Source organism: Pseudomonas sp. FeN3W, from assembly GCA_030263805.2.
Lineage (GTDB): Bacteria > Pseudomonadota > Gammaproteobacteria > Pseudomonadales > Pseudomonadaceae > Stutzerimonas > Stutzerimonas stutzeri_G.
The window spans coordinates 1,730,547-1,785,941 of sequence record CP136010.1 but is presented as its reverse complement, the minus strand read 5'-3'; the positions used below and the strand labels follow the sequence as shown (position 1 = coordinate 1,785,941).

The following is a 55,395-nucleotide window of genomic DNA, read 5'->3' as shown; positions in this document are numbered from 1 at the left end:
TGAGCAGGGCATCCTCGTTCTGCTTGCGGATCGGGTCGGAGACACTGAAGTGCATGCTGCTCATCTTCAGGCTCTTCATCAGCTCGGCGGTCAGCTTCGACAGGCTGGCAAAGTTGCCGCTCTCCAGGCGCAGTTCGGCATGCTCCCGCCAACCGGAGATCTGCTGGCCCTTGTCGTCATAGACTGGATAGCTGTTGCGGCTGCCCTGGCTGACGATCACATCCTTGCTCTGCCGAGCGGTCTGCAGCGCCTGGTTCAGCGCGCGGGTGGTCTCTGCCGCGAGCTGGGCGGGGTCGTTGTGTTGTGCTTCGCTGTAGAGCGTGACGTGCATGCGGTCATGGGCCACTTCGCTGCTGACCTCGGCGCGCAGGGCGACCTGGTTGTAGCGTGGTTCCTCGGCCATGGCGGGCAGGCTGACGAGGCTGGTGATCAGCGCCATGAGGGCTGCGCTGCGGAAGAGAGTTGGCTGCATAACGGATCCTTGGGCATGTGCACCGGCCGGTGCGATAGCGCAAGACTCTACCTGCGCCAGTGAATGTATGCAGCTGCCCGTGCGTCGAGTTGCCGCATTTCGGTTTGGCCGCCAGACGGCTTAGTTATACTCCGCCGAATTCCTGGAGACTCCATGTACACATCCGTCCCGCTGCTATCTGCCAGCCGGCAGAACCTTCGGCTTCTGACCCTTATTCGCATCGTGGTGCTGGCTGCACAGTCCGGCGCCGTGGGCGTGGCTTACGCGACGCAGATGCTGACGCTGCCTTGGCTGGCGCTGGGCATCACGCTGGCCGTGTCGGCGGTGCTCTGTCTGGGTACGGCACTGCGTTTGCGCGGCCCGTGGCCCGTCACCGAGCTGGAATACGCCGTGCATCTGGGCTGCGACCTGATGATCCACAGCGCGCTGCTGTACTACTCCGGCGGCTCGACCAATCCGTTCGTGTCCTACTACCTGGTGCCGCTGACCATCGCTGCGGCAACCCTGCCGTGGCTTTATTCCATCGTGCTTTCCGGCCTGGCGCTGCTGGGTTACACGCTGATGCTGGTCTGGTACGACCCGCTCACCCTGCCACCCTTCGAGCGGGCGACGCTGCAGGTTTACGGCATGTGGCTGAGTTTCGCGCTGGCGGCCGCGCTGATCACTTTCTTCGTCGCGCGCATGGCCGAACAGCTGCGCCGACAGGAACAGCAGCAGGCCCAGCGCCGCGAGGAGAGCATGCGTGACCAGCAACTGCTCGCCGTGGCCACCCAGGCCGCTGGCGCCGCTCATGAACTGGGCACGCCGCTGGCAACCATGAGCGTGCTGCTCAAGGAGTTGCGCCAGGAATACAAGGACCCGCAGCTGAGCGAGGATCTCGGCCTGCTGCAGTCGCAAGTCCAGCTCTGCAAGGAGAGCCTGCGTCAGCTGGTCCGCGCCGCAGAGGCGGACAGGCGCCAGGCGGTCGTCGAGCAGACCGCACGCGAATGGGTCGACTCGGTCCTGCAGCGCTGGCACCTGATGCGTCCAGAGGCAACATTTCGCTTCCAGTGCGTCGGCCTTGGCAGTGCGCCGAAGCTGATGCCGCCGGCTGACCTCAGCCAGTCGCTGCTCAACCTGTTGAACAACGCCACCGATGCCAGTCCCGAGGATCTGGAAATACGCCTGGACTGGGATCCGCAGTGGATCAAGCTGACCATCCGTGACCACGGCGCCGGTGTTCCGCTGGCCATCGCCGAGCAGATCGGCAGACCCTTCATCACGACCAAGGGCAAGGGTTTCGGCCTTGGTCTGTTTCTCAGTCAGGCCAGCGTCACGCGCGCCGGCGGCACGGTGAAGCTCTACAATCACGAAGAAGGTGGCACACTGACCGAACTGCGCCTACCGCATGGTTCGGTACGCGCCTGATCCTGATCGTGACCAATGCGAGGAATGCACAGATGACCGACGAGTTGCAGCAAGAGGGTGAAGAACAACCTCACCTGCTGTTGGTGGATGACGATCCGACGTTCACCCGGGTAATGGCGCGCGCCATGAGTCGCCGGGGCCTGCAGGTCAGCATTGCTGGTTCTGCCGAGGAGGGCCTGGCCCTGGCCAAGCAGGATATTCCTGACTACGCAGTGCTCGACCTTAAGATGGAAGGCGATTCGGGCCTGGTGCTGCTGCCCAAGTTGCTCGAGCTGGACCCCGAGATGCGGGTGTTGATCCTGACCGGTTACTCGAGCATCGCCACAGCGGTGGAAGCGATCAAGCGCGGCGCCTGCAATTACCTGTGCAAGCCTGCCGATGCCGACGACGTGCTGGCGGCATTGTTGTCGCAGCATGCCGATCTCGACAGCCTGGTGCCGGAAAATCCCATGTCGGTCGATCGCCTGCAGTGGGAGCATATCCAGCGGGTGCTCAGTGAGCACGACGGCAATATCTCCGCTACCGCCCGTGCCCTGGGCATGCATCGACGGACCTTGCAGCGCAAGCTACAGAAACGTCCGGTGCGACGCTAACCGGCGTCATCGTCTCGCGGGGGCGGCGTTGTCATCACACGACGCCCGAGCCCTCGCGTAACGCATGCTTTATGCTTGCGAGCTTTGTAGTTGCAGGCGTCTTCCATGCTCCCCCTCGTACTGCAAACCCTGAGCGTCACTGCGCCGGTGTTTGCCATGTTGTTTCTCGGTGTCGCGCTCAAGCGCCTCGGCTGGATCGACGCTGCGTTCGTGTATACGGCTTCGGCGCTGGTGTTCAGGGGCACCATGCCGACGCTGCTGTTCATCTCCATCATCAAGGCCGATCTGACAGCGGCGCTGCAGCCGGCACTGCTGCTCTATTTCGTGCTCGCCACAATTGCGACATTCACCGTGGCCTGGGTCTGGGCCTTGTGGCGTTGCCCGGCGTCCGATCGCGGCGTGTACGTGCAGGGCGCTTTTCGTGGCAACAACGGTATCGTTGGCCTGGCATTGGCCAGCAGCCTCTATGGTGACTACGGCCTGTCGGTCGGCGGTGTGCTCGCCGGGGTGGTGATTCTGGTCTACAACAGTCTCTCGGCGATGGTGCTGGCCATCTACAGCCCGGATGGGCAGGTCGGCCCGAAGGACATACTGCTCAGCATTCTGCGCAACCCGCTGATCATCGGTGTGGTCGCGGCCGTGCCGTTCGCCTATTGGCAGATTGCCTTGCCGGGCTGGCTGATGACCTCCGGTCAGTACTTTGCGCAGATGACCTTGCCACTGGCGCTCATCTGCATCGGCGCCACGCTGTCACTGGATGCGTTGCGCAAGAGCAGCGGCAGTGCGCTCAGTTCGAGCCTGATGAAAATGGTCTGGCTGCCGGCTCTCGCCACTCTGGGCGCCTGGACCTACGGCTTTCGCGATGCAGAGCTGGGTATCCTGTTTCTCTACTTTGCCAGCCCGACGGCGGCGGCGAGTTTCGTTATGGCGCGTGCAGTCAACTCCAACCATCAGCTGGCCGCGACGATCATCGTCATCACGACGCTGATGGCGGCGCTGAGCATCAACGCCGGACTGTTTCTGCTGGGCTGGCTGGGCTGGATCTAGTCCAGCGTCTGGCAGCGATTCGCCGAGCCGTTCGTCGCCAATGCGGTTCTCGGCTTAAGAATCGCGGCGCGATGGTCATCAGGCCTCAGAAAAAAAAGTGCGTTTGCGCCAAATTGCCCTGGACGTTCAACGGCTTGCCTGGCGAGGCAGCCGCTCCGTGTTCTAGGGAATCTTTCATGGCATTTTTCACACCTTCGAGCCGCTCGCTGACGCGTGACGACATACGCGTGGTGAATCTGCGGCGCCTTGCGGTTCCGGGTTTTGCGCTGTTGCTGGTGCTGAATCTGGGAAGCTTTGCCGGCGGTGTCTGGCTTGGCAGCGATCTGCACACGCCGAACCTGGCCACGCATCAGGGTGATGTACCTGTCGAGGATGAGGACCGCTTTGCCATTGCCCGCGTAGGCGAGGTGGTCGGCCGGTTGAAAACGCTCGAATCCGACCTGCTCGCCCTGCAGCAGATGATGGATCAACAGCGTGTTTTGCATGGCCAGCTGTCGGCGCTGGACCCGACGCTGCTGCCCGTGCTGGTGCCGGAGCGTACTGCGGGCACGGACGGTACAGGGCAGGGCGGCGCGCTGTTGCCGCCTCGGGGCTGTTCGGGGGAACTGCTGGTCGATGCCGAGCGGCTGAGCCTTGCTCACCTGCAGCGCAGCGAGGCCTCGGCGCTCTGCATGCGGGTGATGCTGGATGGGCTGATGCAGCAGGTCGCCGAGCGAAACGCGGCGCTCATGGCGATTCCGTCACGGCGACCGGTTGGCGAGGCGCGGCTGGGTTCGGCATTCGGCAATCGCGTCGACCCTTTCCGCAAGAAGCTGGCGTTCCATTCCGGGGTGGACTTCGCCTTGCGCAGCGGCTCCGACGTGGTCGCTGCGGCGGGAGGTCGGGTGCGCTTCGCCGGCTACCGAGGCGCCTACGGCAAGCTGGTGGAGATCGACCATGGCAATCGCCTGGTCACGCGCTATGCCCACCTGTCTCGGCTGGATGTACGCCAGGGCGAGGTCGTCACGCCGGCACAGCGTATCGGTGCGGTGGGCTCGACAGGCCGATCCACTGGTCCTCATCTGCATTTCGAGGTGCTGCACAAGGGCCGCTTCGTCGACCCGCAGCGTTTCCTGGCCCTGGGTGATCTGGAGCGTGACAGCGATGGCCTGGCTGAGGACTAAACGCCCCTCCACCCGCGAGCTGCTACGCGCTGAGCACCGACTGCAGGCTGCGCGTAGCGTGCGTAGCGGTCGTTGGCTCATCTTTGCACTGCTCTGCGTGATCGGCGCGCTGCTGTTCCTGCGCAACCACGAGCACGCAGCTCATGCGCGGCAGCTCGAGGCGCTGACGCAGGACAGCCAGGCACTCAGGACCGCACTGGGGCAGAGCCGCTTGAAGCGCAAGGAAATCCAGGCCACCGAAGAGCAATTGCTAAGGCGAATAGCCACCCTCTCTGCGCAGGTCGAGCGACTGCAGACCGATCTGGCTTTCTTCCGTCAGCAGAAGAAGGCCCGTTAACCTTTTTGGGAGTAGACGATGTTTCACAAGAAAAAGCCGGCACCACGCGTCACCATCGATCAATTTTCCAGCCTGATCTCCGGCAATCTGTCCCTGGTCGGGGACGTGACCTTCGAGGAAGGATTGAAGGTCAGCGGCGAAGTGCGAGGCGATGTCTGCCACAAGCCGGGTACCCATAGCCTGCTGGCGCTGAGTGCCGAGGGACGGATCGAGGGCAACGTGAGCAGTTACGATGCGCTGATCGACGGCACCATCGTCGGTGATCTGGTGGTGGAGCATCTGCTCGAGCTGCATTCCAATGCACGCGTGCGCGGGAACATCCGCTATCGCCAGTTGAGCATGGAGAACGGCGCGGTGGTCGACGGCACCCTCAACCGCATGGGGGACGAAGAGGAGAGTGCCCAGGTGTTCGAGCTTCCCCGGCCTCAGATGCGTGAGGGCTAAGTGAAGGCGGGCCGCTCAGGCCCACCTGTGGCTCACCTTTCTTATCAGCGCTGGGTTTTCCAGGCGCGGCCGGCGATGACCAGCAGCGTGATCGCGGTCAACGGCAGCGCGTAGCCCAGCATGGCATCGCCAAAGGTTTCCGCGAACGGGCGGCCGGTGCTGGTCAGCACCAGGTACAGGGTGTACGCCACGTAATAGGCGAGGAACAGCGCGCCTTCCCAACGCTTGATGCAGTAGCCGGCGAAGAAGATCGGCAGGCAGGCCACCGCTACGGCGATCATCACCGGGAAATCGAAGGCCAGCGCGTTGGACGACACGCCGATCGCTTGCGGCGACACCAGCGAGGCCAGGCCCAGTACGCAGAGCAGATTGAAGATGTTGCTGCCGACGATGTTGCCGACGGCGATATCACGCTCGCCGCGGAAGGCCGCCATGATCGAGGTGGCCAGTTCCGGCAGCGAAGTACCGATGGCAATTACCGTCAAGCCGATGACCAGCTCCGACAGGCCGAGCGCCCGGGCCAGGGCCACGGCACCCTCGACTAGGAAGTTGGAACCCACTACCAGCAACACCAGACCTGCGATCACGAGGCCAGCGTTGATCAGCCCTGCATGCGGCTTGGCCGGCTCGTCCAAACCGAACTCCTTGGCAAACTCGTCGTCGACTTCCGCAGCTTTTTCCCGGCGGCTGCTGATGATCAGGAACAGCGTGTAAGCCACTACCGCGGTGAACAGCAGCGCGCCGTCGATACGGCTGAGTTCGCCGTCCCAGGCAAGGCCGAAAGTCACCAGGCTGGCACCGATCATGATCGGCACGTCCAGGCGGATCAATTGGCGCGACACCACCAGCGGGGCGACCAGCGCGGTCATGCCGAGGATCAGCAGCACGTTGGCGATGTTGCTGCCCACCACGTTGCCGATTGCAATGTCGCCGCTACCGTTGAGTGAAGCTTGCACGCTGACGGCCGTTTCTGGCGCGCTTGTACCGAAAGCGACCACGGTGAGACCGATGACCAGCGGGGAAATGCCGAACTGGGCGGCGAGTTTGGCTGCACCTCGCACCAGGACCTCCGCGCCGGCGACGAGCAGCACCAAGCCGGCTACGAGGTAGACAAAGGTCATCAGGGTCACGATGGGGTGCTCCGCAAAAAATCCAGATAAAAGAGGGTGATTCAGCGCTGGTGTTGCCAGGCGCGCAGGAAGATCACCAAAAGCGTGACGGCCGTCAAGGGGAACGCGAACCAGAGCATCGCGTCGCGCAGCAGCTCGATGGCGCCCAGGCCGGTGGCGAACATCACCAGATACAGGGTGTAGGCCAGGTAATAGGCGAAAAACATCAGCCCTTCCCAGCGGCGGATGCAATACCCGGAAAAGAAAATCGGCAGGCAGGCGACGAACACGGCCAGCATTACCGGGAAGTCGAAGGACTGGGCGTTGGGTGAAATGGACAGGCCGTCCGCAGCCACCGCGGCGCCGGCCCCGAGCACCAGCAGCAGATTGAAGATGCAGCTACCCACCACATTGCCGACGGCAATGTCGCGTTCACCCTTGATGACCGCCAGCACCGAGGTCGCCAGCTCCGGCATCGAGGTGCCGACCGCGACCACCGTCAGGCCGATGACCAGTTCGGAAAGACCGAGCGCACGGGCCAGGCCCACGGCACCTTCGATCAGCAGATTCGAGCCGCCCACCAGCAGCCCCAGACCGAGCAGGATCAGCAACAGCTGGAGCACCCAGGCATAGGGCTTGTCGCCGGTGTCCGGACCGAACTCCGTGTCGAATTCATCGACGCCAGGTCCCGGTTTGTCCCGCTTGCTGGCGACTACCAGAAACAGCGTGTAGCCAATCAGGGCAACGAGCAGCAGGATACCGTCCAGTCGGCTGATGCTACCGTTCCAGGCCAGTCCATAGCAGAGCAGCCCGGCGCCGATCATCACCGGCACGTCGAGGCGGATCAGCTGCCGGGATACCACCAGCGGTGCGATCACTGCGGAAACGCCGAGAATCAGCAGGATATTGGCGATGTTGCTGCCGATCACATTGCCTACCGCGATGTCACCGCTGCCATTCAGCGATGCCTGTACGCTGACGGCTGTTTCCGGTGCGCTGGTGCCGAAGGCCACTACGGTCAGTCCGATGATCAGGGGTGGAATGCCGAAACGGCTGGCCAGTTTGGCGGCACCGCGTACCAGCGCTTCGGCGCCGACGACGAGCAACACCAGGCCGCCGATGAGGTAGGCAAAGGTAATCAGCGACATGCGGGCGCTCCCTTGGCTGCGGTATCGCGGTCTGTGCTCTGTGACATCACTATAGGTGCCTTTTCTTCATGGAAGGGTTTCGATACGTACGCGGATCACACCGCTCTCGAGCATGTCCAGTTGTGCCGCCGCCGCGCGAGAAAGGTCGATGATGCGGCCGCGGCGAAAGGGGCCGCGATCGTTGATGCGTACCACCACCTGCTTGCCGTTCTGCTCGTTGGTTACCCGCACCCGCGTGCCGAAGGGCAGACTGCGATGGGCGGCGACCAGTGCGTTCTGATCATGGGTTTCGCCGTTGGCGGTGCGTTGGCCGTGGTGCATCCGCGCGTAATAGGAGGCCTTGCCGCTCTGGCTGAAGCGATCATGCGTGGCGGGTGGTGCCTTGGTGGGTTGAGCCGGCTGGCGATCTGCGCAGCCGCTGGCCAGCAAGGCCAGCAACAGCAGGGCGGTGAAGCGTGTCAGGCGCATGAACAATCCTTCCGTTGGGTCGATCGCTGAGTCGGCGATGGCCCGCGGCAGGTGTCGTGACGTTGTGGCGATGCCGGGAGCGGTGGTGCAGCGATGTCCGCGGTTGCAGCTGGGGCAACCGCGCAGGGCCATCGCTCAGCTTAGCCTTCGAGTTTCTTCTTCAGCAGTTGGTTCACCTGGCCAGGGTTGGCCTTGCCCTTGGAAGCCTTCATCGCCTGGCCGACGAAGAAGCCGAACATCTTGCCGCGCTTGGCTTCGTCGCTGGCGCGGTACTGCTCGACCTGCTCGGCATTGGCCGCCAGCACTTCGTCGAGCATCGCCTCGATGGCGCCGGAGTCGGTAACCTGCTTGAGGCCTTTCTTCTCGATGATCTGGTCAGCCGAGCCTTCACCGGCGGCCATGGCCTCGAAGACCATCTTGGCGATCTTGCCGCTGATGGTGTCGTCCTTGATGCGCAGGATCATGCCGCCCAGTTGCTCGGCGGAAACCGGTGACTGCTCGATCTCCAGGCCTTCCTTGTTGAGCAGGCTGGACAGCTCGCCCATCACCCAGTTGGCGGCCAGCTTGGCGTCGCCGCAGGCCTGCTGGACCTGCTCGAAGTAGTCGGCCAGCTCGCGGCTGGCGGCCAGCACGCTGGCGTCATAGGCCGACAGGCCGAACTCGCGCTCGAAGCGTTCGCGCTTCTGCACCGGCAGCTCCGGCAGGCTGGCGCGCACTTCGTCGAGAAAGCTCTGCTCGATCACCACCGGCAGCAGGTCGGGGCAGGGGAAGTAGCGATAGTCGTTGGCTTCTTCCTTGCTGCGCATGGAGCGCGTCTCGTCCTTGTTAGGGTCGTACAGGCGGGTTTCCTGCACCACCTTGCCGCCGTCCTCGATCAGCTCGATCTGCCGCTGCACTTCGTGGTTGATCGCCTTCTCGATGAAGCGGAAGGAGTTGACGTTCTTGATCTCGGCGCGGGTGCCGAACTCGGCCTGGCCCTTGGGCCGCACCGAGACGTTGCAGTCGCAGCGCAGCGAGCCTTCGGCCATGTTGCCGTCGCAGATGCCGAGGTAGCGCACCAGCGCGTGGATCGCCTTGACGTAGGCGACCGCTTCCTTGGCCGAACGGATGTCCGGCTCGGAGACGATCTCCAGCAGCGGGGTGCCGGCGCGGTTCAGGTCGATACCGCTCATGCCGTGGAAGTCTTCGTGCAGGCTCTTGCCGGCGTCCTCTTCCAGGTGTGCGCGGGTGATACCGATGCGCCGGGTGCTGCCATCTTCCAGGGTGATGTCCAGATGGCCCTTGCCGACGATGGGATGGTCCATCTGGCTGGTCTGGTAGCCCTTTGGAAGGTCAGGATAGAAGTAGTTCTTGCGGGCGAAGACGTTCTTCGGCGCGATCTCGGCGTCGATTGCCAGGCCGAACTTGCACGCCATGCGCACGGCTTCGGCATTGAGTACCGGCAGGGTGCCGGGCATGCCCAGATCGACGAGGCTGGCCTGGGTGTTGGGCTCGGCACCGAAAGTGGTGGCGCTACCGGAAAAGATCTTCGACTGGGTCGCGAGCTGTGCGTGAATCTCCAGCCCGATCACGGTTTCCCATTGCATCTTCAATCTCCTCAGAATCCGGCCGGGGCGCGCATGTGCCAATCGGTGACTTGTTGATACTGGTGCGCCACATTGAGCAGGCGCGCTTCCTGGAAGTACGGCGCCAACAGTTGTACCCCCACCGGCAGGCCATCGATGAAGCCGGCCGGCATCGACAGGCCCGGGATGCCCGCCAGGTTGGCGGTGATGGTGTAGATGTCTTCCAGGTAGGCAGAAACCGGATCGGCGTTTTTCTCGCCCAGCTTCCAGGCCAGGTTCGGCGTGGTCGGGCCGAGGATCACGTCGACCTGCTCGAAGGCCGCGACGAAGTCCTGCTTGATCAGGCGACGGATCTTTTGCGCCTTCAGGTAGTAGGCATCGTAGTAACCGGCCGACAGCGCATAGGTGCCGACCATGATGCGCCGCTTGACCTCGTCACCGAAGCCTTCGGCGCGCGAGCGCTTGTAGAGGTCGGTAAGGTCGGCCGGGTTTTCGCAGCGATAGCCGAAGCGCACGCCATCGAAACGCGAGAGATTGGAAGAGGCCTCGGCTGGTGCGATCACGTAATAGGAAGGAATCGCGTGCTGCATGTTCGGCAGGCTGATGTCCATGACCGTGGCGCCGAGCTTCTTCAGCTCCTCGACGGATGCCATCACGGCGTCAGCGATCTTCGGATCGAGACCGGCGCCGAAGTACTCCTTCGGCAGACCGATGCGCAGGCCGGCGAGCGGCTGGCTCAGCGCGGCGAGGTAGTCGTCCAGTGGCTGGTCGACGCTGGTGGAGTCCTTGGCATCGAAGCCGGCCATTGCCGACAGCAGCAGCGCGCAGTCTTCGGCGGTGCGAGCCATGGGGCCGCCCTGATCGAGACTCGATGCGTAGGCCACCATGCCCCAGCGCGACACGCGGCCGTAGGTCGGCTTGAGGCCGGTGAGGTTGGTCAGCGCAGCCGGCTGGCGGATCGAGCCGCCGGTGTCGGTGCCGGTCGCGGCAGGCAACAGTCGTGCGGCGATGGCTGCGGCGGAGCCGCCGGAGGAGCCGCCCGGTACACGGGTCAGGTCCCAGGGGTTCTTCACCGCGCCGTAATAGCTCGACTCGTTGGCCGAGCCCATGGCGAATTCGTCCATGTTCAGCTTGCCGAGCGTGACCGTACCGGCGGCTGCGAGCCGTTCCACCACGGTGGCGTCATACGGGGCCTTGAAGTTGTCGAGAATCTTCGAGCCGCAGCTGGTGCGGATGCCCTGGGTGCAGAACAGGTCCTTGTGGCCGATCGGTGCGCCGAGCAGGGCGCCGTTCTCGCCGGCGGCACGACGCGCATCGGCGGCCTTGGCCTGCGCCATGGCGAGTTCGTCGGTAACGCTGATAAAGGCGTTGAGCTGCGGGTCGAGCTGCTCGATGCGGGCCAGCAGGTTGCGCGTCAATTCCTCGGCGGAGAAGTGCTTCTCGGCAAGGTTGCGGGCGATCTCGGCAAGCGTCAGGTTGTGCATGTCGGAGTCCTTCATCACTCGATCACTCGCGGAACCAGGTAGAGGCCTTCTTCCACGGCGGGTGCGATGGCCTGGTAGGCATCACGCTGGTTGCTCTCGGTGACTGCATCGGTACGCAGGCGCTGGGTGGTTTCCAGCGGGTGGGCCAGCGGCTCGATACCCGTGGTGTCGACCGCCTGCATGCGGTCGATCAGGCCGAGGATATTGTTGAGGGTCTCGGTGGTGCGTGGCAGGTCGGCTTCAGACAGGCCCAGGCGGGCCAGATGAGCGATCTTTTCCACCTCGGTGCGTTCAAGCGCCATCGGGTATCTCCAGCGGAAAGCGAATCGGGACAGCACCTTCCGTCGACTCGACGGGGGCGCGAGGCGGCACGTGAAGCGCCGCGGCCATGGGCTTTCGGGCCCGGAAAAGCCGCCAATGTTACATGCCCGAGGCGGTTATCGGTAGCGTGGCCGCGGTACCTCGCCTGGTGGGGGGATTGGCTTGCATGTTGCGGCCTGACGCGCAGTGGCTCACGTATGGCGCTACGCGAGGGGACTCGCGCCTTGCCCTAAGTTCGCACCATTGTTAGAGTTTGCGGCACTTTTTTCCCCACGCGTTTGCCCCAGGGCCCTTTTCCCATGTTCAAGAAACTGCGTGGCATGTTTTCCAGTGATCTGTCGATCGATCTGGGCACTGCCAATACCCTTATTTATGTGCGCGATCGCGGCATCGTTCTCGACGAACCCTCTGTAGTCGCCATTCGTAGCCACGGCAACCAGAAGAGCGTCGTCGCCGTCGGCACCGAGGCCAAGCGCATGCTGGGCCGCACCCCGGGCAACATCAATGCGATCCGTCCGATGAAGGACGGTGTGATTGCCGACTTCAGCGTCTGCGAGAAGATGCTGCAGTATTTCATCAACAAAGTGCACGAAAACAGCTTTCTGCAGCCCAGCCCGCGCGTGCTGATCTGCGTGCCCTGCAAGTCGACCCAGGTCGAGCGCCGTGCCATTCGTGAGTCGGCATTGGGTGCCGGAGCCCGCGAAGTGTTTCTGATCGAGGAACCGATGGCTGCCGCGATCGGCGCCGGCTTGCCGGTCGACGAAGCGCGTGGCTCTATGGTCGTGGACATCGGTGGTGGCACCACCGAGATCGCGCTGATCTCCCTCAATGGCGTGGTCTACGCCGAATCCGTACGGGTCGGCGGTGATCGTTTCGACGAATCCATCGTGACCTATGTACGCCGCAACTATGGCAGCCTGATCGGCGAATCCACCGCCGAGCGCATCAAGCAGGAAATCGGCACGGCCTTCCCCGGTGGCGAAGTGCGTGAGGTGGACGTCCGTGGTCGCAACCTGGCCGAAGGCGTGCCGCGCAGTTTCACCCTGAATTCCAACGAAGTGCTCGAAGCCCTGCAGGAATCGCTGGCGACCATCGTTCAAGCGGTCAAAAGCGCGCTCGAGCAATCTCCGCCGGAGCTCGCCTCCGACATCGCCGAGCGCGGCTTGGTGTTGACTGGCGGTGGCGCGTTGCTGCGTGACCTGGACAAGCTGCTGGCCCAGGAAACCGGTCTGCCGGTGATCGTCGCCGAGGAGCCGCTGACCTGCGTCGCCCGTGGCGGTGGTCGCGCGCTGGAGATGATGGATCGTCACGCCATGGACCTGCTGTCCACGGAGTGAGCCTGGTGCCGCGGTGCTCATGACAAGCCGAAAGATCCGGTCGCACCGGCTTTCGGCTTGTCGCGTTTAGTCTCAAGCTTTTACTCGTGAGGTAGTCGCAATCAAGCCGCTATTTGCCAAGGGACCTCTGCTCGGTGTGCGCCTGCTGGTGTTCGTCGTGCTTTGTGTCGTGCTGATGGTGGTGGATGCACGCTTCGACGCGCTGAAGACGGTACGCAGCCAGATGGGCCTGGTGCTGACGCCGTTCTACTGGGTCGCCGACATGCCGGTGCGGATCTGGCGAGGCGCGACCGAGCAGATCGCCAGCAGCAGCAGCCTGATGGCGGAGAACGAGAAGCTCAAGGCCGAGGCGCTGCTGATGCAGCGGCGTCTGCAGAAGCTGGCGATGCTCACCGAGCAGAACGTGCGCCTGCGCGAGTTGCTCAACTCGGCGGCGCTGGTGGATGACAAGGTCATCGTCGCCGAGCTGATCGGACTCGACCCGAACCCCTTCACCCATCGCATCCTCATCGACAAGGGCGAGCAGGACGGCGTCTTCATGGGGCAGCCGGTGCTCGATGCCAGCGGCCTGATGGGTCAGGTCGTCGAGGTGCTGCCGTACGCTGCGCGCGTGCTGCTGCTGACCGATGTCACCCATAGCATCCCGGTGCAGGTCAACCGCAACGGCCTGCGTGCGATCGCCGTGGGCACCGGTAATCCGGACTATCTGGAGCTGCGCCATGTGGCCGAAACCGCTGACGTCAAAGTGGGGGATCTGCTGGTCAGTTCCGGGCTCGGTCAGCGGTTTCCAAGCGGTTATCCGGTGGCTCAGGTGACCGAGGTCGTGCATGGCTCCGGCCAGCCGTTCGCCATCGTACGGGCGGTACCGACCGCCATGCTCAATCGCAGCCGCTATCTGATGCTGGTATTCAGCGATTCGCGGACGCCGGAAGAGCGGGCCGCCGACGCCGCCGAGGCCCAGGCCGACGCCGATGAGAAAGCCGCTAGCGAAGGCACGGAGGCAGCCGCACCTGCAGCCGAGGCGGGGGCTGAGCCAAGCGCTGCAGAACAGGCGCCCGCCGCTGCGTCGCCAGGCGCGGTATCTGAGGAGGCGCAATGATCAGCGGGCGGCCGAACAATGGATGGATCATCTGGTTCAGTCTGACGTTCGCGCTGCTGCTCAGTGTCGCGCCCATGCCTGGCAGTGCGGAGATCGCGCGACCCTTGTGGCTGGGGCTGGTCATCGCCTTCTGGTCGTTGGTTCTGCCGCATCGCGGTGGGCTGGGCGCCGCGTTCTGTTTCGGGCTCGCCCAGGACGTTCTGGCCGGCACGCTGTTCGGCCAGAGCGCCTTGCCGCTGATCCTGATCGCCTTTCTGGTGCTGAGTCTGCAGCAACGCCTGCGCATGTTTCCGCTGTGGCAACAGAGCATGGTGCTGTTGGTTGTACTCGGCCTCGCCCAGTTGGTGCAGCTCTGGCTGAATACGCTGACCGGCAATCGGCCACCGACGCTGCTGTTCCTGGTGCCTGTGCCGGTCAGCGCGCTGCTCTGGCCCTGGGTGTATGTCGCGCTGCAGGGATTGCGTCAGCGATTCGCTGTTTATTGACGCCTTCCTTTGGCGATGCAGCCCGCCTGTATCGGTCCGAAAAAATCTGACGTTTCATGTGGGATTGTGCCGTCTGGCACGGCTTACGCCTTGCTGCTCCAAGGCAATTCTGAAATCATGCTGCCGCTATGGCGTTCCGCCATTACTGGTTTCTGCTTCAGAAGACGATAAGCACAACAGCACGGGCGATGAGTATGGAAGCTGGCAGTTCGATTTTTTCCAGGCCGCAAGGCTCTCGTGGCGCCCGAGCGGTGTTGGCAGCCGGCGCGGTGGGGGCATTGCTGATGACGCTGGTCATGAGCACTGGCTACTCCCAGGCCGACAGCGCCCCGCAGGCCCCTCAGCTGGCCAAGCTGTCGACTCCCGACACGCCCATCACCGTTGCCGCTTCCTCTGCACCCGCTGCCGATTCGCCTCGCGCCGAGCAACTGGCCGGCAAGATTGCAGAACTCGACGCCATTCTCCTTGAAAAGCAGAAGCTTGAAGACGCGCTGCGGGCCGAGAAGAGCGAACTCGCGGCCGTGCAGTTGCAGCTGGCCAACAGCAAGAAGCTGATTCGCCTGGAGGTCGACGACTTCCTCGGTCAGAGCGCCGAGCGCAAGCGTCTCGATGAGCTGCTGGACGAGCACAAGCGTGGTGCCGAAGCCGAGAAAACCATCGGCGAACGCGTAGAGGCCCTGGAGAAGGACCTCGGCAACCAGCACCTGAAGTTCTCGCTCGCCGCGCGTGACGTCGACCGCCTCAAGACCCAACTGGCCGCCGAGGTTCGCGAGCGCAACAGCAGGAAGATTCAGGCCATCGCCCGCAAGCTGGACAAGACCGTTCGCTTCGAGCAATCGGTTTCGTTCCGCTGTTCCGCCAGCAAGAGCCTCGCGGCCTGTCTGGCCGAGCATCGCAACGATGGTCAGATGTCGCAATGGGTGCAGGAAAACTACCAGCGTGTGTTGGCCGAGGACATCCGTGAGCAGGTTGCCGATGTCGAGCTGGACACCGCCTGGTACCGCTACCGCACACGCACCGCTTTCGCCCAGGCGAGCATGAGCCTGGACGGCACCGTCAACGCACAGATGAACGTCGAGGCGACCATCACGGCGAAGAAGATGATGCCGTGCGCGATCCTCGATGTGCCCTACGAGCAATGCGACAGCAAGACCCACTCGTTGATCGTGCGCAGCAACAAGTACGACGATCGGGTCCGCATCAACGACCAGGAGCATGGCGCCACGCCGGTTTCGCTGGTGCTGGACAGCGGCGTCTACGACATTCAGGTCACCTCCGGTGGTATTACCCAGAAGCGCACGCTGTCGCTCAAGGGTGATCAGGTGGTCAACTTCAAGTTCTGATTCCTGCCCGGCGTAGTTCTTACGCCGGGCCTCTGCGCCTTCCTCGACGTACCCCGGATATGCGACGCTGTCGCTTTACCGTCTGAGGAACTGCCATGGGCGCTCTGTTTCTTGCCTCGGCATCACCCCGTCGCCGCGAATTGCTCGCGCAGATCGGCGTGCCGTTTTCCCTCATCAGCGTGTCGGTCGATGAAACGCCGTCGCCGACCGAGTCGCCCGAGGCGTATGTCGAGCGCGTGGCACGCGACAAGGCGCTCGCCGGGCTGGCCGGTCTGGGGGATCGCGAAGGCTGCGTGCTGGGTGCCGACACCAGCGTGGTGCTCGATCAGCATATTCTCGGCAAGCCTGCCGACCGTGCCGACGGGCTCGCCATGCTGGCGGCGTTGTCCGGGCGTACGCACCGGGTCATGACCGCCGTAGCGCTGGCCAGTCGAAGTGCCTGCGAGGTGCGTGTGGTCATCAGCGAGGTGACCTTCCGTACCATCGACGAAGCCGAAGCCGAACGCTACTGGGACAGCGGCGAGCCGGCGGACAAGGCAGGCGGTTATGCCATCCAGGGCTGGGGTGCGGTGTTCGTCAGCCAGTTGCAGGGCAGCTATTCGGCGGTGGTTGGCCTGCCGTTATGTGAAACGGCGCAGCTGATCGACGCCTTTGGACTTTCACGTTGGACCAAAGGCTCAAGCTAGAGCCTGTGGCTCCGGTGCGAAGGCCGGTTAGAATCGACTCAACCACCAGCTAGCGCTGCACATCAAGCCACCGCCGAGAACAACAATGAGCGAAGAAATCCTGATGAACATCACCCCCATGGAGTCGCGGGTGGCGGTGGTGGAGAACGGTGTGCTGCAGGAGGTGCATGTCGAGCGTACCCAGCGCCGCGGCATCGTCGGCAACATCTACAAAGGCAAGGTGGTGCGGGTGCTGCCGGGTATGCAGGCGGCGTTCGTCGACATAGGGCTGGATCGCGCCGCGTTCATCCATGCATCGGAGATTTCCGCCCGCGAGGGTAATGCCGTCGAGCCGATCAATGCGCTGGTTCACGAAGGCCAGAGCCTGGTCGTGCAGGTCACCAAGGACCCGATCGGCACCAAGGGCGCGCGCCTGACCACGCAGCTGTCGATCCCGTCGCGCTACCTGGTGTACATGCCGCGCACCAGCCATGTCGGGATTTCCCTGCGTATCGAAGATGAAGCCGAGCGCGAGCGGCTCAAGCAGGTCGTTGCCGAATGCGTTGAGGCAGAGGGCATTCAGGAAGCAGGTGGTTTCATCCTGCGTACTGCGGCAGAAGGGGCCGGCAGCGACGAGATCCTCATGGATATCCGCTATCTGCGCCGTCTGTGGGAACAGATCGCCAGCCAGATCAAGACCGTCGAAGCCCCCACGGTGATCTACGAAGACCTCTCCCTGGCCATGCGCACCCTGCGTGATCTGGTCAATCCGCGGATCGAGAAGATCCGCATCGATTCGCGGGAGAATTTCCAGAAGGTCACCCAGTTCGTCGGCGAGCTGATGCCCGAGCTCGGCGACCGCCTCGAGCACTATCCGGGCGAGCGGCCGATCTTCGACCTCTACGGCGTCGAGGACGAGATCCAGAAGGCGCTGGAGCGCAAGGTCATGCTCAAGTCCGGCGGTTACCTGATCATCGATCCGGCCGAGGCGATGACCACCATCGACGTCAACACCGGTGCCTTCGTCGGTCATCGCACGCTGGAAGAAACCATCTTCAAGACCAATCTCGAGTCGGCGACCGCCATCGCACGCCAGCTCCGGCTGCGCAATCTGGGCGGCATCATCATCATCGACTTCATCGACATGGAGGACGAGGAGCATCGTCGCCAGGTCCTGCGCACGCTGGAAAAGCAGCTCGAGCGCGATCACGCCAAGACCAACATCATCGGCATCACCGAACTTGGCCTGGTGCAGATGACCCGCAAGCGCACCCGCGAAAGCCTCGAACAGGTGCTCTGCGAACCCTGCATGTGCTGTCAGGGGCGCGGCAAGCTGAAGACACCGGAGACCGTCTGCTACGAGATCTTCCGCGAGATCCTGCGGGAGGCGCGGGCCTACCAGGCCGAAGGTTATCGGGTGCTGGCCAACCAGAAGGTGATCGATCGTCTGCTCGACGAGGAGTCGGGCAATGTCGCCGATCTGGAGGCCTTTATCGGTCGTTCGATCAAGTTCCAGGTGGAAAGCATGTACTCCCAGGAACAGTACGACGTGGTGTTGCTCTGAACAAAGGCAGACCGGGCCGCAAGGGCCAGGATGACCGGAGCGCATCCAGATGAACCGCCTCGCTGCCTTCCTCGTGACACTGTCGCGCCAGCTGTTCTGGATAACCGCGTTCGGGCTGATTCTGGCCGCGCTTTACGTCAGCCTGGGGCGGCAGCTGGTGCCTCTGGTCGCCGAATACCGCGCTGAGGTTCAGGAAAAGGCGCAAGCGGCGCTGGGCATGCCAATCGCGCTGGGCAGGCTCGAAGGCCGCTGGGAAGGCTTCGCGCCCCGCTTGCTGGCGCATGATGTGCTGCTCGGTGAAGGGGACAGCGCGATGCGCCTGGACCGTATCGCTATCGTGCCGGACCTGGCGGCGAGCCTCTGGGCACGAGCATGGCGGCTGAGCCGCCTGGAGTTCAGCGGCGTGCAGCTGTCTGTCGCTGAAGATGCCGAGGGCAAGTGGCGAGTGGAGGGCTTGCCGACTCCTACCGAGCAGAAACCGCCCGACCCGCAGAAGATGCTCGAGTCGTTGCAGCGGGTGCGTGGGCTGGCGGTGCGCAACAGCCAGATCACGCTGGAGCCATTCGGCGAGTCGCCGCTGACCTTGAGCTACACCGATCTGGGCCTGCGTATCGACGGTGAGCGGCTCCGCTTGGACGGGCGCAGCATCCTGCCGGATGGCCAGCCGTTGGCCTTGCGCATTCAGGGGCGGGTACAGCCGCAGCGCTGGCAGCACGCCGAGGCGCAGGTGTACCTCAGCCTGCCCCAAAGCGACTGGGCCGCCTGGTTGCCGCGCCGGCTGACGGCCGACTGGCACCTGCAAACGCTGAAGATGGGCGGTGAGCTGTGGGCGAATTGGCGCGAACAGGCGCTGGAGCGTGCCGTTCTACGGCTTAACGCGCCGCAGCTGATCACGTCCTTTGCCGATCGTGAGCCTGTCCAGCTCGAGGACCTGGGGGGCGAGGCGTATATCGATCGCAACGAGCAGGGCTACCGGCTGCTGTTGGACCGGCTGGCATTCGATCTCGACGGCGAGCGTTGGGGCGATGCGCGCATCCAGCTGCAGCAGGATCAGACTCGGCAGCATTGGCAACTGCAGGCTGATCGGCTGGCTATCGCGCCGATCGCCACGCTCGTTCGTGCACTGGCACCATTGCCAGCGGCTGCAGCCGAGACGCTGACGGCGCTGCAGCCCAGCGGAACATTGCGCAATCTGCGGCTCGACTACTACCAGCAGGTGGAGTCGCCGCAGCGGCTGCAATTCGCCGCCAATCTGGACCGGATCGGCTTCGCTGCACAGAACTGGATACCGGCGGTGGGCAACGCGAGTGGCAGCATTCGCGGTGACCTGGGCAGCGGAGAACTGCGCGTGGACAGCGACGACTTCAGCCTGCAGCTTGCGCCCCTGTATCCCGAGCCCTGGCGCTACCGACACGCCGGCGGACGCCTGACCTGGGCGCTGGATGAGCAGGCCTTCACGCTGGCAGCGCCCTATCTGCGTATCGACGGCGAGGAGGGCAGGATCGCCGGGGACTTTCTCATCCGTCTGGCCCGTGATCCCGCGGCAGAGGATTACATGGACCTGCGGGTCGGCTTGAGCGATGGCGATGCGCGCTTCACCGAAAAATACCTGCCGACACGCTCGCCGGCGTTGAGTCCGGCGCTGGTCAGCTGGCTTAGGGAAGCGATCCGCGGCGGTACGGTCGAGCAAGGTTATTTCCAGTACCAGGGTGCATTGAGCAAGGGAGCTGCCGACAGCGCGCGCAGCCTGAGCCTGTATTTCAAGGTGCGCGATGCCGAACTGGCGTTTCAGCCTGGCTGGCCCCTGCTGCAGCAGGGTCGTGGCGAGGTGCTGATCGAAGACAGCGGGGTTCGTGTCCGGCTCGCGGAAGGGCGGATCCTCGACAGTCAGGTGCGGGATGCGACAGCAGAGATTCCTCGTGCTGGGACCGGCAACGTGCCGCAGCTGACCGTGAAGGGGCAGGTCACCAGCAGCCTGCCGGATGCCTTGAAGCTGCTGCAGGAGGCGCCGATCGGAACCGGCGAGATCTTCGCTGGCTGGCAGGGCCAGGGTGCGCTCAGCGGCGCGCTCGACCTGCATATCCCGCTGGGCAAGGGCACCCCGCGGGTCATCGTGGATTTCGCCAGCGACGATGTGACGCTGAAGATTCCCGAGCCGGCGCTCGCCTTCGAGCAGCTCAGCGGAAAATTCCGCTACGACACCACGCGAGGCTTGAGTGCAGAGGCCATCCAGGCGCGCCTGTTCGGCTCTTCGGTCAAGGGCAAGGCGGTAGCGACAGGCGCGCCCGGCAAGCCAGCCTCTCGCCTGGAGGCGCAGGGCGCCGTGGAGTTGAAGCGTCTGACTGAGTGGCTCGCTATCGGGCAGTCGCTGCCCGCCAGCGGTGAATTGCCCTACCAGCTGCGTCTGGATCTGGCGGGTGAGAACAGTCAGTTGCAGATCGACTCTTCGCTCCAGGGGCTGCGCATCGATCTGCCCGCGCCGTTCGGCAAGCCTGCACGCGAACGCCGTGACACGTCGTTGCGAATGTCCCTGCAAGGGGCCGAGCGTCGCTACGGTGTCCGGCACGGGTCACTCGCCGCCCTGACGTTCGCTGCGCCGCCGGATGCCTGGGCGCGGGGCCGCGGCGAGCTGCGTCTGGGGGGCGGTGCGGCCAATCTTCCGGCCAGTGCCGGGCTTTACGTCAGGGGACGCCTGCCGGAGCTGGATTTGAAGGCCTGGCAGGCGGTGCTCGAGCAGCACCACGGCAAGGCGCAAGCGCAGCAGACGACCGGCTCGCTGTTGCGCCGGGCGCAGGTCGATATCGGTCGTTTCGACGGTTTTGGTACTCGGATCGACAACCTTGGGCTGGACCTGCGGCGAATGAGCGAAGCCTGGGACCTTGGTCTTCGCAGTTCGATCATCAGTGGCTCGGTTCGCCTGCCGGATGCCGAGGGCGGCATCATCGTGGCCGATCTCGAGCACCTGCGCCTGCCGGCTGCCGCGCAATCCGACGAAGCAGTGGTCAAGGAGCGACCCGATCCGCTGGCGGATGTCGACCCGCAGAGCCTGCCGGCGATGGATGTCGCCATCAAACGGGTTTCGCTGGGCGACGATGCGCTTGGCGCCTGGGCGTTGAAGCTGCGCCCGGTCAGCGGCGGGGTCGAGTTCCGCGATATCGCTCTCGACCTCAAGGGGCTGAAGATCACCGGCAACGGTGGTTGGGACAGCGCGCGGACCTGGTACAAGGGCCGTCTCGAAGGGCGCAATCTCGCCGACGTATTGCTTGCGTGGGGCTTTGCGCCTTCGGTGACCAGTGACAGTTTCCGCCTGGATGTGGACGGGCAGTGGCCGGGTTCGCCGGCCTGGTTCGCCATGGCGCGTTATTCCGGCAGCATGCAGCCGCGGCTGCGCAAGGGGCAGTTCGTCGAAATCGATGGCAGCGCCCAGGCGTTGCGCGTGTTCGGCGTGCTTAACTTCAACTCGATCGGGCGCCGCCTGCGGCTGGATTTCTCCGATCTGTTCAGCAAGGGCCTCAGTTACGACCGGCTGGATGGTCGGTTGCTGGCCAAGGAGGGTGTGTTCAACACCGGCGAGCCGATCACCGTCAGCGGTCCGTCGACCAACCTCGAACTGAATGGCAGGCTGGATATGGCGCGTGACGAGATCGACGCCAAGTTGCTGGTCACCTTGCCGATCAGCAACAACCTGCCACTGGCGGCGCTGATTGTCGGCGCCCCGGCGATCGGCGGGGCGCTGTTCGTGGTGGACAAGCTGCTCGGCGACCGCGTGGCGCGATTCGCCAGCGTGCAGTACGACGTCAAGGGCCCTTGGCAGTCGCCGAAGATCAGTTTCGACAAACCATTCGAGAAACCGCAATAGGCAGCCGCAAGCTGCAAGTTGAAAAGCGACGGTGCACGATCCCGCTTTGACTTGCAGCTTGAAGCTTGCCGCTCGACGAAGGAGCCCCCCATGTCCTTAGCCGTAATTCAAATGGCCAGCCAGGCGGATGTCACCCTCAATCTGGCCCGCGCGCGCGCGTTGCTCGAGCAGGCGGCCGAAGCGGGCGCGCGGCTGGCGGTGCTGCCGGAGAACTTCGTCGCCATGGGCCGCAGCGATCTACCGCAATTGGGACGGGCCGAAGCCGCCGGTAACGGGCCGATCCTGCCCTGGTTGAAACAGGTGGCCCGAGACCTCAGGTTATGGATCGTGGCCGGCACTCTGCCGTTGCCGCCCGACGACGACCCGCAGGGCAAGCCGAATGCCTGCTCGCTGCTGTTCGATGATCAGGGGCAGCGGGTGGCGCGCTACGACAAGCTGCATCTGTTCGATGCGGAGGTTGCCGACAACCGTGGCCACTACCGTGAATCGGACGACTATGCGGCGGGGCAACGGCTGGTGGTCGCCGACACACCGGTCGGACGCCTGGGGCTGAGCGTGTGTTATGACCTGCGTTTCGCCGAGCTATACGCTGCGCTGAGGGCGGCGGGTGCGGAGTTGATCAGCGTGCCGTCGGCGTTCACCACGGTGACCGGTGAGGCGCACTGGGCGACGTTGATTCGCGCCCGTGCCATCGAGACGCAGTGCTATATCCTGGCTGCCGCGCAGGGTGGAGAGCATCCTGGCGGTCGCCTCACCCATGGGCATTCGTCTATCGTGGACCCATGGGGCCGTCTGCTGTGCGAGCAGGCGACTGGCGAGGCGGCTTTGCTTGCCGCTCGGGATGCGTCCGAACAGGCTGCCATTCGCCAGCGAATGCCGCTGCAGCGCCACCGCCGATTTTCCGTACCGTGCCTGGCCACGGACCGTTTGGAGTGAATATGAGTGAACTGCTGTTACCTGTCACCGAGCGACTGCTGACCCCTGGCGGCCTGGGTATCGATGACCTACCAGGCCTGCTCGGTGAGCTCGCCGGGCCCGGCGTGGATGCGGCGGACCTGTACTTTCAGGATCAGGTTTCCGAGTCCTGGGTGCTCGAGGATGGCATCGTCAAGGAGGGAGGCTTCCATCTGGAGCAGGGCGTCGGCGTGCGCGCGCTGTCCGGCGAGAAAACCGGTTTCGCCTACAGTAACGCGATCACTGCCGATGCCTTGCGACAGGCAGCCCAGGCTGCACGCTCCATCGCGCGCAGCGGCCGACAGGGGCGGGTGGAGGTGCTGTCCCGGGCGGCATTCGCGCCGTTGTACGCGCAGGACAATCCGCTCGACGGCCTGGGGCGTGCCGAGAAGGTCGAGCTGCTCAAGCGCATCGACGTCGCGACCAGGGCGCTGGACCCGCGGATCAAGCAGGTCACGGTGAGCCTGGCGGGCGTCTGGGAGCATATCTTGGTGGCCGGAATGGACGGTGGCATGGCGGCCGATATCCGCCCGCTGGTGCGTTTCAACGTCAGCGTGATCGTCGAGCAGAACGGCCGCCGCGAGCGCGGTGGCCAGGGCGGCGGCGGGCGTACCGGCTACCAGTACTTCCTCACCGAGGATCGCGCCATGGGCTACGCCCGTGAGGCATTGCGTCAGGCGCTGGTCAACCTCGAAGCGGTGCCGGCGCCGGCCGGTTCCTTGCCGGTCGTGCTTGGGCCTGGCTGGTCCGGGGTGTTGTTGCACGAGGCCGTCGGTCACGGCCTGGAGGGTGATTTCAATCGCAAGGGCAGCTCGGCCTACAGCGGCCGGATCGGCCAGAAGGTGGCGTCCAGCCTGTGCACCATCGTCGATGACGGCACCCTGGCGGATCGCCGAGGCTCGCTCAGCGTCGATGACGAAGGCACGCCGACGCAGTGCACCACGCTGATCGAGAACGGCATTCTCAAGGGTTATATCCAGGACAAGTTGAACGCCCGCCTGATGGGCGTCGCGCCGACCGGCAACGGGCGGCGCGAGTCTTACGCACACCTGCCGATGCCGCGCATGACCAACACCTACATGCTGGCTGGCGAGAGCGATCCGCAGGAAATCATCCGCTCGGTGAAGAAGGGTATCTACTGCGCCAGCCTCGGCGGCGGCCAGGTCGACATCACCAGCGGCAAGTTCGTCTTCTCCACCAGCGAGGCGTACCTGATCGAGGATGGCAAGATCACCACACCGGTGAAGGGCGCAACCCTGATCGGTAACGGTCCGGAGGTGATGAACCGGGTGTCGATGGTCGGTAACGACCTGGCGCTCGACAGCGGTGTCGGCACCTGTGGCAAGGATGGGCAGTCCGTGCCGGTGGGCGTCGGCCAGCCGACACTGAAGATCGACGAAATCACGGTAGGGGGTACGGGAGCTTGAAGGCAGCGGCAAGCTGCAAGCCGCAAGCTTCAAGAGAAAAGCCGCTGTTACCTGCAGCTTGTGGCTTGCCGCTTGTAGCTGTTTACCGCAAACCGCGTTTGGCTTCGTCCAGTTCGCGGATGTACTTGAAGATCTTGCGGCTGGCGGCCGGCGGCTTGTTGCGTGCTGCCTCGTGCTGGGCATGGCGGATCAGCCCACGCAGATGCTGGCGGTCGGTCTCGGGGTACTCGGCTACGAACGCTTCCAGGGTGGCGTCGTCGCCGCCGATCAGACGATCGCGCCAGCGCTCCAAGGCATGGAAGCGCTCGTTGTATTGGCGTGTCGAGGCGTCCAGTTGATCGACCAGCGCCAGAATGGCATCGACATCCTGGTCGCGCATCAGCTTGCCGATGTACTGGATGTGCCGTTTGCGCGCGATATGCGCCTTGTGTTTCGGCGCGTCGGCCAGTGCCTTCTGCAAGGCGTCGCTCAGCGGCAGGCGGGCGATTAGGTCAGGCTTTAGGGTGGTCAGCCGTTCGCCAAGCTCCTGCAGGGCAAGCAGTTCGCGTTTGACCTGGGATTTGCTTTTTTCGTCGAAATCGTCGGCGTCGGAGTGTTCAGACATGGGGGTGGTCCACTAGGAAATGCCGCCATGATAACAGCAGCCCTGGCAGCAGGCTTCAGAGGAGCGGCGCCAGGTTGCAACTTGATTCGATTGTTTGGGAGTGCTTATGAGTGAAGTAGAGGGCATCGGCCCGCACGCGCTGCCCGGTTTGCGCGAGAAGGTCGAGCGCATCATCGAGGAAGCGCGTCGGCAGGGCGCCAGCGCCAGCGAGGTTTCGGTCTCCATGGAGCAGGGCCTGTCGACCACGGTGCGTCAGCGTGAGGTGGAGACGGTCGAGTTCAATCGCGACCAGGGCTTCGGCATTACGCTCTATGTCGGCCAGAGCAAAGGCACGGCGAGCACCACCGGCAGTGGCGACGATGCCATCCGTGAAACCGTGGCCGCCGCGCTGGCCATCGCTAGGCATGCCTCGGAGGACGAGTTCGCCGGTCTCGCTGACGCCACGCTGATGGCGCGCGAGCTTCCCGAGCTCGATCTTTACCATCCGTGGGCGATCACCCCCGAACAGGCCATCGAGCAGGCGTTGAGCTGTGAGGGCGCCGCGTTCGCCTTCGATCAGCGAATCCGCAACGCAGACGGCACCACCCTCAATACTCATCAGGGCTGCCGTGCCTACGGCAACAGCAATGGCTTCATCGGTGGATATTGCAGCAGCCGTCACAGCCTGAGTTGCGTGATGATCGCCGAGAGCGAAGGGCAGATGCAGCGTGACTACTTCTACGACGTCAATCGCATCGGCGAAGCGCTGCTCGACCCGCAGACCATCGGCCAGCGCGCCGCCGAGCGTGCCGTGCGGCGTCTGGGCGCGCGTCCGGTTCCTACCTGCGAAGTGCCGGTACTGTTCGCCCCCGAGCTGGCGACCGGACTGTTTAGCCACTTCATCGCAGCGATTTCCGGCGGAAATCTTTACCGCAAGGCGTCCTATCTCGAGGATGCCCTGGGACAGACGCTGTTTCCCGAGTGGCTGAGCCTCGATGAGCGTCCGCACATCCCGCGTGCCCTCGGCAGTGCCAGCTACGATGGCGATGGCCTGGCGACCTATGCCAAGCCGTTCGTGGAGAACGGTCGCTTGCTGTCCTATGTGCTTTCGACCTATTCCGGGCGCAAGCTCGGTATGCCCAGCACGGCCAATGCCGGGGGCGTACACAACCTGTTCGTCAGCCATGGGGACGAGGACCAGGCAGCGCTGATCCGACGCATGGGCCGTGGCCTGCTGGTGACGGAGCTGATGGGGCAGGGCCTGAACCTGGTGACCGGCGACTATTCTCGCGGCGCAGGCGGCTACTGGATCGAGAATGGCGAGATCCAGTTCCCGGTGCAGGAAGTGACGATTGCCGGCAACCTGCGCGACATGTTCCGCCAGATCGTGGCGGTCGGTTGCGATGTGGAAACGCGCGGCAACGTGCGGACCGGCTCGGTGCTGATCGAGCGAATGATGGTCGCTGGCAAGTGAAGCATTAGCGGCGCGGTCGGAAACGATTCGCGCCGCCTCGGCGAGGTGTCTACTCGCCTTCTTCGAAATAGTCGTCGATCAGTGCGGTCAGCGCGTCCAGTGCGTCCTCTTGCTGATCACCTTCGGTGTCCAGATGCAGGCTGGTGCCCTTGCTGGCGGCAAGCATCATGACCGCCATGATGCTCTTGCCGTCGACCAGCGTGGCCGGGCAGCGGCCAACGCGAATCTTGCAGGGGTAGCGATTGGCAACGGCGACGAACTTGGCCGCAGCGCGCGCGTGCAGGCCGAGTTTGTTGATGATGGTGACTTCGCGGGCGGGCATGGTGCAGGTATTCCTAGGCGAGGTCCCGATGACGGACCTGCAGGTTCTTCAGCGGTTCTCTCAGCGTCTGGCCTAGCCGTTCGGCCAGGTAGACCGAGCGATGATGGCCCCCTGTGCAGCCGATGGCGATGGTGACGTACGCTCGATTGCTGGCAGCGAACCGCGGCAGCCATTTGCTCAGATAGCCGTGGATGTCCTGGAACATTTCTTCCACGTCGGCCTGGGCGCTGAGGTAGTCGAACACCGGTTGGTCAAGCCCGGAGAAGTCGCGCAGTTCGGCTTTCCAGTAAGGGTTGGGCAGGCAGCGTACGTCGAACACCAGATCGGCATCGACCGGCATCCCGCGCTTGAAACCGAATGACTCGATCAGAAAGGCGGTGCCCGGCTCAGGCTTGTTGAGCAAGCGCAGCTTGAGCACGTCGCGCAGCTGATAGAGATTGAGGTGTGTGGTGTCGATCTTCAGGTCGGCATGATCGATGATCGCCGCGAGCAGCAACTCCTCGTCATGGATCGCTTCGGCCAGAGAGCGGTTTTCGTTGGTCAACGGATGGCGGCGGCGGGTTTCCGAGAAGCGCTTGAGCAGGGTCTCATCGTCGGCATCCAGATAGAGCACATCGCACTGGATATGCCTGGCGCGGACTTCTTCGAGCAGCTCGGGAAAGCGCTTGAGCTGGCTGGGCAGGTTGCGCGCGTCGATCGACACGGCGACCTGCGGATGCAGTAGCTCGGTGTGCAGCAGGGCGCGTTCGGCAAGCTCGGGCAGCAGTCCGGCAGGCAGGTTGTCGATGCAGTAGAAACCGTTGTCCTCGAGCACGTTCAGTGCGGTGCTCTTGCCCGAACCCGAGCGTCCACTGACGATGATCAGTCGCATCTACGCCCCGTTCTGCACGTCGACCACTACCTGGTAGAGGCTTTCGTTGTTCGGCGCCTGGCGCAGTCGTTGGCGTACGTCTTCTCGGTCGAGCATGCTGGCGATCTGGCGCAGCAGTTCGAGATGCTCATCGGTGGCGGCTTCCGGTACCAGCAGGACGAATAGCAGGTCCACCGGCGCGCCGTCGATGGCGTCGAAATCCACTGGCGTCTGCAGCCGCAGAACGGCACTCAGCGGCGCATTGCAGCCGACCATGCGGCAGTGCGGAATGGCGATGCCGTTGCCGAAGCCTGTCGAGCCGAGCTTCTCGCGTGCGATCAGGCTTTCGAAGATGGTCTGGGAATCGAGATCGATAAGGTCCTGGGCGATCACCTTGGCGATCTGTTCTAGGACACGCTTCTTGCTACCGCCCGGGACGTTCACCAAGGAACGCCCGGGGGTGAGGATGTTTTCGAGTCGGATCATATTGGAGTCAGCGGGTGACAGCGCCCTGTGTGTGGTCGAGCTGCTTCTCCTTGTGCTTGATCAACTGGCGATCGAGCTTGTCGACCAACAGGTCGACGGCAGCGTACATGTCTTCGTGATCGGCGATGGCCACGACTTCGCGGCCTGCGACGTGCAAGGTTGCTTCGGCTTTCTGCTTGAGTTTCTCGACCTGGAGGATCACCTGAACGCTGATGATGCGGTCGAAGTGGCGAGCAAGCCGATCGAATTTCTCCTCGATGTAGTCACGCAGGGCATCGGTTACTTCCAGATGAACACCGCTGATGTTGACTTGCATACTGCTATCTCCTTTGCCTTGTACGAAGAGCAGGTTGGTAGGCCTGCCGCCGGGACAGTTCGACCAGGGGCCGATCACAGTAGACGTTTGCGCTCGCTGGATGGTGCGATACCGAGCGACTCGCGGTACTTCGCAACTGTGCGGCGGGCCACCTGGATGCCCTGCGCTTCCAGTAAACCAGCGATCTTGCTGTTGCTCAACGGCTTTTTCTGGTTTTCCGCGGCGACCAGTTTCTTGATGATCGCGCGGATCGCGGTGGACGAACATTCGCCGCCTTCCGCCGTGCTGACGTGGCTGGAGAAGAAGTATTTGAGTTCGTAGATGCCGCGTGGCGTGTGCATGTATTTCTGCGTGGTCACGCGGGAGATGGTCGACTCATGCATGCCCACCGCCTCGGCGATGTCGTGCAGTACCAGAGGCTTCATCGCCTCGTCACCATGCTCGAGGAAGGCGCGCTGGTGTTCGACGATCTGAGTCGCCACCTTCATCAGGGTCTCGTTGCGGCTGAGCAGGCTCTTGATGAACCAGCGCGCTTCCTGCAGCTGGTTGCGCATGAAGGTGTTGTCCGCGCTGGAGTCGGCGCGTTTGACGAAACCGGCGTATTGCGCGTTGACGCGAAGGCGCGGCATGGCTTCCTGATTCAGCTCGACCAGCCAGCGATCATTGTGCTTGCGCACGATCACGTCGGGCACCACGTATTCCGGTTCGCTCGCCTCGATCTGCGACCCCGGGCGCGGGTTCAGGCTCTGGATCAGTTCGATGACCTGGCGCAGATCGTCTTCCTTGATCTTCATTCGCCGCATCAGCAGGCTGTAATCCCGGCTGCCGAGGATATCCAGATAGTCGCTGACCAGACGCTTCGCTTCGCTCAGCCATGGTGTGCGGTCGGGCAGTTGGCGCAGCTGCAACAGCAGGCACTCACGCAGATCACGTGCGCCGATGCCGGCCGGTTCGAATTGCTGGATACGACGCAGAACGACCTCGACCTCGTCGAGTTCGATTTCCAGCTCGGGATCGAACGAGTCGACGATTTCCTGCAGCGTCTCTTCGAGATAACCCTGTTCATTGATGCAGTCGATGAGGGTGGTCGCGATCAGCCGGTCGGTGTCGCTCATTGGCGCGAGGTTGAGCTGCCACAGCAGATGGCTCTGCAGGCTTATGCCGCTCGATGTCCGGCTGGTGAAATCCCACTCGTCGTCATCGTTGCTGGGCAGGCTGCTGGCGCTGGTCTGGTAGATGTCTTCCCATGCGGTGTCGACCGGAAGCTCGCTGGGAATCCGCTCGCCCCAGTCGCCGTCGCTGTCGTCCAGGCTGTCACTGCTATGAGAGGGCTCCTCGTAGGTGCTTTCCTGGCTGCTGCTCTTCTCGGTGACGGTGTCGCCTGGCCGTTCAGCGGCCTCGGCCATAGGGTCGGAGCTGTCGAAGTCGTCTCCGTCTTCTTCGCGCTCGAGCATGGGATTGGAGTCCAGCGCCTCCTGGATCTCCTGTTGCAGATCGAGGGTGGATAGCTGGAGGAGCCTTATGGCCTGTTGCAGCTGCGGTGTCATCGTCAGCTGCTGGCCCATCTTCAGGACTAGCGATGGTTTCATGGCAGAGGACTTCGAACCTTTTATGCCGGCGCAACCGCGCCCATTCCGACATGCCGTGCGCGGGGCGCCGGCAGAAAGCAAATTATATGCCTGCCGATGAAGCCTTTGCCTAGAGCCGATTTGCCGAGCCGAGCAAAAAATCCGCCTTACAGGCGGAATTCGTGGCCCAGATAGACTTCCTTGACCAGCTGATTGCTCAGGATGGTCTGCGCATCGCCCTCGGCAATCAGTTGCCCGTCGTTGACGATATAGGCCGTCTCGCAGATATCCAGGGTCTCGCGGACGTTGTGATCGGTGATCAGCACGCCGATGCCCTTGGCCTTGAGGTGATGGATGATCTGCTTGATATCGCCCACCGAAATCGGGTCCACGCCGGCAAAGGGTTCATCAAGCAGGATGAACTTCGGTGCCGTGGCCAGTGCGCGGGCAATCTCCACGCGGCGTCTTTCACCACCAGAGAGGCTCATGCCGAGGCTGTCGCGGATATGGTTGATATGAAATTCCTGCAGCAGGCCTTCCAGCGCCTGCTGACGGCCGTTGCGGTCCAGGTCCTTGCGGGTCTCGAGAATGGCCATGATGTTGTCGGCGACCGAGAGCTTGCGAAAGATCGAAGCTTCCTGCGGCAGGTAGCCAATGCCGGCACGTGCGCGACCGTGCATCGGCAGGTGGGTAACGTCGTCCTGATCGATCAGCACGCGGCCCTGGTCGGCATTCACCAGGCCGACGATCATGTAAAAGCAGGTGGTCTTGCCGGCGCCGTTGGGGCCTAGCAGGCCGACGATCTGCCCGCTTTCGATGGACAGGCTGACATCGCGCACGACCTGCCGACTCTTGTAGCTCTTGGCCAGATGCTGGGCTTTGAGAACGGCCATTACTCGGGCTGCTCCGCAGCCTGGCCGTTCTTGCGCGGCTGGATCACCATGTCCACGCGCGGGCGCGGCGTGGTGACATCGGCATTGGTGGCGCGCCCGGCGTTGACGATCTGCCGGCGGGTGTCATAGACGATCTTTTCGCCTTCGAAGGTATTGCCTTCCTGAACGACCTTGGCCTGATCGATGAGCACGATCCGCTCGTTGGCGGCGAAATACTGGATGGTCAGGCCGTAGGCCTTGACGATTTCCTTGTCCACCGCAGGTTTCTGCTCGTAATAGGCCGGCTTGCCGATGGAGGTGAAGACTTCGACGTCGCCGTTGTCATCCTGAGTGATGGTCACCGTGTCGCCGGTGATCTTCATCGTGCCCTGGGTGATGACCACGTCGCCGCGGTAGACCGCCACGCCCTGTCGATCGTCCAGTTCGGCGGTGTCGGCTTGAACGCGGATTGGCTGTTCACGATCCTCGGGAAGCGCCCAGGCGCTGGCACCAAGCCAGAATGCGCTCAAACCGAGCAGGAGGGGGAGAGTCTTAACGCAGCTCATGCTGGCCTCTTACGTTGGACAGCAGGAGCATCCTGCCGTCATCCATGTACGCTTTCATGCCGGTTGCAGTGGTCACGCCATTGGCGGCCTCGATTCTAACGGCTTGGTTTGTCTCGGCATAATCCTTCTCCGGCCACACCGTCAGGCGGCTGGTGGTAAGGATCGTCGGGCGGCCCTTGGCGTCGGTGCGCTCGACCTTGACCTGATCGATCAGCAGCACCTCGTCACCTTCGGCCGATACTTCGCCGCGCTCACTACGCACGTGCCACGGCAGTTCGGTGCCACGATAGGACAGCAGATCCGGCTTGGTCAGCAGGCTGATGTCGCTCGCCTTGATGTGCTCGAGCTTGTCTGCGGTCAGTTCGTAGTTGCGCTTGCCGTCGGGCTGATATTGCACCGTGCGGGAATTGATCACGTAGAAGTCGACATCAGGCGTGGCGCCGCTGGCGACGGATGGCTCCTGCATGAAGCTTTCCGGCCGGATGTTCCAGTAGCCGACCGCCACCAGCAGGGCGGCGATCAGCGTAAGCAGGACAGCGAAGCGCATTTTGCGAAGCATGCAGACCTCTACAGATAGGCGTTTTGCGCGGCGGCCAGGGTGCCCTGCGCGCGCATGATCAGTTCGCAGAACTCGCGTGCCGCACCCTCGCCACCGCGGGCCTGGGTAACGCCATGGGCATGTTCACGCACGAAGCTGTCGGCGCTGGCCACAGCCATGCCGAGCCCTACGCGGCGTATCACTGGCAGGTCGGGCAGGTCGTCACCGAGATAGGCCACCTCAGAGTAGCTCAGGCCAAGCTCGGCCAGCAGTTCGTCGAGCACGACCAGCTTGTCCTCGCGGCCTTGATAGAGGTGCTGGATGCCGAGATTCTGCGCTCGACGCTCTACCACGGGCGTCTTGCGTCCACTGATGATCGCGGTGCGCACGCCGGAGTTGATCAGCATCTTGATGCCATGACCGTCCAGTGTGTTGAACGTCTTGAACTCGCTGCCGTCGGTCAGGAAATAAAGGCGGCCATCGGTGAGCACACCGTCGACGTCGAAGATCGCCAGGCGGATGTCGCGGGCGCGCTGCAGGAGCTGCTCGTGCATTTACATGACCCCCGCGCGCAGCAGGTCATGCATGTTCAGCGCGCCCACCGGCAGCTCCTGCTCGTCGACCACCACCAGCGCACTGATCTTGTGGTCCTCCATGATCTTCAGTGCTTCGGCGGCGAGCATTTCGGCATGGGCGGTCTTGCCATGTACGGTCATGATTTCGTCGATGCGCGTCTGGCGAACGTCGACACCCTTGTCCAGTGCGCGGCGCAGGTCGCCGTCGGTGAAGATACCAGCGAGCCGGCCGTCCGCTTCGACGATGACGGTCATGCCCAGGCCCTTCTGCGTCATTTCCAGCAGGGCATCGCGCAGCGATGTGCCGCGCGGAACCTTCGGCAAGCGCTCGCCGGTGTGCATGACGTGCTCGACTTTCAATAGCAGGCGACGGCCCAGCGCACCACCCGGGTGAGAGAAAGCGAAATCTTCGGCGGTGAACCCGCGGGCCTCGAGCAGCGCGATAGCCAGGGCATCGCCGAGCACCAGGCTGGCGGTGGTGGAGGAGGTCGGCGCAAGATTCAGTGGGCAGGCTTCGATGGCGACACTGGCGTCCAGATTCACCGCGGCGGCCTTGGCCAGCACCGAGTTGGGGTTGCCGGTCATGCTGATCAGGGTGATGCCGAGCCGCTTGATCAGCGGTAGCAGGGTGACGATCTCGCTGGTGGTGCCGGAGTTGGAAAGGGCGAGGACGACATCGTCCTGAGTGATCATGCCCATGTCGCCATGACTGGCCTCGGCAGGATGCACGAAGAAGGCGGCGGTGCCGGTGCTGGCCAAGGTGGCAGCGATCTTGCGGCCGACGTGCCCGGACTTGCCCATGCCAACCACCACCACACGGCCCTTGCAGCCAAGGATCAGCTCGCACGCCTGCACGAAATCGGCATCGATACGTGCGTTCAACTGCTCAACCGCCTCGATTTCCAGGCGGATGGTGCGTTGCGCGGTTTCGATCAATTGGCTGCTCTGGCTCATGGCTGGCGAGGTCGTCCGATTAAAAGGCGGGGATTATAGCGAGAAACCGCTGCGTGCTCATGGAAAATGTCGGTGCGTCACGGTCGGCGCGCAAAGCGATTCGATCAGCCTGAGCTGAACCGAAGCTGAACGGCGCGTGGCTAGCAATCTGCCGAAACGCTCATCGGTTTGGGCGGCCTCCGGCGCGATGCTATAGTGCGCCGCCGAAAACGGTCAGGGCAGAAAGTATCCCAGCGTCATCGGGAGCCGTCTGCTTCGCAGACTGTATGCAAGGAGACCAGATGAGCGCCTGCAATGACTTCGCTGTCGAGCTGAAGGGAGTGACCTTCAAGCGAGGCGAGCGCAGTATTTTCAACGATGTCGATATCGCCATACCGCGAGGGAAGGTCACGGCCATCATGGGGCCGTCCGGTTGTGGCAAGACGACGCTGTTGCGCCTTATCGCTGCGCAATTGATGCCGTCGCGCGGGGAAGTCTGGGTGGCAGGCAACAATCTGCCGAGCCTCTCGCGCAGCGAGTTGTTCGATATGCGCAAGCAGATGGGTGTGCTGTTCCAGAGCGGCGCGCTGTTCACCGATCTCGACGTGTTCGAGAACGTGGCGTTTCCGCTGCGGGTGCACACCAGGTTGCCGGACGAGATGATCCGCGACATCGTGCTGATGAAGCTCGAAGCGGTGGGGCTGCGTGGCGCCATCGAGCTGATGCCCGACGAGCTGTCCGGTGGTATGAAGCGGCGTGTCGCGCTGGCGCGGGCGATTGCCCTGGACCCGCAGATTCTGATGTATGACGAACCCTTCGCCGGACAGGATCCGATTGCGATGGGCGTTCTTGTGCGGCTGATTCGCCTGCTCAACGACGCACTGGGCATCACCAGTATCGTGGTCTCCCACGACCTGGCCGAAACCGCGTCCATTGCCGACTACATCTATGTGGTGGGCGACGGCCAGGTGCTTGGCCAGGGTACGCCGGCGGAGCTGATGGAGTCGCACAATCCGCGCATCAGGCAATTCATGACGGGCGCAGCCGACGGGCCGGTGCCATTCCATTTTCCTGCACCGGCCTATGCCGACGATCTACTGAGAGGCACCGATGCGTAAGCGTTCGTTGTTGGATCGGATTGCCCTGCTCGGTCGCGCCGGACTGGATGTGCTGGCAGCCCTAGGGCGCTCGACGATATTTCTGGTGCATGCGCTATTCGGGCGAAGCGGGCTGCGTAACGGTTTTTCGCTGCTGGTCAAGCAGCTCTATTCGGTTGGTGTGCTGTCACTGGCCATTGTAGTTGTCTCCGGCATCTTCATCGGCATGGTGCTGGCGCTGCAGGGCTACAACATTCTCAGCAGCTACGGCTCCGAACAGGCGGTTGGGCAGATGGTCGCACTGACCCTGTTGCGCGAGCTCGGTCCGGTGGTTACTGCGCTGCTGTTCGCCGGACGTGCCGGCTCGGCTCTGGCGGCCGAGATCGGCAACATGAAGTCGACCGAGCAGCTCTCGAGCCTGGAAATGATCGGAGTCGATCCGCTCAAGTACATCATCGCGCCGCGCCTCTGGGCCGGTTTCATCTCGCTGCCGCTGCTGACGCTGATCTTCAACGTGGTCGGTATCTGGGGCGGAGCGATGGTGGCGGTGGAGTGGCTCGGTGTCTACGAAGGCTCGTTTTGGGCCAACATGCAGAACAGTGTCGACTTCAGTTCCGATGTGCTCAACGGCGTTATCAAGAGCGTCGTCTTTGCGCTGGTAGTGACCTGGATCGCCGTGTTCCAGGGCTACGATTGCGACCCGACCTCCGAAGGTATCAGCCGTGCCACCACCCGGACTGTGGTTTACGCCTCGCTGGCGGTGCTCGGCCTCGATTTCATTTTGACCGCGTTGATGTTTGGAGATTTCTGATGCGTATCCGCACACTGGAAATGGGTGTCGGGCTGTTCCTGCTTGCCGGGCTGCTGGCCTTGCTGCTGCTGTCACTGCGTGTCAGCGGGCTGAGCGTTACTGATGCCGACACTTACAAGCTGTATGCCTATTTCGACAATATTGCCGGATTGACTGTCCGATCCAAGGTGACCATGGCTGGCGTGACCATCGGCAAGGTCACCGCGATCGACCTGGATCGTGACAGCTACACCGGACGAGTCACGCTGGAAATCCAGCAGGATGTCGACATCCTGCCGGCCGACTCGACGGCTTCGATCCTTACCGCAGGGCTGCTGGGTGAGAAGTACATCGGCATCAGCGTCGGCGGTGAGGAAGAATTGCTCGCCGATGGCGACACCATTCAGGACACCCAGTCCTCGCTGGTGCTCGAGGATCTGATCGGCAAATTCCTGCTCAACTCGGTTAACAAAGATTGAAGGAGATGCACATGATGACTGCCTTGCGCCGCGGCCTGCTGATTCTGTTGGCCGTTCTGCCCATGTTCTCCCACGCTGCGCTGACAGCCCACCAGGTCATTCAGCAGACCACCGATGAGTTGCTGGCCGATCTGAAGGCCAACAAGGAGCAGTACCGCAACGATCCGGCGGCTTTCTATGACTCGCTGAACGAGATTCTCGGCCCGGTCGTCGATGCCGAAGGCATCTCGCGCAGCATCATGACCGTCAAATATTCGCGCAACGCCTCGCCCGAGCAGATGACGCGCTTCCAGGAGAATTTCAAGCGCAGCCTGATGCAGTTCTATGGCAACGCCCTGCTGGAATACAACAACCAGCAGATCCGCGTGCTGCCGTCGAGCGGCAAGGCGGATGACAAGCGCACCAGCGTCGGCATGGAGGTGGTAGGGCGCCAGGGCGAGATCTATCCGGTGTCCTACACCATGGTCAACGCCGGCGAGTGGCGGGTGCGCAATGTGATCATCAATGGCATTAACATTGGCAAGCTGTTCCGCGATCAGTTCGCCGATTCCATGCAGCGTAACGGCGGCGATCTGGACAAGACCATCGATGGTTGGGCCGAGGTGGTGGCGCGAACCAAGGATACCGAGGCCGGTCAGCAGGCCGCAGGCGATGAGTGAGGCGCGTATCGAGCGTGGTGCCGAAGGCGAACTGCGCATGATCGGCGTGCTCGACTATAGCAGCGGGCCCTCGCTGCGCGAGGCCGGGCGAGCGCTGATCGCGGACAGCCGCTCGGCACTGATGCTGGATTGCTCGGCGGTCGAGCGGTCCAGCAGTGTCGGGCTTTCTCTCCTGCTGGCCTTCATGCGCGATGCCAAGGCCGCCGGCGTCGAACTGCGCGTCACTGCGTTGCCTGACGATATGGAAAAGATTGCCAAGGTGTCCGGCTTGCTGGATATCCTGCCGCTGGAAGCATCCCGGGTCTGAAAGGAATATCCGTATGAAACTGCGCTGGGCGGAAGAGCTGCGCGATAGCGTGCATGAGCTGGCCGAATCGCTGGGCAATCTGCTGGTCGAGACGTTCCACTACCTGGCGCTGTTTGCGATCGGCGCGGTGACGGCCTGGGCGGCGGTCATGGCCTTTCTTGGCATGGTCGAGAAGGGCCATATCACGGTCGATGACATCCTGCTGCTGTTCATCTACCTGGAGCTGGGTGCGATGGTCGGGATCTATTTCAAGACCAACCACATGCCGGTGCGATTCCTGATCTACGTGGCGATTACCGCGCTGACCCGCCTGTTGATCTCCGATGTTTCCCACCACCATCGTCCTGACATGGGCGTGGTCTACGTATCCGGTGCGATCCTGCTTCTGGCGTTGGCGATTCTGGTGGTGCGCTTCGCCTCCTCACGCTTTCCCGCCGTGCAAAGCGATAGCGGTCGGCCACGCCATTCGCGTAGCCGTGACCAGGGCGCCGAGACGCTCGATTGAGACATCTCCGTTGGTTCGGCGAGGTTCGGGGTTCGCAGCCTTCGGGCTTTTTTGTATGATGATCGGCCCGTGCGCGTCCTGCGCCGATCGAGGTTGAACATGCAGGCCCAAGAAGTGAAGAATTTCCTGGAAGAGAAGATTCCAGGTGCCCAGGTAGAAGTGGAAGGCGAAGGCTGCAACTTCCAGCTCAACGTGATCAGTGACGAGCTGGCCGGTCTGAGCCCGGTCAAACGCCAGCAGCAGATCTACGCCCACCTCAACCCCTGGATCGCCGACGGCAGCATTCACGCCGTCACCATGAAGTTCTTCAGTCGCGTCGACTGGGCCGGGCGCGCCTGATCGCTGGCGGCCAGCACCTCCACTCATTCCAGGCAGAGCGCGTCGAATTGACTGCGCCGCCCCCTTCGGCAGTGCTTACAGCCTGCGGCTTACGGGAATACTCATGGACAAACTGATCATTACCGGCGGTATTCGCCTCGATGGCGAGATTCGCATTTCCGGTGCGAAGAACTCCGCCCTGCCGATTCTGGCCGCCACCTTGCTGGCCGACACCCCTGTCACGGTATGCAACCTGCCGCACCTGCACGACATCACCACGATGATCGAGCTGTTCGGTCGCATGGGCGTGCAGCCGGTCATCGACGAAAAGCTCAGTGTCGAAGTGGACGCCAGCAGCATCAAGACGCTGGTTGCGCCCTATGAGCTGGTGAAGACCATGCGCGCCTCGATCCTGGTGCTCGGCCCGATGGTCGCGCGTTTTGGCGAAGCCGAAGTTGCCTTGCCCGGCGGTTGCGCCATTGGCTCGCGGCCGGTCGATCTGCACATCCGTGGTCTCGAAGCCATGGGCGCGCACATTGACGTCGAAGGTGGCTACATCAAGGCCAAGGCGCCTGCCGGTGGATTGCGTGGTGCGCATTTCTTCTTCGATACGGTAAGTGTGACCGGTACCGAAAACATCATGATGGCCGCCGCGCTGGCCAACGGCCGCAGCGTGCTGGAAAACGCCGCGCGTGAGCCCGAGGTGGTTGACCTGGCCAACTTCCTCAACTCCATGGGTGCTAAGGTTTCCGGTGCCGGCACCGACACCATCACCATCGATGGGGTCAAACGTCTTGGCGGTGGTCGCTACAGCGTAATGCCCGACCGTATTGAAACCGGGACCTATCTGGTCGCGGCGGCTGCCACTGGTGGCCGTGTTCGCTTGAAGGATACCGACGCAACGCTGCTCGAAGCTGTGCTGCACAAGCTGGTTGAGGCTGGCGCGCATATCGATACCGGTAGCGACTGGATCGAGTTGGACATGAAGGGCAAGCGGCCAAAGGCAGTCAACGTGCGGACTGCACCATACCCCGCGTTTCCGACCGACATGCAGGCGCAGTTCATTGCGCTGAACGCCATTGCCGAAGGCACCGGCACGGTGATCGAGACCGTTTTCGAGAATCGCTTCATGCACGTCTACGAGATGAACCGCATGGGCTCGCAGATTCTGGTCGAAGGCAATACCGCCATTGTCACCGGCGTCGAGCGTCTCAAAGGTGCGCCGGTCATGGCGACCGATCTGCGCGCGTCGGCAAGCCTGGTCATCGCCGGCCTGGTTGCCGAGGGCGATACGCTGATCGATCGCATCTACCACATTGATCGTGGCTACGAGTGCATCGAAGAGAAGCTGCAGCTGCTGGGCGCGAAGATTCGCCGCGTGCCGGGCTAGGTTTTCGCGAGACGGATGGCTAGCGGGCCCTTGACTAGCGAGGGCCCACCCGAGGTTCCAAAGGAAATGTGCTCCATGCTTACCATCGCCCTGTCCAAAGGCCGCATCCTCGACGATACCCTGCCGCTGCTCGCCGCAGCCGGCATCGTGCCCACCGAGAACCCGGACAAGAGCCGCAAGCTGATCATCCCGACCACTCAGGATGATGTGCGTCTGCTGATCGTCCGCGCTACCGACGTGCCCACCTACGTCGAGCATGGTGCGGCCGATCTCGGCGTCGCCGGCAAGGATGTGCTGATGGAGTACGGCGGCCAGGGGCTGTACGAGCCACTCGATCTGCGCATCGCCAACTGCAAGTTGATGACCGCCGGCAAGGTCGGTGCGCCGGAGCCCAAGGGCCGCCTGCGCGTGGCGACCAAGTTCGTGAATGTCGCCAAGCGCTACTACGCCGAGCAGGGCCGCCAGGTCGACATCATCAAGCTGTACGGCTCGATGGAGCTTGCGCCGCTGGTGGGGCTGGCGGATAAGATCATCGACGTCGTCGACACCGGCAACACCCTGCGTGCCAATGGCCTGGAGCCCCAGGAACTGATCGCACACATCAGTTCGCGGCTGGTGGTGAACAAGGCTTCGATGAAGATGCAGCACGCGCGCATCCAAGCGCTGATCGATACCCTGCATACGGCGGTTCAGCAGCATCAGCATTGATGCGTTTCGCGGTCCCCGCCGCGCCTGCCTATCCGTGCCATAGCTGAAATTCTCAGGTGCCCGCACGGTGGGCTTGATATTCTAGCGGCGCCTGAGAGCCCGGCCTGCGCTTCGTGCCATTGCAATGAAGCAGGCCGCTTCCGATGCCTAGCCAACCATGAGGCCCGCTATGACCGCTCCCTCCGCCATCCGTCGACTCAACGCTGCCGATGCCGACTTCGCACGTCATCTGGATCATCTGTTGAGCTGGGAAAGCGTTTCCGACGATGGCGTAAACGAGCGAGTGCTGGAGATCATCAAGGCTGTACGCGAGCGCGGCGATGCTGCGCTGGTCGAGCTGACCCAGCGCTTCGATGGACTACAGGTCGCCTCCATGGCTGATCTGATCCTGCCACGCGCACGTCTGGAGCAGGCCCTCGAGCGGATTACCCCGGAACAGCGCGAGGCTCTCGAAATTGCTGCCGAGCGGGTGCGCAGCTATCACGAGCGGCAGAAACAGGACTCCTGGACCTATACCGAAGCCGACGGCACGGTGCTGGGGCAGAAAGTCACCCCGCTGGACCGCGCCGGTCTCTACGTGCCGGGCGGCAAGGCATCCTATCCATCGTCGGTGCTGATGAACGCCATTCCGGCCAAGGTTGCTGGTGTGCCGGAAGTGGTCATGGTCGTGCCTACCCCGCGTGGCGAGCTCAATGAGTTGGTGCTCGCGGCGGCCTGCATTGCCGGCGTCGATCGGGTCTTTACCATCGGTGGTGCGCAGGCGGTCGCGGCGCTGGCCTACGGTACCGAGAGCGTGCCGCCGGTGGACAAGATCGTCGGCCCGGGCAACATCTATGTTGCTACTGCTAAGCGTCACGTATTCGGCAAGGTTGGTATCGACATGATTGCAGGCCCGTCGGAAATCCTGGTGGTCTGCGACGGCCAGACCGACCCGGACTGGATCGCCATGGACCTGTTCTCCCAGGCCGAGCATGACGAGGATGCCCAGTCGATTCTGGTCAGCCCGGATGCCGTCTTCCTTGATCGCGTCGCCGAAAGCATCGCCCGCCTGCTGCCGACACTGGAGCGTGCCGATATCGCCCGTACCTCCATCGAAGGCCGTGGTGCGCTGATTCAGGTGGCCGACATGCAGCAGGCGATCGATGTCGCCAACCGTATCGCGCCTGAGCACCTGGAGCTTTCGGTCGCCGAGCCGGAGCAATGGCTGCCGCAGATTCGGCATGCCGGCGCGATCTTCATGGGGCGTTACACCGCCGAGGCGCTGGGCGATTACTGCGCTGGCCCGAACCACGTGCTGCCGACCTCGGGCACGGCGCGCTTCTCCTCGCCGCTGGGTGTGTATGACTTCCAGAAGCGCTCGTCGATCATCAATTGCTCGGCCGAGGGTGCCTCGACGTTGGGCAAAGTGGCGTCGGTGCTGGCGCGCGGCGAATCGCTGACGGCGCATGCGCGCAGCGCCGAGTACCGCATCAAGAGCTGACGCTGGGCGGCCGGCACGGACTGGCTCATGCCCGTTCGCCGTCGCCACTTGGCAAGGCGTTTGAACTATCGCCTCACGACCAACCGATCACTTTCGAGGAGAGAAGGGCAGATGAGCAAATTCTGGAGCCCCTTCGTCAAGGACCTGGTGCCCTATGTGCCGGGTGAGCAGCCCAAGCTGAGCAAGCTGGTCAAGCTCAACACCAACGAGAACCCCTATGGCCCATCGCCACGTGCGATCGCCGCGATGCAGGCCGAGCTCAACGACGGTCTGCGGCTGTATCCGGACCCGAACGGCGAGCGGCTGAAGCAGGCGGTGGCCGAATATTACGGCGTGTGCCCAGCTCAGGTCTTCGTCGGCAATGGCTCGGACGAAGTGCTAGCCCATGCCTTTCATGGTTTGTTCCAGCATGACCGCCCGCTGCTGTTTCCTGATATCAGCTACAGCTTCTACCCGGTGTACTGTGGGCTGTATGGCATCGCCTACGAAACCGTCGCGCTCGATGAACAGTTCCAGATCGATGTGGCCGATTACAACCGGCCGAACGGCGGCATCATCTTCCCTAACCCGAATGCGCCGACTGGCTGCCTGCTTCCACTTCAGGCGATCGAGCAGCTATTGCAGGCGAACACTGAATCCGTGGTGCTGGTCGATGAGGCCTATGTGGATTTCGGCGGTGAGTCTGCCATCGCACTGGTGGACCGTTATCCGAATCTGCTGGTGACGCAGACGCTGTCCAAGTCGCGTTCGCTGGCCGGCCTTCGTGTGGGTCTGGCAGTCGGCCATCCGGATCTGATCGAGGCGCTGGAGCGGATCAAGAACAGCTTCAATTCCTACCCGCTGGACCGTATCGCCATCGCTGGCGCCGCGGCGGCGTTCGAGGATCGCGCCTATTTCCAGCAGACCTGTCAGCAGGTCATCGACAGTCGCGAGGCGGTGGTGACGGCGATGCAGGGGCTGGGTTTCGAGGTGCTGCCGTCGGCGGCGAACTTTATCTTCGCGCGTCATCGGCAGCGTGATGCGGCAGCGATAGCTGCGAGCCTGCGCGAGCAGGGCGTGATCGTGCGGCATTTCAAGCAGCCACGTATCGAGCAGTTCTTGCGTATCACCATCGGTACGCCGGAGCAGAATCACGCGCTGTTGGCTGCGCTCGGCTGACGCTGAGTCTGGTTCGGGCAGGCTTACTGCCTGCCCTTGCCGACTGGCGGTGGAAGGGGCGCAGCATGTTGCTGCATTTCCCTCGTTTGGCAGGAGCGTCATCGCTATTTCGGCGCAGCGTTCACCGGTGGTCGCATGCCAATTTCGGCGGTAAGGGTCAGTGGCTTGCCATTGCGCAGGATATCGATGTCGATGTTCTCGCCCGGACGCGCGCGCGCAACCTGGTTCATCGAGCTGCGCCCGTCGGCTGACTGCACTCCGTCGATGCTCAGGATCAGGTCGCCTGGCTGAAGCCCGGCCCGTGCCGCCGGGCCGTCGCGGTAGACACCCGCCACCACGATTCCTGGTCGTCCTTCCTGACCGAAGGACTCCGCGAGCTCCTGAGTCAGCGACTGCACCTCCACGCCCAGCCAGCCACGAATGACCTGGCCGTGCTCGATGATCGACTTCATCACTTCCAGTGCCAGCTTCACCGGTATCGCGAAGCCGATGCCCTGCGAACCGCCGGATTCGGAAATGATGGCGGTATTGATGCCGATCAGGTTGCCGCCGGCATCCACCAGCGCGCCGCCCGAGTTGCCTCGGTTGATCGCCGCATCGGTTTGGATGAAATCCTCGTAGGTGTTCAGGCCCAGCTGATTGCGGCCGGTGGCGCTGATGATGCCCATGGTGACGGTCTGGCCGACGCCGAAGGGGTTGCCGATCGCCAGGGTGACGTCGCCGACGCGTATGCGATCGGAATGGCCGAGCGTGATGGCCGGTAGGTCTGCGAGGTCGATCTTCAGCACGGCAAGGTCGGTCTCCGGATCGCTGCCAATCACCCGGGCCAGCGTTTCCCGGCCATCCTTGAGGGCCACGACGATCTGCTCGGCGTTGGCGGTCACATGGTTGTTGGTGAGCAAGTAGCCTTCGGAACTCATGATTACCGCAGAACCGAGGCTCGACTCCATGCGCCGTTGCCTCGGCAGGTTGTCACTGAAGAAGCGTTGGAACAGTGGATCCTTGGACAGCGGTTGCTGCTCGGTCTTCTCGATGACCTTGGTGGTGTAGAGGTTGGCAACTGCTGGCGCAGCGGCCGCCACCGCGTTGGCGTACGAATAAGGGCCCTGCTGCGGTGCGCTGGCAACCAGCGGTGCCTGCTGTAGCCCGATGTCGTGCTCCTTTATACCCACCAGCTGCGGATAGCGCTGGATGATCAGCAGTGCTACGAGCAGGCCGACCAGCAACGGCCAGCCGAGAAAACGTAGGGCATTGAACATCGCGCAGGGGTCCGGACAGAGTTGCGGGCGCGGGGAGCGCCCCTTAAGGTGGCGGCATTATACGAAGCTCCAACTGAAATGCAGCTTCATGTGTGCATGATTTGCCGTGAGGGTTCGACTAGAAATCTATCGAGCCATATCGCATTTACCAAGAGGTTGCCATGACTGTTGCGCTCACCGCTCTGGTTCAGGAAGCAGATCGATATCTGGATGCCGCGAGGATTGCCGATTATTGCCCCAATGGCCTGCAGGTCGAAGGGTGCTCTCAGGTCGCGCGGATCGTCAGTGGTGTGACGGCCAGCCAGGCATTGCTGGATGCGGCAGTCGAGGCGGGCGCCGATGTGGTCCTGGTCCATCATGGCTATTTCTGGAAGAACGAAGATGCTCGTGTCGTCGGCATGAAGCAGCGCCGCCTGAAAACCTTGCTGAGCAATGACATCAGCCTGCTGGCGTACCACCTGCCACTCGATGTGCATCCTGAGGTCGGCAACAATGCCCGATTGGGCGTATTGCTCGGTCTTCGCTCCGACGGTCCGCTGGAGCCGGGCAATCCGCGCTCGGTGGGGCTGGTGGGCTCCCTTGAGAAACCGCTGGCGCCGGCTGAGTTCATGCGTCGGATCCATGACGTGCTTGGACGGGAGCCGCTGATGGTCGCCGGCGACCGCCCGATTCGGCGTGTCGCCTGGTGTACCGGTGGTGCCCAGGGCTATATCGATCAGGCTGTGGCGGCCGGAGTAGACGCCTATATCACCGGTGAAATCTCCGAACCCACGGCACATATCGCGCGTGAAAATGGCCTGAGCTTCTTCGCTGCCGGCCATCACGCGACAGAGCGCTATGGGGTCCGTGCGCTGGGTGAGTACCTAGCAAGCCGCTTCGGCATCGAGCACCAATTCATTGATTGCCCAAACCCCGCGTAAAGCTTGCTCCACAAGCGCAGTGAGTCGTGGAGCCCCCCATTTCACGGTCCCGTGGCACGGCGGAGAGTCGATATAAATCTATAGCTTTTAGGTCTAAAAGGCGGCCTGATTAGAATTGAAGGTCGTGTTAGAGTTGCGCCCATTCCACGGCCGGCCGGCCGTCCATCTGCCAAATCGTGAGTAGCCATGGTCGACAAACTGACGCATCTGAAACAGCTGGAGGCGGAAAGCATCCATATCATTCGTGAGGTCGCTGCAGAGTTCGGCAACCCGGTGATGCTGTATTCCATCGGCAAAGATTCGGCCGTAATGCTGCACCTGGCGCGCAAGGCCTTCTTCCCTGGCAAGCTGCCGTTCCCGGTGCTGCATGTCGACACCCGCTGGAAGTTCCAGGAGATGTACAGCTTCCGCACCAAGATGGTCGAGGAGATGGGCCTTGAGCTGATCACCCACATCAACCCCGAGGGTGTGGCGCAGGACATGAATCCCTTCACGTATGGCAGTGCCAAGCACACCGACGTCATGAAGACCGAAGGACTCAAGCAGGCGCTGGACAAGTACGGTTTCGACGCTGCCTTCGGTGGTGCCCGTCGCGACGAGGAAAAATCCCGCGCCAAGGAGCGTGTCTACTCCTTCCGTGACAGCAAGCACCGCTGGGATCCGAAGAACCAGCGCCCTGAGCTGTGGAATCTCTACAACGGCAAGGTCAAGAAGGGCGAGTCGATCCGCGTGTTCCCGCTCTCCAACTGGACTGAGTTGGACATCTGGCAATACATCTACCTCGAGCAGATCCCGATCGTGCCGCTGTACTTCGCTGCCGAGCGGGAAGTCATCGAGAAGAACGGCACGCTGATCATGATCGACGATGAGCGGATTCTCGAGCACCTCACTGATGAGGAAAAAGGGCGCATCGAAAAACGTATGGTCCGCTTCCGCACCCTCGGCTGCTACCCGCTCACCGGTGCGGTCGAGTCGACCGCGACCAGCCTGCCGGAAATCATCCAGGAGATGCTCCTGACCCGCACTTCCGAGCGCCAGGGGCGCGTCATCGACCATGACGCCACCGGCTCGATGGAGGAAAAGAAACGCCAGGGGTACTTTTAACGAGTGATAGCTGGAAGCTTGAAGCCGGAAGCTTGAAGTGAAAGCAGCATGGAGCGCTGTATGGATTTCGAAAAGTTGGAGGTATGGAAGCGATCGGCAAGGCTGTCGGTAAATTTGTATCGACAGCTGAGTGGTTCTCGTGAATTAGGCTTCAAGGACCAGATCACTCGCTCAGGCTTATCAATTCCCAGCAATATTGCCGAAGGCATGAGTAGGGGAGGAGCGAAGGAAAAAATACGGTTTTTGCTGATTGCCAAAGGTTCCTGCGCGGAACTGCGAACGCAACTTTATATAGGTCGCGAGGCAGGCTTCGTAACGGAAGAGTTTGCAGGACCCAGTATCCAGGAAACCCGCGAAATCGCCGCCATGCTGTCCAGTTTGATTCAAACCATTCGTAAAGACTGTTAGCAGAGCGCAAGTTGTCGATGCGAGGAGCTGTTACTTCCAGCTTCCAGCTTCCAGCTTCCAGCTCGGAGAATGCAATGAGCCACCAATCCGACCTAATTTCCGCCGACATCCTCGCCTACCTGGCGCAACACGAGCGCAAGGAACTCCTGCGTTTCCTGACCTGCGGCAACGTCGATGACGGCAAGAGCACGCTGATCGGCCGCCTGCTGCACGATTCGAAGATGATCTACGAGGACCATCTTGAAGCGATCACCCGCGACTCCAAGAAGGTCGGTACCACTGGCGAAGACGTCGATCTGGCGCTGCTGGTCGATGGGCTGCAGGCCGAGCGCGAGCAGGGCATCACCATCGACGTTGCCTACCGTTATTTCAGTACCGCCAAGCGCAAGTTCATCATTGCCGACACCCCCGGCCACGAGCAGTACACGCGCAACATGGCCACCGGCGCGTCCACCTGCGACCTCGCGATCATCCTGGTAGATGCCCGCTACGGGGTGCAGACCCAGACCAAGCGCCACAGCTTCATCACCTCGTTGCTGGGCATCAAGCATATCGTCGTCGCCATCAACAAGATGGACCTGATGAACTTCGATCAGGACGTGTTCGAGAAGATCAAGGCCGACTACCTGGCATTTGCCGATCGCATCGAACTCAAGCCGTCGTCTCTGCACTTCGTGCCGATGTCGGCGCTGAAGGGCGACAACGTAGTCAATCGCAGCGAGCGCGCACCCTGGTACCAGGGGCAGTCGCTGATGGAGATTCTCGAGAGTGTCGAGATCGCCGGCGACCGTAACTTCGACGACCTGCGCTTCCCGGTGCAGTACGTCAACCGCCCGAATCTCAACTTCCGCGGCTTCGCCGGCACCCTGGCGAGCGGCATCGTGCGCAAAGGCGACGAGATCGCCGTGCTGCCGTCCGGCAAGATCAGTCGGGTCAAGTCCATCGTCACGTTCGATGGCGAACTCGAGCAGGCGACGCCGGGTGAAGCCGTTACCCTGACGCTCGAAGACGAAATCGATGTCTCGCGGGGCGACATGCTGGTGCATGCCGATAGTCGTCCGCGTATCGCCGACGGCTTCGAGGCGATGCTCGTTTGGATGGGCGAAGAGCCGATGCTGCCGGGCAAGAAATACGATATCAAGCGCGCTACCAGCTACGTGCCGGCCTCCATCGCCAGTATCGCCCACAAGGTGGATGTGAATACGCTGGAGAAGGGCGCTGCGAGCAGCCTGCAGCTCAACGAAATCGGTCGCGTCAAGGTCAGCCTGGATGCGCCGATCGCGCTGGATGGCTACGCGCAGAACCGCACCACTGGCTCATTCATCGTCATCGACAGGCTCACCAACGGCACCGTTGGTGCCGGCATGATCATCGCTGATCCGCTTGCTCATGGTTCTACTGGGCATCACGGTGCGCTGGCTCACGTATCGACCGAAGAGCGCGCGATCCGCTTTGGCCAGCAACCTGCCACTGTGCTGTTTACCGGGCTGTCCGGTGCCGGCAAGAGCACCTTGGCCTACGCCGTGGAGCGCAAACTGTTCGATATGGGGCGGGCTGTTTACGTACTGGATGGCCAGAACCTGCGCCACGACCTGAACAAGGGCCTGCCGCAGGACCGTGCCGGTCGCACCGAGAATTGGCGCCGTGCCGCCCAAGTGGCGCGCCAGTTCAACGAGGCGGGTCTTTTGACCCTGGCGGCCTTCGTCGCACCGGATGCCGAAGGCCGCGAACAGGCCAAGGCGTTGGTAGGTGCGGATCGCCTGCTTACGGTTTATGTCCAGGCTTCGCCGCTGACCTGTCAGCAACGCGATCCGCAAGGCTTGTACGCTGCTGGCGATGACAACATTCCCGGCGAGTCCTTCCCCTACGATGTGCCGGGCAATGCCGATCTGGTGATCGACACTGAGTCGCTGACGGTGGAAGAGGGTGCCAAGCAGGTCATCGATCTGCTGCGTCAGCGCGGCGCGATCTGATCTAGTACCGGTAACGACAACGCCCTGCAGTTTGAACTGCAAGGCGTTTTGTTTTGCCGCATCAGAAACCGGACTTTTGTAGGGTGCGCTCCGCGCACCGGAAAATGCTGAAGCCAGTAGACGTGACGCCAGGTATGGCTTGTTCCCGTCCTGATACCGCTCGGTGCGTGGAACGCACCCTACGATCAATGTGGTGCTTCGCTTTCCTCCGTCTTGGCAAGGCCAATTCCGGGCTCGCCGAAAAACATCCTGTGGGGAATACAGGCCATCGCTCAGCCTGCAAACCAGCCGTATCAGTCGCGAAGCACGTACTTCAGAATCTCCACGACCTGCTCGGTGGTGGTCGCCCAAGCCATGGCGGCTGCGTCGACTTCCTTCAGGGGATGCACGATGTCGTCGCCATGGAGCGTCACATAAGGCTTGCCCAGGGCTGCGCAGTAACCGGCGTCGAATGCGGCGTTCCATTGCTTGTACTTGTCGCCGAAGCGCACCACCACCAGATCGGCTTGTTGAATCAGCGTCTTGGTGCGGATCGCGTTTACCTTGGACGACTTATGGTCGCGCCAGAAGCCATTAGGCTCGGCGCCCAGGCAATCGCCGGCGGCATCGCTGGCTTCGTGATCCGTTACGGCGGAAGTGAAGACTACATCCAGTTCGGCGGCCTTGGCGCCACGCTCGATTTCAACGCGCCAGTCGGTATGGATTTCCCCGGACAGGTAAACGGTAAAGGGCATGGTTCCTCCTGAAAAATCGGTATCGCCTGCGACATGTCTCGCGGCAAGAAGGGACCGATGCTAGCCCAGCAGGCTGCGTGAGGGCCAGCGATAGCCCGTCAATGCCTTACGTAGGTTGCATTAGCCGAAGTCGTAATCCGACCTTCGGAGGGTGGGTGCGGTTTCGACGTTGGGCGATGGATGCAGCCGGTTCGGGGTAAACGACGGAAGCGCCTTCGGCGATTCCATCCTACGGAGAAGGATGCATCAGGCCGCGAGTAGAACGCTTGGCTCTTGGCAATACAAGCTCCGGATCGCCCGCCCAGTCGGCAGGGTACAGCCCGGCACGAACGTCGCGGTGAAAGCTCGAATAGGGCCAATCCCCAACGCGCCGAACCAGGCCATGCTTGAGTGGGTTTACATACACGTAATCCATATGCCGCCGGAAATCGGCTTCGTTACGGATGAGGTGTTCCCAATAACGGCGCTGCCAGATACCCCGCTCGCCGCGATGCAGGCGTACAGCCGAACGGTATTCGTCCAGGGGCAAGGCGCGGCTGAAGAACGTTTTGATCAAGCGCCAACGCAGCGAATAGTCCGCATCACCCGGCGGTAGTGTCCAGACGCAATGCATATGCTCGGGTAAAACCACCCAGGCATTGATAGTAAAGGGATGGAGTCGATGCACGCTCCGGACGGCGGTCCGCAGAACATCGATGTGTCGCACCAGCAAATCATTGCCGCGCCGCTCAAGAAGATTCACCGTAAAAAACCAGCTCGCCCCTGGAGCCAGGGCGCGACGATAGTTAGGCATCCTTGCCCCCTCGACGTATTAATGAGCCAAAAGTGTAAGTTGGATCAGCCGTCGGAGGTGTGGCCCAGTCGCGGTAACCGATGGAAGCGCCTTTGGCGATTCCATCATACGAAAAGCGGTTCACCGCTCCGCGATGTTCAGGCAACGTAGGTTGGATTAGCCGAAGGCGTAATCCGACGTTCGCGAGGGTGGGTACGGTTGCGGTGTCGAGTTGATGGTTGCAGGCAATTCGCGGTAACCGACGGAAGCGCCTTCGACGATTCCATCATACGAAAAGCGGTTCGCCGATCCGCGAGGTCCAGTCAACGTAGGTTGGATTAGCCGAAGGCGTAATCCGACGTTCGAGTGGGTTGGCGCGGTTGCGGTGTTGGGCGGTGGATGCAGCCGATTCGCGGTAACCGACGGAAGCGCCTTCGGCGATTCCATCATACGGAAAGTGATCCGCCATACCGCGATTACGGAAAGCGGTTCGCCGCCCGCGATGCCCAGGCAACGTAGGTTGGATTAGCCGAAGGCGTAATCCGACGTTCGAGTGGGTTGGCGCGGTTGCGGTGTTGGGTGGTGGATGCAGCCGGTTCGCGGTAAACGATGGAAGCGCCTTCGGCGATTCCATCATACGGAAAGCGTTTCGCCGCTCCGCGATGTCCAGGCAACGTAGGTTGGATTAGCCGAAGGCGTAATCCGACGTTCGAGTGAGTGGGTGCGGTTGCGGTGTTGGGTGGTGGATGCAGCCGGTTCGCGGTAAACGACGGAAGCGCCTTCGACGATTCCATCATACGAAAAGCGGTTCGCCGATCCGCGAGGTCCAGTCAACGTAGGTTGGATTAGCCGAAGGCGTAATCCGACGTTCGAGTGGGTGGGTGCGGTTGCGGTGTTGGGCGGTGGATGCAGCCGATTCGCGGTAACCGACGGAAGCGCCTTCGGCGATTCCATCATACGGAAAGCGGTTCGCCGATCCGCGAGGTCCAGTCAACGTAGGTTGGATTAGCCGAAGGCGTAATCCGACGTTTGAGTGGGTTGGCGCGGTTGCGGTGTTGGGCGGTGGATGCAGCCGATTCGCGGTAACCGACGGAAGCGCCTTCGGCGATTCCATCATACGGAAAGTGATCCGCCATACCGCGATTCAAACAGCAAAACGCCCCGCACAAAGGCGAGGCGTTTAGTTTGCAACGGCGGATACAGCAGGTTCGCGGTGAGCGACGGATTACGCTTCGCTAATCCATCTTACGAATTGATCCGCCTTACCGCGTTACCGCGTTTACCGGCAGTTGCTGGGAGCAAGGTTAGCTTCCAGATCGCCGGCGACGGCAGGCGCTGCTGCGCCTTTTGCACCGCAAGCCCAAGAGATGTTGGTGGCAGGAGGAGTATATGCAGCGCTCGAATCCGGCAGTGCAGTCGGAGCTGTGTTGGCTCCAGTGTATGGGCGGAGAATAAGAGTGCCATCATCCTGAACGGGCTTATCAAACGTAATGGTGATTTGGCCGGTTTTATTGTCAATATCAACTTTTTTTACGTTTGCTGTTGCAGTTGGGGACGTCCATCCTGCGTTATACGGCTTTGCGTTAGCAGCGTTCTCAGCTACAGCAGCTTTCGCGCTAGCAGCGAGAGATAACCCTTCAGACACCTTTGCACGCTTGGTGTAATCCTGATAAGCAGGCAAAGCCACCGCAGCCAAAATCCCGATGATCGCCACAACGATCATCAATTCAATAAGAGTAAAACCCTTCTGCATCTGAGCTTTCATGTGTATCTCCTTAAAGTGTTAAGGCTGTGAGCCTGCCAGGACTAAAGCAGTTGGCGTGCCAGCTCTCCTCCGTGCCGAGCGCAGCGGCCAATACTGTGAAGTGCCTCAAGCTCTTGCCGCTACCGAGAGCTAGTTCCCGAGCGCAGCCCGGGTCCCATGCTTCAAGCGCCTAAATAAAATAGCTATGTTGCACCTCATGGCCGACTCTTCGCGGGCTATATGTGACCAATAACGTCACTTGCCGCCGCCCTTGTTTGCAGCCACCGGCATCTACGCTATAAGGCGGGCATAGATTGGAGCGAGGCCGCCATGAGCGAAAACATTTCCCTATCCGGGCTGGCACGGCAGATGGTCGTGGCCGGCGTGTTGGACGAAAAAACGGCCCAGCAGGCGCAGGCTCAAGCCGTTCGCGGCAAAACACCCTTTGTCACCTATGTAGTGCAGAACAAGTTGGCCAAAGGCCGCGCCATAGCCGAGCTTGCTTCCGATCAATTCGGTGTAGCGCTGCTGGACCTGTCTGCGCTGAACAAGGAGTCGCTGCCCAAGGATCTGATCAGTGAGAAGTTGGCCCGCCAACATCGGGTGCTGCCGCTTTCCAAGCGCGGCACCAAGCTTTATGTCGCCATCTCCGATCCGGCTAATCATCAATCGATTGCCGATATCCAGTTCAGTACCGGGCTGAGCATCGAGTCGATTCTGGTGGAAGACGACAAGCTGGGCGAGGCCATCGACAAACTGTACGAAAGCGGCGCCACCGGACTAGAGGAGCTGGGCGAAGTCGATCTGGATGGGGTCGATGTCGAGTCCGTCACCGAAGATGGAAAAGCTGAGGAAGGCGGAGAGGCCGCTGACGACGCCCCGGTCGTGCGCTTCGTCAACAAGATGCTGCTCGACGCCATTCGTGGAGGCTCGTCCGACCTGCACTTCGAACCTTACGAAAAAGTCTTTCGCGTACGCCTGCGTACGGACGGCATCCTGCATGAGGTGGCGCGGCCTCCGGTCCAGCTGGCTCCGCGTATCTCCGCACGCTTGAAAGTCATGGCTGGCCTGGACATCTCCGAGCGCCGCAAGCCGCAGGATGGTCGCATCAAGATGAAGCTGTCCAAGAATAAGGCCATCGATTTTCGCGTCAATACGCTACCCACGCTCTGGGGAGAGAAGATCGTGATGCGAATTCTCGATCCGTCCAGTGCGCAGATGGGCATCGATGCATTGGGTTATGAAGAGGATCAGAAAGAGCTCTATATGAATGCCCTGAAGCAGCCGCAGGGCATGATTCTGGTAACCGGCCCTACGGGATCGGGCAAGACGGTATCTCTTTACACCGGTCTCAATATTCTCAACACGGTGGATGTGAACATCTCGACCGCCGAAGACCCGGTGGAGATCAACCTGGAGGGTATCAACCAGGTCAACGTCAACCCGCGTCAGGGCATGGACTTCTCTCAGGCGCTGCGGGCGTTTCTGCGTCAGGACCCGGACATCATCATGGTGGGCGAGATCCGCGACCTGGAGACCGCCGAAATTGCCATTAAGGCGGCACAGACCGGCCACATGGTCATGTCGACGCTACACACCAACAGCGCCGCGGAAACCCTGACCCGTCTTCGCAACATGGGGGTGGCCGCGTTCAATATTGCGACCTCGGTCAACCTGATCATCGCGCAGCGACTGGCACGCAAGCTTTGCAACAGTTGCAAGAAGGAGGTCGATCTGCCGCGCGAGGCGCTGTTGGAAGAGGGCTTCCCTGCCGACAAGATCGGGACGTTCAAAATCTATGGCCCGGTCGGCTGCGACAATTGCAAGGGTGGTTACAAAGGCCGTGTCGGTATTTATGAAGTGGTTAAAAACACGCCGGCGTTGGCCAGGATTATCATGGAGGACGGCAATTCCATCGACATTTCCACCCAGATGCGTAAAGACGGCTTTAACGATCTGCGTACTTCGGCTCTAGTTAAAGCCATGCAGGGCGTGACCAGCCTGGAAGAAGTGAACCGGGTGACCAAGGACTAACATGGCGCAGAAAGCGATAAAAACCAGTGTGTTCACCTGGGAAGGGACAAACAAGCAGGGCGCGAAGATAAAGGGCGAGCTCAACGGCGTGAGCCCCGCGATGGTCAAGGCGCAGCTGCGTAAGCAGGGCGTTAACCCCCACAAGGTGCGCAAGAAGTCGGTTTCGCTGTTCAGTGCTGGCAAAAAGATCAAGCCGATGGACATCGCCCTGTTCACTCGCCAGATGGCAACCATGATGAAAGCTGGTGTGCCGCTATTGCAGTCCTTCGACATCATCGGTGAGGGCTTTGACAATCCGAACATGCGCAAGCTGGTGGATGATCTGAAACAGGAGGTCGCCGCGGGTAATAGCTTCGCAACCGCGCTGCGCAAGAAGCCTCAATACTTCGATGATCTCTATTGCAATCTGGTTGATTCGGGCGAGCAGTCCGGTTCGCTAGAAACGCTGCTTGATCGGGTGGCAACCTACAAGGAAAAGACCGAGGCCCTGAAGGCCAAGATCAAGAAGGCGATGAATTACCCTATTGCCGTCGTATTGGTTGCAATCATTGTTTCGGCGATCTTGCTGATCAAGGTGGTTCCGCAGTTTCAGGACGTCTTCGCAAACTTCGGCGCGGAGCTCCCGGCGTTTACATTGATGGTGATTGGCTTGTCCGAAGCGCTGCAGGCCTGGTGGCACGTGGTGCTGCTCGTCATGTTTGGGGTGGCTTATGCTTTCAAGACTGCCCACGGCAAATCGGAACGTTTCCGCAATGGGTTTGACCGTTTTTTGCTCAAGATTCCAGTGGTCGGCGATATTCTCTATAAGTCTGCGGTGGCGCGCTTTGCGCGCACGCTGGCCACTACCTTTGCCGCCGGTGTACCGTTGGTCGATGCATTGGACTCGGTGGCTGGGGCGACCGGCAATGTGGTATTCCGCAATGCGACCATGAAGGTCAAGGCTGATGTATCCAGTGGTATGCAGCTGAACTTTTCGATGCGCACTACCGGCACCTTTCCCAGTATGGCGATCCAGATGACGGCGATTGGCGAGGAGTCCGGCTCTCTTGATGAGATGCTTGCGAAGGTGGCGACGTTCTATGAAGACGAAGTCGACAATATGGTCGACGGGCTGACTGCTCTGATGGAGCCAATGATCATGGCGGTGCTTGGTGTGCTGGTCGGCGGTTTGATCATTGCCATGTATCTCCCGATTTTCCAACTGGGTGCCGTCGTCTAATTATGATGTTGATGGATTATCTGGCCAGCCACGTGCTGGCCTTTGTTTTGTCCGCTGCTTTGCTGGGCTTGTTGATCGGCAGCTTCCTCAACGTCGTGATTTATCGCCTGCCGATCATGATGCAGCGTGAGTGGCGTGCGCAGGCGCTTGAGTATCTCGAGTGCCCGCCGGAGCAGATCAGTGAGCGCTTCAATCTGCTGCTGCCAAGTTCGCGGTGCCCGCACTGTGATCATCAGATTCGCTCTTGGGAGAATATCCCCTTGGTCAGCTGGCTGGCCTTGCGTGGCAAGTGTTCGTCATGCCACGCACCGATCAGTAGTCGCTATCCCCTCGTGGAGTTGGCGTGCGGCCTGCTTTCTGGCTATGTCGCTTGGCATTTCGGTTTCACCTGGCAGGCAGGAGCAATGCTGTTGCTGACCTGGGGATTGGTGGCGATGAGCATGATCGATATCGATCATCAGTTGCTGCCCGATTCGCTAGTTCTGCCGCTGTTGTGGCTTGGCCTCATCCTGAACAACTTCGGTTTGTTCGTATCACTTGAAAGTGCACTGTGGGGAGCGGTAGCGGGATATCTGAGCCTGTGGTCGGTTTATTGGCTGTTCAAGCTGGTCACCGGCAAAGAAGGTATGGGCTATGGCGATTTCAAACTGCTTGCGATGTTAGGAGCTTGGGGGGGGGGGCAGGTGTTACCACTTACCATCCTATTGTCGTCGGTGGTTGGGGCTGTTCTTGGCACAATCCTGTTGCGGGTGCAGCGCGCCGAGAGCAGCACGCCCATCCCTTTCGGTCCCTACTTGGCGATCGCCGGCTGGATCGCGTTGCTTTGGGGTGACCGGATTACCGAGAGCTATCTCCATTTCGCGCGCTTCTAAGTCGGACACCATTGCTGAGTCGAAAGCCGTTCCGCCGACTTGTACTCTTAACGAAAGACGTTCTGGGCTTGCGCTTCGCAGGCTGAGTAGT

Annotated in this window: 56 protein-coding genes (1 of these 56 cut by a window edge); 34 read left to right on the top strand and 22 right to left on the bottom strand. The window is 62.0% G+C overall.

What is annotated here, in order from left to right; genetic code table 11:
* Nucleotides 1–472, bottom strand: partial view of an SIMPL domain-containing protein gene (locus P5704_008510; GenBank protein ID WOF80500.1) — the 5' portion only. Its footprint begins 233 nt before the window's first position; 472 of the gene's 705 nt are visible here — the first part of the coding sequence; the start codon lies at nucleotides 470–472; its stop codon lies beyond the left edge, outside the window.
* A gap of 153 nt (nucleotides 473–625) precedes the next feature.
* Here P5704_008510 and P5704_008505 point away from each other — a divergent pair, with 153 nt between their 5' ends.
* The 6 genes from P5704_008505 (at nucleotide 626) to P5704_008480 (ending at nucleotide 5,463) form a co-directional block, all read left to right on the top strand.
* Entirely contained in the window at nucleotides 626–1,879 is a 1,254-nt protein-coding gene (locus tag P5704_008505) for an ATP-binding protein (protein ID WOF80499.1), read from the top strand.
* Nucleotides 1,880–1,911: 32 nt separating this feature from the next.
* The gene (locus P5704_008500; protein ID WOF80498.1) at nucleotides 1,912–2,472 is read left to right on the top strand and encodes a response regulator transcription factor; all 561 of its coding nucleotides are present in this window, start codon (nucleotides 1,912–1,914) and stop codon (nucleotides 2,470–2,472) included.
* A gap of 105 nt (nucleotides 2,473–2,577) precedes the next feature.
* Nucleotides 2,578–3,519 (top strand): AEC family transporter, encoded by a 942-nt coding sequence (locus P5704_008495; protein WOF80497.1) that lies wholly within the window; start codon nucleotides 2,578–2,580, stop codon nucleotides 3,517–3,519.
* Nucleotides 3,520–3,695: 176 nt separating this feature from the next.
* On the top strand, nucleotides 3,696–4,682 hold the full coding sequence (locus tag P5704_008490; GenBank protein WOF80496.1) for a M23 family metallopeptidase: 987 nt from the start codon (nucleotides 3,696–3,698) through the stop codon (nucleotides 4,680–4,682).
* Entirely contained in the window at nucleotides 4,663–5,019 is a 357-nt protein-coding gene (locus P5704_008485) for a hypothetical protein (protein WOF80495.1), read from the top strand. Before P5704_008490 ends, P5704_008485 begins: the two co-directional genes overlap by 20 nt.
* 18 nt (nucleotides 5,020–5,037) lie before the next feature.
* Nucleotides 5,038–5,463 (top strand): polymer-forming cytoskeletal protein, encoded by a 426-nt coding sequence (locus P5704_008480; GenBank protein WOF80494.1) that lies wholly within the window; start codon nucleotides 5,038–5,040, stop codon nucleotides 5,461–5,463.
* 44 nt (nucleotides 5,464–5,507) lie between these two features.
* On the opposite strand, the gene P5704_008475 is transcribed toward P5704_008480, so the two are convergent.
* The 6 genes from P5704_008475 to gatC form a co-directional block, all read right to left on the bottom strand.
* On the bottom strand, nucleotides 5,508–6,593 hold the full coding sequence (locus P5704_008475; protein ID WOF80493.1) for a calcium/sodium antiporter: 1,086 nt from the start codon (nucleotides 6,591–6,593) through the stop codon (nucleotides 5,508–5,510).
* A 41-nt stretch (nucleotides 6,594–6,634) separates the two neighbouring features.
* Entirely contained in the window at nucleotides 6,635–7,720 is a 1,086-nt protein-coding gene (locus P5704_008470) for a calcium/sodium antiporter (protein ID WOF80492.1), read from the bottom strand.
* A 66-nt stretch (nucleotides 7,721–7,786) separates the two neighbouring features.
* On the bottom strand, nucleotides 7,787–8,188 hold the full coding sequence (locus tag P5704_008465; protein ID WOF80491.1) for a septal ring lytic transglycosylase RlpA family protein: 402 nt from the start codon (nucleotides 8,186–8,188) through the stop codon (nucleotides 7,787–7,789).
* Between the two features lie 140 nt (nucleotides 8,189–8,328).
* Nucleotides 8,329–9,774, bottom strand: a complete 1,446-nt coding sequence (gatB, locus tag P5704_008460) for an Asp-tRNA(Asn)/Glu-tRNA(Gln) amidotransferase subunit GatB (protein ID WOF80490.1) — start codon at nucleotides 9,772–9,774, stop codon at nucleotides 8,329–8,331.
* 11 nt (nucleotides 9,775–9,785) lie between these two features.
* Nucleotides 9,786–11,237 carry an Asp-tRNA(Asn)/Glu-tRNA(Gln) amidotransferase subunit GatA gene (gatA, locus tag P5704_008455; protein ID WOF80489.1) on the bottom strand — a complete coding sequence of 484 codons (1,452 nt, stop codon included), beginning with the start codon at nucleotides 11,235–11,237 and terminating at the stop codon, nucleotides 9,786–9,788.
* A 14-nt stretch (nucleotides 11,238–11,251) separates the two neighbouring features.
* Complete coding sequence (gene gatC, locus P5704_008450) at nucleotides 11,252–11,539, bottom strand: Asp-tRNA(Asn)/Glu-tRNA(Gln) amidotransferase subunit GatC (protein WOF80488.1); 288 nt, start codon at nucleotides 11,537–11,539, stop codon at nucleotides 11,252–11,254.
* Between the two features lie 318 nt (nucleotides 11,540–11,857).
* Here gatC and mreB point away from each other — a divergent pair, with 318 nt between their 5' ends.
* The 9 genes from mreB to tldD all read left to right on the top strand — a co-directional run bounded on the left by mreB (nucleotide 11,858) and on the right by tldD (nucleotide 24,291).
* The gene (mreB, locus tag P5704_008445; GenBank protein WOF80487.1) at nucleotides 11,858–12,895 is read left to right on the top strand and encodes a rod shape-determining protein MreB; all 1,038 of its coding nucleotides are present in this window, start codon (nucleotides 11,858–11,860) and stop codon (nucleotides 12,893–12,895) included.
* A gap of 127 nt (nucleotides 12,896–13,022) precedes the next feature.
* Nucleotides 13,023–13,994, top strand: coding sequence for a rod shape-determining protein MreC (gene mreC / locus P5704_008440; protein ID WOF81193.1), 972 nt, complete (start codon nucleotides 13,023–13,025; stop codon nucleotides 13,992–13,994).
* Nucleotides 13,991–14,479: a rod shape-determining protein MreD gene (gene mreD, locus P5704_008435; GenBank protein WOF80486.1), complete on the top strand. Its 489-nt coding sequence runs from the start codon at nucleotides 13,991–13,993 to the stop codon at nucleotides 14,477–14,479. Before mreC ends, mreD begins: the two co-directional genes overlap by 4 nt.
* Before the next feature lie 194 nt (nucleotides 14,480–14,673).
* A complete protein-coding gene (locus tag P5704_008430; GenBank protein WOF81192.1) occupies nucleotides 14,674–15,822 on the top strand; it encodes a PEGA domain-containing protein in 1,149 nt (382 codons plus the stop codon).
* A gap of 95 nt (nucleotides 15,823–15,917) precedes the next feature.
* Nucleotides 15,918–16,508 carry a Maf family protein gene (locus tag P5704_008425; GenBank protein ID WOF80485.1) on the top strand — a complete coding sequence of 197 codons (591 nt, stop codon included), beginning with the start codon at nucleotides 15,918–15,920 and terminating at the stop codon, nucleotides 16,506–16,508.
* Nucleotides 16,509–16,593: 85 nt separating this feature from the next.
* Nucleotides 16,594–18,051, top strand: coding sequence for a ribonuclease G (rng, locus tag P5704_008420; GenBank protein ID WOF80484.1), 1,458 nt, complete (start codon nucleotides 16,594–16,596; stop codon nucleotides 18,049–18,051).
* A 49-nt stretch (nucleotides 18,052–18,100) separates the two neighbouring features.
* Entirely contained in the window at nucleotides 18,101–21,910 is a 3,810-nt protein-coding gene (locus P5704_008415) for a YhdP family protein (protein ID WOF80483.1), read from the top strand.
* 90 nt (nucleotides 21,911–22,000) lie between these two features.
* A complete protein-coding gene (locus P5704_008410) occupies nucleotides 22,001–22,846 on the top strand; it encodes a carbon-nitrogen hydrolase family protein (protein WOF80482.1) in 846 nt (281 codons plus the stop codon).
* Nucleotides 22,847–22,848: 2 nt separating this feature from the next.
* Nucleotides 22,849–24,291 carry a metalloprotease TldD gene (gene tldD / locus P5704_008405; protein WOF80481.1) on the top strand — a complete coding sequence of 481 codons (1,443 nt, stop codon included), beginning with the start codon at nucleotides 22,849–22,851 and terminating at the stop codon, nucleotides 24,289–24,291.
* An 82-nt stretch (nucleotides 24,292–24,373) separates the two neighbouring features.
* Here the strand turns inward: tldD and yjgA are convergent, their stop codons facing one another.
* A complete protein-coding gene (yjgA, locus tag P5704_008400) occupies nucleotides 24,374–24,895 on the bottom strand; it encodes a ribosome biogenesis factor YjgA (GenBank protein ID WOF80480.1) in 522 nt (173 codons plus the stop codon).
* A gap of 106 nt (nucleotides 24,896–25,001) precedes the next feature.
* On the opposite strand from yjgA, the gene pmbA reads away from it, so the two are divergent.
* Nucleotides 25,002–26,348 (top strand): metalloprotease PmbA, encoded by a 1,347-nt coding sequence (gene pmbA / locus P5704_008395; GenBank protein WOF80479.1) that lies wholly within the window; start codon nucleotides 25,002–25,004, stop codon nucleotides 26,346–26,348.
* A 49-nt stretch (nucleotides 26,349–26,397) separates the two neighbouring features.
* Here pmbA and P5704_008390 read toward each other — a convergent pair whose 3' ends face one another.
* The 10 genes from P5704_008390 to P5704_008345 all read right to left on the bottom strand — a co-directional run bounded on the left by P5704_008390 (nucleotide 26,398) and on the right by P5704_008345 (nucleotide 33,395).
* Nucleotides 26,398–26,670, bottom strand: a complete 273-nt coding sequence (locus P5704_008390; GenBank protein WOF80478.1) for an HPr family phosphocarrier protein — start codon at nucleotides 26,668–26,670, stop codon at nucleotides 26,398–26,400.
* A gap of 13 nt (nucleotides 26,671–26,683) precedes the next feature.
* Complete coding sequence (rapZ, locus tag P5704_008385) at nucleotides 26,684–27,541, bottom strand: RNase adapter RapZ (protein ID WOF80477.1); 858 nt, start codon at nucleotides 27,539–27,541, stop codon at nucleotides 26,684–26,686.
* Nucleotides 27,542–28,006, bottom strand: coding sequence for a PTS IIA-like nitrogen regulatory protein PtsN (ptsN, locus tag P5704_008380; GenBank protein ID WOF80476.1), 465 nt, complete (start codon nucleotides 28,004–28,006; stop codon nucleotides 27,542–27,544).
* Between the two features lie 7 nt (nucleotides 28,007–28,013).
* Nucleotides 28,014–28,322, bottom strand: a complete 309-nt coding sequence (raiA, locus tag P5704_008375) for a ribosome-associated translation inhibitor RaiA (GenBank protein WOF80475.1) — start codon at nucleotides 28,320–28,322, stop codon at nucleotides 28,014–28,016.
* 74 nt (nucleotides 28,323–28,396) lie between these two features.
* Nucleotides 28,397–29,911, bottom strand: a complete 1,515-nt coding sequence (locus P5704_008370; GenBank protein WOF80474.1) for an RNA polymerase factor sigma-54 — start codon at nucleotides 29,909–29,911, stop codon at nucleotides 28,397–28,399.
* A gap of 146 nt (nucleotides 29,912–30,057) precedes the next feature.
* A complete protein-coding gene (gene lptB / locus P5704_008365) occupies nucleotides 30,058–30,783 on the bottom strand; it encodes an LPS export ABC transporter ATP-binding protein (GenBank protein WOF80473.1) in 726 nt (241 codons plus the stop codon).
* Nucleotides 30,783–31,328, bottom strand: coding sequence for a lipopolysaccharide transport periplasmic protein LptA (gene lptA, locus P5704_008360; protein ID WOF80472.1), 546 nt, complete (start codon nucleotides 31,326–31,328; stop codon nucleotides 30,783–30,785). Before lptA ends, lptB begins: the two co-directional genes overlap by 1 nt.
* Entirely contained in the window at nucleotides 31,315–31,887 is a 573-nt protein-coding gene (lptC, locus tag P5704_008355; protein ID WOF80471.1) for an LPS export ABC transporter periplasmic protein LptC, read from the bottom strand. The genes lptA and lptC overlap by 14 nt, the downstream gene beginning before the upstream one ends.
* Before the next feature lie 8 nt (nucleotides 31,888–31,895).
* On the bottom strand, nucleotides 31,896–32,420 hold the full coding sequence (locus tag P5704_008350; protein ID WOF80470.1) for an HAD family hydrolase: 525 nt from the start codon (nucleotides 32,418–32,420) through the stop codon (nucleotides 31,896–31,898).
* Nucleotides 32,421–33,395, bottom strand: a complete 975-nt coding sequence (locus P5704_008345) for a KpsF/GutQ family sugar-phosphate isomerase (GenBank protein ID WOF80469.1) — start codon at nucleotides 33,393–33,395, stop codon at nucleotides 32,421–32,423.
* A gap of 281 nt (nucleotides 33,396–33,676) precedes the next feature.
* Here P5704_008345 and P5704_008340 point away from each other — a divergent pair, with 281 nt between their 5' ends.
* From P5704_008340 to hisC, 11 genes are all read left to right on the top strand, one after another.
* A complete protein-coding gene (locus P5704_008340) occupies nucleotides 33,677–34,492 on the top strand; it encodes an ATP-binding cassette domain-containing protein (protein ID WOF80468.1) in 816 nt (271 codons plus the stop codon).
* On the top strand, nucleotides 34,485–35,282 hold the full coding sequence (mlaE, locus tag P5704_008335) for a lipid asymmetry maintenance ABC transporter permease subunit MlaE (GenBank protein WOF80467.1): 798 nt from the start codon (nucleotides 34,485–34,487) through the stop codon (nucleotides 35,280–35,282). Before P5704_008340 ends, mlaE begins: the two co-directional genes overlap by 8 nt.
* Nucleotides 35,282–35,740: an outer membrane lipid asymmetry maintenance protein MlaD gene (mlaD, locus tag P5704_008330; protein ID WOF80466.1), complete on the top strand. Its 459-nt coding sequence runs from the start codon at nucleotides 35,282–35,284 to the stop codon at nucleotides 35,738–35,740. The genes mlaE and mlaD overlap by 1 nt, the downstream gene beginning before the upstream one ends.
* An 11-nt stretch (nucleotides 35,741–35,751) precedes the next feature.
* Entirely contained in the window at nucleotides 35,752–36,399 is a 648-nt protein-coding gene (locus tag P5704_008325) for an ABC transporter substrate-binding protein (GenBank protein ID WOF80465.1), read from the top strand.
* Entirely contained in the window at nucleotides 36,392–36,706 is a 315-nt protein-coding gene (locus tag P5704_008320; GenBank protein ID WOF80464.1) for an STAS domain-containing protein, read from the top strand. The genes P5704_008325 and P5704_008320 overlap by 8 nt, the downstream gene beginning before the upstream one ends.
* Before the next feature lie 13 nt (nucleotides 36,707–36,719).
* Nucleotides 36,720–37,211 carry a phosphate-starvation-inducible protein PsiE gene (locus P5704_008315; protein ID WOF80463.1) on the top strand — a complete coding sequence of 164 codons (492 nt, stop codon included), beginning with the start codon at nucleotides 36,720–36,722 and terminating at the stop codon, nucleotides 37,209–37,211.
* A 99-nt stretch (nucleotides 37,212–37,310) separates the two neighbouring features.
* Complete coding sequence (locus P5704_008310) at nucleotides 37,311–37,550, top strand: BolA family protein (protein WOF80462.1); 240 nt, start codon at nucleotides 37,311–37,313, stop codon at nucleotides 37,548–37,550.
* 103 nt (nucleotides 37,551–37,653) lie between these two features.
* Entirely contained in the window at nucleotides 37,654–38,919 is a 1,266-nt protein-coding gene (murA, locus tag P5704_008305; protein ID WOF80461.1) for a UDP-N-acetylglucosamine 1-carboxyvinyltransferase, read from the top strand.
* A 75-nt stretch (nucleotides 38,920–38,994) separates the two neighbouring features.
* Nucleotides 38,995–39,627: an ATP phosphoribosyltransferase gene (gene hisG, locus P5704_008300; protein ID WOF80460.1), complete on the top strand. Its 633-nt coding sequence runs from the start codon at nucleotides 38,995–38,997 to the stop codon at nucleotides 39,625–39,627.
* A 169-nt stretch (nucleotides 39,628–39,796) separates the two neighbouring features.
* Nucleotides 39,797–41,107, top strand: coding sequence for a histidinol dehydrogenase (gene hisD, locus P5704_008295; protein WOF80459.1), 1,311 nt, complete (start codon nucleotides 39,797–39,799; stop codon nucleotides 41,105–41,107).
* 111 nt (nucleotides 41,108–41,218) lie between these two features.
* Nucleotides 41,219–42,265, top strand: a complete 1,047-nt coding sequence (gene hisC, locus P5704_008290) for a histidinol-phosphate transaminase (GenBank protein ID WOF80458.1) — start codon at nucleotides 41,219–41,221, stop codon at nucleotides 42,263–42,265.
* Between the two features lie 104 nt (nucleotides 42,266–42,369).
* Here hisC and algW read toward each other — a convergent pair whose 3' ends face one another.
* The gene (gene algW / locus P5704_008285) at nucleotides 42,370–43,524 is read right to left on the bottom strand and encodes a Do family serine endopeptidase AlgW (protein WOF80457.1); all 1,155 of its coding nucleotides are present in this window, start codon (nucleotides 43,522–43,524) and stop codon (nucleotides 42,370–42,372) included.
* Between the two features lie 161 nt (nucleotides 43,525–43,685).
* Here algW and P5704_008280 point away from each other — a divergent pair, with 161 nt between their 5' ends.
* From P5704_008280 to cysN, 4 genes are all read left to right on the top strand, one after another.
* The gene (locus P5704_008280) at nucleotides 43,686–44,444 is read left to right on the top strand and encodes a Nif3-like dinuclear metal center hexameric protein (protein ID WOF80456.1); all 759 of its coding nucleotides are present in this window, start codon (nucleotides 43,686–43,688) and stop codon (nucleotides 44,442–44,444) included.
* A 186-nt stretch (nucleotides 44,445–44,630) separates the two neighbouring features.
* Complete coding sequence (gene cysD / locus P5704_008275) at nucleotides 44,631–45,548, top strand: sulfate adenylyltransferase subunit CysD (GenBank protein ID WOF80455.1); 918 nt, start codon at nucleotides 44,631–44,633, stop codon at nucleotides 45,546–45,548.
* A gap of 60 nt (nucleotides 45,549–45,608) precedes the next feature.
* On the top strand, nucleotides 45,609–45,956 hold the full coding sequence (locus P5704_008270; protein WOF80454.1) for a four helix bundle protein: 348 nt from the start codon (nucleotides 45,609–45,611) through the stop codon (nucleotides 45,954–45,956).
* Nucleotides 45,957–46,030: 74 nt separating this feature from the next.
* Entirely contained in the window at nucleotides 46,031–47,929 is a 1,899-nt protein-coding gene (gene cysN / locus P5704_008265) for a sulfate adenylyltransferase subunit CysN (GenBank protein WOF80453.1), read from the top strand.
* 293 nt (nucleotides 47,930–48,222) lie between these two features.
* Here the strand turns inward: cysN and P5704_008260 are convergent, their stop codons facing one another.
* The 3 genes from P5704_008260 to P5704_008250 form a co-directional block, all read right to left on the bottom strand.
* A complete protein-coding gene (locus P5704_008260; protein WOF80452.1) occupies nucleotides 48,223–48,663 on the bottom strand; it encodes a YtoQ family protein in 441 nt (146 codons plus the stop codon).
* A 229-nt stretch (nucleotides 48,664–48,892) separates the two neighbouring features.
* Nucleotides 48,893–49,456: a transposase gene (locus P5704_008255; GenBank protein WOF80451.1), complete on the bottom strand. Its 564-nt coding sequence runs from the start codon at nucleotides 49,454–49,456 to the stop codon at nucleotides 48,893–48,895.
* A gap of 1,258 nt (nucleotides 49,457–50,714) precedes the next feature.
* The gene (locus tag P5704_008250; protein WOF80450.1) at nucleotides 50,715–51,200 is read right to left on the bottom strand and encodes a pilin; all 486 of its coding nucleotides are present in this window, start codon (nucleotides 51,198–51,200) and stop codon (nucleotides 50,715–50,717) included.
* 309 nt (nucleotides 51,201–51,509) lie between these two features.
* Between P5704_008250 and pilB the strand changes: the two genes are divergently transcribed.
* Genes pilB through P5704_008235 form a run of 3 tightly spaced genes read left to right on the top strand, consistent with a single transcriptional unit; the run spans nucleotide 51,510 to nucleotide 55,304 of the window.
* Complete coding sequence (gene pilB / locus P5704_008245; GenBank protein WOF80449.1) at nucleotides 51,510–53,213, top strand: type IV-A pilus assembly ATPase PilB; 1,704 nt, start codon at nucleotides 51,510–51,512, stop codon at nucleotides 53,211–53,213.
* Nucleotide 53,214: 1 nt separating this feature from the next.
* Entirely contained in the window at nucleotides 53,215–54,432 is a 1,218-nt protein-coding gene (locus P5704_008240; protein WOF80448.1) for a type II secretion system F family protein, read from the top strand.
* Nucleotides 54,433–54,434: 2 nt separating this feature from the next.
* Nucleotides 54,435–55,304 carry an A24 family peptidase gene (locus P5704_008235; protein ID WOF80447.1) on the top strand — a complete coding sequence of 290 codons (870 nt, stop codon included), beginning with the start codon at nucleotides 54,435–54,437 and terminating at the stop codon, nucleotides 55,302–55,304.
* Nucleotides 55,305–55,395: the final 91 nt, after the last annotated feature.

What these genes read in the sequence shown, in the direction of transcription:
- P5704_008325 (WOF80465.1), top strand. Translation starts at nt 35,752, where the DNA reads ATGATGACTGCCTTGCGCCGCGGCCTGCTGATTCTGTTGGCCGTTCTG.
- P5704_008280 (WOF80456.1), top strand. Translation starts at nt 43,686, where the DNA reads ATGACTGTTGCGCTCACCGCTCTGGTTCAGGAAGCAGATCGATATCTG.
- cysN (WOF80453.1), top strand. Translation starts at nt 46,031, where the DNA reads ATGAGCCACCAATCCGACCTAATTTCCGCCGACATCCTCGCCTACCTG.
- mreD (WOF80486.1), top strand. Translation starts at nt 13,991, where the DNA reads ATGATCAGCGGGCGGCCGAACAATGGATGGATCATCTGGTTCAGTCTG.
- P5704_008465 (WOF80491.1), bottom strand. Translation starts at nt 8,188, where the DNA reads ATGCGCCTGACACGCTTCACCGCCCTGCTGTTGCTGGCCTTGCTGGCC.
- hisD (WOF80459.1), top strand. Translation starts at nt 39,797, where the DNA reads ATGACCGCTCCCTCCGCCATCCGTCGACTCAACGCTGCCGATGCCGAC.
- lptC (WOF80471.1), bottom strand. Translation starts at nt 31,887, where the DNA reads ATGCTTCGCAAAATGCGCTTCGCTGTCCTGCTTACGCTGATCGCCGCC.
- gatB (WOF80490.1), bottom strand. Translation starts at nt 9,774, where the DNA reads ATGCAATGGGAAACCGTGATCGGGCTGGAGATTCACGCACAGCTCGCG.
- lptB (WOF80473.1), bottom strand. Translation starts at nt 30,783, where the DNA reads ATGGCCGTTCTCAAAGCCCAGCATCTGGCCAAGAGCTACAAGAGTCGG.
- P5704_008490 (WOF80496.1), top strand. Translation starts at nt 3,696, where the DNA reads ATGGCATTTTTCACACCTTCGAGCCGCTCGCTGACGCGTGACGACATA.
- mlaD (WOF80466.1), top strand. Translation starts at nt 35,282, where the DNA reads ATGCGTATCCGCACACTGGAAATGGGTGTCGGGCTGTTCCTGCTTGCC.
- hisG (WOF80460.1), top strand. Translation starts at nt 38,995, where the DNA reads ATGCTTACCATCGCCCTGTCCAAAGGCCGCATCCTCGACGATACCCTG.
- P5704_008430 (WOF81192.1), top strand. Translation starts at nt 14,674, where the DNA reads ATGGAAGCTGGCAGTTCGATTTTTTCCAGGCCGCAAGGCTCTCGTGGC.
- P5704_008425 (WOF80485.1), top strand. Translation starts at nt 15,918, where the DNA reads ATGGGCGCTCTGTTTCTTGCCTCGGCATCACCCCGTCGCCGCGAATTG.
- P5704_008505 (WOF80499.1), top strand. Translation starts at nt 626, where the DNA reads ATGTACACATCCGTCCCGCTGCTATCTGCCAGCCGGCAGAACCTTCGG.
- P5704_008350 (WOF80470.1), bottom strand. Translation starts at nt 32,420, where the DNA reads ATGCACGAGCAGCTCCTGCAGCGCGCCCGCGACATCCGCCTGGCGATC.
- P5704_008485 (WOF80495.1), top strand. Translation starts at nt 4,663, where the DNA reads ATGGCCTGGCTGAGGACTAAACGCCCCTCCACCCGCGAGCTGCTACGC.
- ptsN (WOF80476.1), bottom strand. Translation starts at nt 28,006, where the DNA reads ATGATCCGACTCGAAAACATCCTCACCCCCGGGCGTTCCTTGGTGAAC.
- murA (WOF80461.1), top strand. Translation starts at nt 37,654, where the DNA reads ATGGACAAACTGATCATTACCGGCGGTATTCGCCTCGATGGCGAGATT.
- P5704_008315 (WOF80463.1), top strand. Translation starts at nt 36,720, where the DNA reads ATGAAACTGCGCTGGGCGGAAGAGCTGCGCGATAGCGTGCATGAGCTG.
- P5704_008370 (WOF80474.1), bottom strand. Translation starts at nt 29,911, where the DNA reads ATGAAACCATCGCTAGTCCTGAAGATGGGCCAGCAGCTGACGATGACA.
- P5704_008240 (WOF80448.1), top strand. Translation starts at nt 53,215, where the DNA reads ATGGCGCAGAAAGCGATAAAAACCAGTGTGTTCACCTGGGAAGGGACA.
- P5704_008320 (WOF80464.1), top strand. Translation starts at nt 36,392, where the DNA reads ATGAGTGAGGCGCGTATCGAGCGTGGTGCCGAAGGCGAACTGCGCATG.
- rng (WOF80484.1), top strand. Translation starts at nt 16,594, where the DNA reads ATGAGCGAAGAAATCCTGATGAACATCACCCCCATGGAGTCGCGGGTG.
- P5704_008415 (WOF80483.1), top strand. Translation starts at nt 18,101, where the DNA reads ATGAACCGCCTCGCTGCCTTCCTCGTGACACTGTCGCGCCAGCTGTTC.
- P5704_008480 (WOF80494.1), top strand. Translation starts at nt 5,038, where the DNA reads ATGTTTCACAAGAAAAAGCCGGCACCACGCGTCACCATCGATCAATTT.
- P5704_008270 (WOF80454.1), top strand. Translation starts at nt 45,609, where the DNA reads ATGGATTTCGAAAAGTTGGAGGTATGGAAGCGATCGGCAAGGCTGTCG.
- raiA (WOF80475.1), bottom strand. Translation starts at nt 28,322, where the DNA reads ATGCAAGTCAACATCAGCGGTGTTCATCTGGAAGTAACCGATGCCCTG.
- P5704_008345 (WOF80469.1), bottom strand. Translation starts at nt 33,395, where the DNA reads ATGAGCCAGAGCAGCCAATTGATCGAAACCGCGCAACGCACCATCCGC.
- P5704_008250 (WOF80450.1), bottom strand. Translation starts at nt 51,200, where the DNA reads ATGAAAGCTCAGATGCAGAAGGGTTTTACTCTTATTGAATTGATGATC.
- cysD (WOF80455.1), top strand. Translation starts at nt 44,631, where the DNA reads ATGGTCGACAAACTGACGCATCTGAAACAGCTGGAGGCGGAAAGCATC.
- pmbA (WOF80479.1), top strand. Translation starts at nt 25,002, where the DNA reads ATGAGTGAAGTAGAGGGCATCGGCCCGCACGCGCTGCCCGGTTTGCGC.
- yjgA (WOF80480.1), bottom strand. Translation starts at nt 24,895, where the DNA reads ATGTCTGAACACTCCGACGCCGACGATTTCGACGAAAAAAGCAAATCC.
- rapZ (WOF80477.1), bottom strand. Translation starts at nt 27,541, where the DNA reads ATGCGACTGATCATCGTCAGTGGACGCTCGGGTTCGGGCAAGAGCACC.
- P5704_008470 (WOF80492.1), bottom strand. Translation starts at nt 7,720, where the DNA reads ATGTCGCTGATTACCTTTGCCTACCTCATCGGCGGCCTGGTGTTGCTC.
- lptA (WOF80472.1), bottom strand. Translation starts at nt 31,328, where the DNA reads ATGAGCTGCGTTAAGACTCTCCCCCTCCTGCTCGGTTTGAGCGCATTC.
- pilB (WOF80449.1), top strand. Translation starts at nt 51,510, where the DNA reads ATGAGCGAAAACATTTCCCTATCCGGGCTGGCACGGCAGATGGTCGTG.
- P5704_008500 (WOF80498.1), top strand. Translation starts at nt 1,912, where the DNA reads ATGACCGACGAGTTGCAGCAAGAGGGTGAAGAACAACCTCACCTGCTG.
- P5704_008410 (WOF80482.1), top strand. Translation starts at nt 22,001, where the DNA reads ATGTCCTTAGCCGTAATTCAAATGGCCAGCCAGGCGGATGTCACCCTC.
- algW (WOF80457.1), bottom strand. Translation starts at nt 43,524, where the DNA reads ATGTTCAATGCCCTACGTTTTCTCGGCTGGCCGTTGCTGGTCGGCCTG.
- mlaE (WOF80467.1), top strand. Translation starts at nt 34,485, where the DNA reads ATGCGTAAGCGTTCGTTGTTGGATCGGATTGCCCTGCTCGGTCGCGCC.
- P5704_008390 (WOF80478.1), bottom strand. Translation starts at nt 26,670, where the DNA reads ATGCCCGCCCGCGAAGTCACCATCATCAACAAACTCGGCCTGCACGCG.
- P5704_008340 (WOF80468.1), top strand. Translation starts at nt 33,677, where the DNA reads ATGAGCGCCTGCAATGACTTCGCTGTCGAGCTGAAGGGAGTGACCTTC.
- tldD (WOF80481.1), top strand. Translation starts at nt 22,849, where the DNA reads ATGAGTGAACTGCTGTTACCTGTCACCGAGCGACTGCTGACCCCTGGC.
- gatC (WOF80488.1), bottom strand. Translation starts at nt 11,539, where the DNA reads ATGGCGCTTGAACGCACCGAGGTGGAAAAGATCGCTCATCTGGCCCGC.
- hisC (WOF80458.1), top strand. Translation starts at nt 41,219, where the DNA reads ATGAGCAAATTCTGGAGCCCCTTCGTCAAGGACCTGGTGCCCTATGTG.
- P5704_008310 (WOF80462.1), top strand. Translation starts at nt 37,311, where the DNA reads ATGCAGGCCCAAGAAGTGAAGAATTTCCTGGAAGAGAAGATTCCAGGT.
- mreB (WOF80487.1), top strand. Translation starts at nt 11,858, where the DNA reads ATGTTCAAGAAACTGCGTGGCATGTTTTCCAGTGATCTGTCGATCGAT.
- gatA (WOF80489.1), bottom strand. Translation starts at nt 11,237, where the DNA reads ATGCACAACCTGACGCTTGCCGAGATCGCCCGCAACCTTGCCGAGAAG.
- P5704_008235 (WOF80447.1), top strand. Translation starts at nt 54,435, where the DNA reads ATGATGTTGATGGATTATCTGGCCAGCCACGTGCTGGCCTTTGTTTTG.
- P5704_008260 (WOF80452.1), bottom strand. Translation starts at nt 48,663, where the DNA reads ATGCCCTTTACCGTTTACCTGTCCGGGGAAATCCATACCGACTGGCGC.
- P5704_008255 (WOF80451.1), bottom strand. Translation starts at nt 49,456, where the DNA reads ATGCCTAACTATCGTCGCGCCCTGGCTCCAGGGGCGAGCTGGTTTTTT.
- P5704_008495 (WOF80497.1), top strand. Translation starts at nt 2,578, where the DNA reads ATGCTCCCCCTCGTACTGCAAACCCTGAGCGTCACTGCGCCGGTGTTT.